This is a genomic window from Aquimarina sp. (genome assembly GCF_977115655.1).
Map to the genome: position 1 here is coordinate 1 of NZ_CDSBKO010000043.1, position 54,215 is coordinate 54,215.

Genomic DNA, 54,215 nt, shown 5'->3' on the forward strand with positions numbered 1-54,215 from the left:
ACAAAGTAAATCATTATTGAAATTTAAACCCTATACAAACATAGGATGACAAAAACCAGACGCTGGGATGGCAAGCTACACTATCTTACCATCTAATAAATTGATAATTCGGGAACCATATCCTGCATTTTTTTCAGAATGGGTTACTTGTATAATGGTAACTCCGTCTTTATTTAACTCTTTAAAGATCTCCATGATTTCATCTCCTTGTTTAGAGTTCAGGTTTCCGGTAGGTTCGTCTGCCAGAATCAGTTTTGGGCTGGCAATAAGTGCTCTGGCAATCCCAACTAATTGTTGTTGTCCCCCACTTAATTGCGAAGGGAACAAATCTTTTTTACCTACTATATTAAAACGATCCAGCATATCTGCAACCAAAGATTTTCGTTCGCTGCTACTATGTTTTTTATACAAAAGTGGCATCTCCAGATTTTCTTTTACAGTTAGTTCATCAATTAAATGATATGCCTGAAAAACAAATCCAATGTATTGTTTGTAGAGATTAGCTCTGTGTTTTTCTTTAAGGGAATGTACTGGTTCTTCTAAGAAAGTATATTCTCCTTCATTAAAATTATCGAGCATCCCGATGATATTTAGCAAAGTAGATTTACCCGATCCCGATGGTCCCATGATGGATATAAAATCTCCTTCATGCACCCATAGATCCACATCTTTTAATAAAAAGGTTTTCTGTCCGCCAGAGTTTACCCATTTGGATATGTTTTTTAGTTGTACTAACATTATATTTTAGTTTTTTAGTAGACCTCGCAGGTTTTGGGAAACTTGCGAGGTCTGCGCTGATTTAATTTATTCGGTTCTTAGACTTTTTACAGGGTTTTGTAAAGCTGCTTTAATTACTTGAGATCCTACGGTTATCAATGCAATTACTAATGCTATTGCAGCTGCCCCAACAAATAATTGCCACCCAATAGGGATACGGTATGCAAAATTCTGAAGCCACTTATCTCCCATATAATATGCTAATGGACTTGCAATTACCATTGCAAGTAAAACCAGTTTTAAAAAATCTTTTAAATGCATCGAAGTTATACTTAGTACAGATGCTCCTAATACCCTGCGTATACCTACTTCTTTTTTACGTTGTTCTGTAGTAAAGGAAGCTAAACCAAAAAGACCAATACATGCAATAAAAATTGCAATAAACATAAAGCCAAAAACAATACTAGAAGTCTGCTGTTCTGCCTTATAATTGTTATCAAAATCCTGATCTAAAAAAGAATATTCAAAAGGAGTATCAGGGTTCATGGTTTGCCATATTTTTTTAATATCTGCTATAGTATTTTTAAAATTTCCTTGTTTTAAAGTAGCTATAAAATAAGCGGGTTGATTCTGTCCAAGGCTTCTTATACCATAGGGCGCAATAGGTTCGTGCAAACTTTTAAAGTTAAAATCTTTAATCACCCCAATAATCTCTAAGCTATATTTTTCTTTATTCCATTCATAATATACGTTACGTCCAACAGCAGTGCTGGTTTCATATCCCAATTTTTTTATCGCTAATTCATTAAGTATAATAGCTGTCGAATCTTTAGTACTATTTTTAGAAAATGTTCTGCCTGCAAGCAATTCATACCCCAATGTTTCTATATAATCTGCTTTTACCATACCATATCTTGTATAGACATTGTCTTTCATGGTTTTTCCTTCTCCATAAAAAGAATTGTCACTAGTAATCTGTAATCCTGGGTATGAATCTCCTGCTGTTGCAGAACTAACGTTTGGATTTTTTAAGATTTCTGTCTTAAAAGCGGTATAATTTTTTGCTGCCGATGGGTTTCTATATGGTATTAATAGTTGTTGTTCTTTCTTAAATCCTAAATCTTTGTTTTTAAGATACTCCATTTGTTGCCAAATAACCCCAGCTACCAAAATAAGAGAAGCAGATATGGTAAACTGAAAAACTACTAATCCTTTACGAATAGCTTTTGCAGAAAACGAATTTACCAGAGTTCCTTTTAAAACAGTGATTGGCTTAAATGAGGATAAATAAAATGCTGGATACAATCCTGATAAAAGCCCTGTTGTTAATGCCAGACCTACAATAAATATTAGAATACTAGGATATTGAAAAAGTAAAAGGTTTTTACCTGTAAGGGTATTGAAAAAAGGAAGGGATGCCAATACAATGAACAGTGCAATTATTAATGCTAATACAGATAATAGTAGGGATTCTCCTAAAAACTGAAAGACTAATGTATTTTTTTTAGCTCCTAAAACTTTACGCATACCAACTTCTTTCGCTCTTTTTTCAGATCTTGCTGTGGAGAGGTTCATAAAATTAATACAGGCAATAAGCAATAAAAATGCTGCAATAGCGCTAAATATATAGATATACGTCTTATTGCCATTGGCAGATATTTCCCATTGCATATTAGAAGTAAGGTAAATATCCTGTAAAGGTTGCAGAATATAATGTCTTTCAAAATTAATTTCTCGTAGTTGATCCCCAATATGTCTTTCTACAAAATCCGGAAGCTTTTGCTCTACACTAGCACTATTGCTTCCTTTTTTTAATTGTATGTAGGTATGAAAAAGATTATTACCCAGTAACCCTTCCTGACTATCTACCCATTGCCCAACATTATTATTTTTCATCGATAGTAAAAGATTTGCGGTAATATGGGATTTATAGGTATCTCCTCTATACACCCCAACGATGGTATATTTAGTTGTCCCGAAAGGAATTTCTATATCCATAACCTCGTTTACAGGATTTATATCTCCAAATAATTTATTGGCTACTTTTTCTGAAAGAACTACTGTATTTGGTTTATTTAGTGCCGTTTCAGGATCTCCATATTTAAAATCATAAGTAAATATTTTAAAAAAAGTAGCATCTACATAATACCCATTAGTCTCATAAAATTGAACTTCTTTTTTGCTATTCTGTAAAAGAAATTTATCTACATTAGGAAACTTTAAGAGCCTTGCTGTAGTATTTATTTCTGGAAATTCATTTTTAAGGGTTTCTGCCATAGGCCCGGATGAGGTGGCAAGTTTTTCACCTGCAGATTCCATTACTATACGATATGCTGTGTCTGCATCTTTATGGTGGGTATCATAGCTTGTTTCATCCATAATATAAAGAATGAGAAGTAAACACGTTGCTAACCCTACCGAAAGTCCAAAAATATTGATAAAAGAAAATGTTTTATTCTTTATCATATTTCTCCACGCTATTTTAATATAGTTTTTAATCATAATTTTGATTATTTGTAGACCTCGCAGGTTTTGCAAACCTGCGGGGTCTACGCTGATTTGATTTATTCTGTTCGTAAACTTTTGATTGGATTCATAGATGCAGCTTTAAAGCTTTTCCACCCTATAGTTATAAATGCTATAAACACAGTGATGCCTCCTGCCAAAACAAATACCCACCACTGTATTTGCGTACGATACGCAAACCCCTGAAGCCATATATTCATAAAATAAAAACCAAGCGGAAATGCTATTAAAAATGAAATAAATACCAGTTTTATAAATTCTGCGGAAAGCATTGCTATAATTTGTGGTATGGTAGACCCAAGTACTTTTCGAATACCGATCTCTTTAAACCTTTGTTCTGCAGTAAAAGTCACTAACCCAAACAATCCCAAACATGCAACAAAAATGGTAAGGATAGTAAATATAGTAAGGATATTACCCATTTTTTGCTCGGTAAGGTAGGTTTGGTTATATGCTTGATCTAGTAAAGTATAATGAAACGGTTCGCTACTTTCAAAGCTGTTCCACGTGTTTTCAATACTTTTTATAAGTCCTGCCATTTGTGTTGTTTTTGCTCTTATAATTAATCCTCCATAAGGATTATTTAGCATTAGCAAAGGCTCTATAGTTTGGTGCAGGGACTTAAAATGAAAATCTTTTACTACTCCTGTAATGGTTAGTTGTTGTTTACCATGATTAGTATCTCTTATAAATGTTTTACCAAGGACATCATCTTTTTCAAAGCCAAGTACTTTTACCGCTTTTTCATTAAGAATAACATTACCAGAGTCTGCCCCATAATCTTTAGAAAAATTTCTTCCTGCTATTAGCTCCATCCCCATGGTTGGGATATAGTTATCGTCGATATTATAAACAAACATTCGTCTTTTAAATTTATTATCTATAAAAATCCCAGACATGTTATTGTCGGATGGCCCAATAGGAGCAAAAGCCGAATGAGAAACATTTGCTACTCTGGCATCTTTTAAAATTTTATTTTTTAAAGAGATATTATTGTTCCCTAACAAATAAGATTCATTAAGTACTACTATTTGATCTTTATCAAATCCTAGTTTTTTATTTTGAATAAAAGACATTTGCTGTTCTATAATGAGCGTAGCAAATATGAGAGTGACAGAAATAACAAATTGAAAAACTACTAATACACTTCTAATACCTTTAGAATTTCCTATACCAGAAAATTTACTTTTTAATGCGGTTAGCGGTGTAAAAGAAGATAGATAAAATGCTGGATAACCCCCTGCCAATAATGCTATAAAAACGGTTAATCCTGTAAGAATAATAAATGTATAAGGGCTAAGTAAATAAGACCACTGCAGTTCTTTGCCAGATACGTTATTAAAAAACGATAGGGAACACACCACTAATACAGCTGCTAGTATCATTGCTAGTATGGTCGTTAATAATGCCTCTGTTAAAAACTGATATATCAAATTGTTTTTTCCAGAACCCAATACTTTTTTAACTCCAATTTCTTTACCTCTTTTTGCTGCTGCTGCAGTAGACAAATTCATAAAATTAATACAAGCAATAAGCAACATAAACAAAGCAACAGCACTAAATATATAGATGTATTTTATATCTCCTCCTTGTTCCAGTTCTGAAGATGCTACAAAATCTGACTCTAAATGAATACTTGTTAGTGGTTGTAAAAAAAGCCCTAATTGATTGTCTTTTGTAAACTCATTATACGATACTCCAAGTTCTTCTCGTACCTGAGGTCCCATATATTTTTTAAGGATTTGTGGCAATTTTGCTTCTAATAATTTATAATCATATTCTTTTTGTAATACGAGATAGGTATGAAAATTGGAATCTGTCCACGAGGTAGATTGTGCATCCTCCCGAGAATTCATAGAAGCCAATATATCAAAATGAAAATGAGAGTTTTTAGGCATTTCTTCTATTACCGCAGTAACCTCATATACCGCTTCTTCATTATTTAGCGAAACCATTTTACCTATTGCTGCATCTGTGCTTCCAAAATATCTTTTAGCCTGTTTTTTTGTAATAACAAGAGTATTTGGTTTTTGTAACGGTGCAATCGTATTACCTTTTATAATTGGTAAGGTAAATACCTCTAAAAAATTAGGGTCTACATACGCAAGAGTACTATTTCTATACGAACTGTTTTGATATGTTATTTTTGAATTTCCGATATTTCTGATACGTGTAGTTTGTACTACCTCTGGAAATTCGTTTTTTAGAGTTTGCCCAACAGGGGCCATAACCACTGCTTCTTTTATTTCTTCTCCATTTATTTTGGCATTAAATACCACTCTTACTATCTGCTCTGCTTTTTTATGAAAACGATCATAACTAAATTCATCTATTACAAATAATGCGATGATTAATGCGGTAGCAATCCCTATTGCTAAACCAATACTATTTATGGCAAACAAACTTTTATGCTTTAAAAGGGTTCTCCAAGCTATTTTAATATGGTTTTTAAACATAATTTTGTTTTTTTATTCATTGATACCCTACTACTCATCTCTTAGTACATTAACGGGGTTTCCACTTGCAGCTACAAAACTCTTCCAACTTACTGTAAGTAATGTAATTACCAGCGTTACTATTCCTGCCAGCACAAATATCCACCAGCTTATCGTCGTCTTTACTGCAAAATTTTCGAGCCAGGAATTCATAGCGTACCAAGCTATTGGAATCGCTATGACAAAAGCAATTCCTATCCATTTGATAAAATCAATGTTTAGTAATTTCAGAATCTTAAAAATACTTGCTCCGTTTACTTTTCTGATTCCTATTTCTTTTTTGCGTTGTACACAGGTATACGATGTTAACCCAAATAACCCTAAGGCTGCAATACATATGGCAAGTATGGTAAAAGCTCTGAATACTTTATTAAATTGCCTGTCATCATCATATTGTGCATCAAATTGCTTATCAACAAATGTATAATCAAACGTACTTTCAGGAAATGTTTGTTTCCATACATTTTCTATTTGAGTAATGGCTTGCGTATACCCTGATGCAGAGGTTATGGTCGTATCAAATTTGACTAGCATATAATTATCGACTTTACTATAGCGTATAATAATTGGTATCACAGAGGTCTTTAATCCAAAATGGTGGTAGTTTTTTACGATTCCTGTAATATTCCATTCTTCATTCCAAAATTTTATTTTTTGACCTATGGCTTCTTTTGGATTACTAATCCCTATCATTTGTGCCATTTTTTCGTTGATTACCACTTGTTGGTTTTTCTCTTTGTTGTTAGGCAAAAATGTACTTCCGGCAACAAATTTCATATCCATCATTTCAAAATACTCTGGATTATTTACTTCATAACTATAATTTACGTTATGATCATCTTCTGTTCCGTCTGGATAAGTTATTCCAACAGAAGAGGATAAGTTTCCAAAATCATCCCCAGGAAATGTCTTAGAAGTCACCACATGGGTAACATAAGGCAGCTTCATAATTTCATTTTTCATTACCTCATATTTTTTCTCTAAAACTGCATCTTTTTTAGTGAGCAATTCTCCTGAAAAAGCTATAATGTTATTCAATGAAGTCCCCAAAGGCTGATTTTGCAAATGGTTAATTTGCTTGGTAATCACTATAGTACTCATAACTAATACTATTGTAGCTAGGAACTGTGTAATAATTAATCCTTTTCTTATATGCAAACCATTCGCAGAAGCTCTTATTTTTCCTTTTAAAGCTTTTGAAGGACTATAGCTACTTAATACCCATGCGGGATATAAACTAACCAGTAGTATTGCAAGAATTACAATGGCGATAACAGGAGATAGTTGTTTTATTGTTTCTACAGTTAAAGCTAATTCGCTACCAGTAGCATTGTTATATATAGAAAGTACAAATATACTTATGCATATAGCCAGTAGTATTGCCCAAAAATTTAGAATCATTGATTCTATAACCGATTGTATCCCTAATTGTGCTCGTTGCGCCCCTGCTACCTTGCGAATACCTACTTCTTTGGTACGCTCCAAAGATTTTGTTGTAGATAGATTAATATAGTTTAACCAGGCAAGTATAAGAATAACAATGGCAATGGCAGTCAAAAATTTCACTCGCACCGCACTTCCGTTTACTTCTGCCTCGTAGGGTTTATTAGAATACAAATGAATATCTTCTAAGGATTCTATATTATGCCGTTCCCGAAAATTACCTTGAAAATCCCAAGCGATTATTTTTGATTTAAGCACATCGATATTTGCGTTTTTATCTACCTTAAAGTAGGTAAAAAAGTGATTTTGATTCCAATTTGGTTCTCTATCCTTTTTTTCAAATGTATCCCAAGTATGGATCGTGGCATACGAAATCAAAAAATTTGTTTTTATATGGGTAGTCTTGGGTACATTATTCATGATACCAGTAACCCTTAGTAGTACTTCGTTTCCTGCTGAAAAAGCGACTATGTCTTTACCTATGGGATTTTCATCTCTAAACAACTTTGTTGCCAAATTTTGTGTTAAAACAATGGTATTAGGCTCCTGTAAAACACTATTCAGATCTCCTTTTAGTAATGGGTATTTAAAAATATCAAAGTATGATGGATCTGCTAATGCTCCATCTTTTTCTTTAAAGATCTTATTGTTATAGGTAAATACTACTTCCTCAAATTTATAAAGACGTACTTGCTCCAATACTTCTGGAAATTTATTTTTTATCGTGGGTCCGGTAAGGTTGTAGGTTTGCGCATCTCCGGGAACAAAAGTATCTCCTTGTTTATAATCCATATATACACGATATACATCTTCAGACCCATCAAAGCTGTCATAACTACGCTCATAATTAACATAAACCATGATCAAAATGAAAGAAGCTACTCCGATAGATAATCCCAAAATATTGATTACAGAATAGAGCTTATTCTTTAAAAGATATCTAATTGTTATTTTAAAATATAAGGTATACATGATATATTATTATTTATCCCTCACAAGTTTTAAAAAACCGGTGAGATTAGAACTGATTTATTCTGTTCGTAAACTTTTTACCGGATTAACAACAGAGGCTTTTATAGCATGAAAACTAACGGTTATTAATGCAATGAGTACTGCAGATATTCCTGCAATAGCAAACATCCACCATTGTATTTGTATTCTATATGCAAAGTCTTCTAGCCAATACTTCATTATAAACCATGCTAAAGGCGCTGCTATTATAAATGCAATACCTACCAGAGTTATAAACTCTTTGGATAAAAGAGTAACTACTTTGGTAACAGAAGCTCCTAAAACTTTTCGTATTCCTATCTCTCGTTTGCGTTGTAGGGTACTGTATGCTGCAAGTCCTAACAATCCCAAACAGGATATTAAAATTGCCAATACTGCAAAACACAAAAACAGGTTTCCAAAACGCTCTTGTGTGCGATATTGCAGATCAAAAGCTTCATCCAAAAAATAAAAACTAAATGGATCATCGGGTAAAACGACTTCCCATTTTTGTTGTATTGCAGACAGGGTTTCTTCTATATTTTTTGCACTTATAGTAACCGCCAAAAGATTTGTTCTATCTGGTGCTATTGTCATCGTTAACGGACGAATATTTTGTTGTAATGATCTAAAATGAAAATCTTTTACTACTCCTATAACTTCTCCGTTTTTGCCCCATTGCGAAAAATGAGCTCCCAAAATTTCTTGCGGGCTACTGTACCCTAATAACTCAACGGTTTTTTCGTTAACAACCATAGCTTCTGTAGAATCTGTTGCAAAATCCCTGGAAAAACTTCTACCTGCTACGATGTCTAATCCAAATTGGGATATAAAATTATAATCCATAAAAAAGGCATCCAGATTTGCAACCTGTTCTTCTCCATCTTTGTTTTTCATTAACGAATATGCTGTATTATTATTCGCCCCGGGAACACTTGAAACAAGACTGGTAGAGAGTACTCCTTTAAGGTTATCCAGATTATATTTTAATTCTTTTTGTGCCGGCGAAATATTAGTTTCTAAAACAAGTATCTGGTCTTTATTAAATCCCAACTCCTGATTGCGCATAAAATGCATCTGGTTATAGATAATTATAGTGCCTATTATTAATACAATTGCAATTGTAAATTGTGTTATTACCAATCCTTTTCTTAAAATCACTCCTCTTTTTCCGGTAGAAAAATTACCTTTTAAAACATGAACAGGCTTAAAAGAGGATAACACAAATGCAGGATACGTTCCTGCTAACGCTCCTATCGCAAAGGCTGTAAGAAAAAGAATCCCCAAATGCGCAGGGTTTGCAAAAATACTACTGCTTATAATTTTTCCTGATATAGCATTAAACATTGGTAGAAGCAATGTTATTAGGATTATAGATACTATAGATGCAAGGAGTGCTATAATAATAGATTCTCCTATAAATTGTAGTGCCAATTGCTGTTTTTGTGCTCCTATTACTTTGCGTACTCCTACTTCTTTAGCACGTTCTACAGAACGTGCTGTAGTTAGATTAATAAAGTTTATGCATGCAATTAATAGTATAAAAATTGCAATTATAGAAAATACATAAATCGAGTTCATGTCTCCACTTATTCTACCTCCTCTAGGAGAGTGCAAATAGACTTCTTGTAAAGGTTCTAAAAAAAGAGAGACATAGGATTTATCTTCCCGCATGGACTCTCCTATATTTTTTTCTAAAAATTCTGGAAATTTGGATTCCAGATACTTGGGGTCTGTATTAGGGTGTACCAAAATATATGCAGAGGGATCATAAGTCCCCCAATAGTTATCTAAATCTGTAAGAACACCTTGCGTATATGTGGTCATAGAGATTATCATATCTGCTTGTATATGAGAATTTTCTGGCATATCCTGCATTAATCCTGTAACGGTAAAGCTACGATCGTCTATATCTTCATTTTTGATTTTTAGGGTTTGCCCAACAGGATTTTCGTTTCCGAAATATTTTTTTGCGGTGGTTTGGGATACTACAATACTAAAAGGTTCTTTAAGAATGCTGCTCTTATCTCCTTGCACTAATTTAAAATCAAACATTTTAAAAAAGGAAGAATCTGCTGCAACAGCATTTTTTTCTTTTAATTTTATTTTATCATTACGTACGTCCAGATTTATATTCATTACCCTAACCGCACTAACGATCTCTGGAAACTCTTTTAACAGATGTGGTGGTACTGCAAAAGATGGTCTGCTCATTTTCATTAGATCTGTGGGCGTTTTAATATCTGCCACTACCCTGTATATGGAGTTTGATTTAGAATGAAAACGATCATAACTTAACTCAAACCCAACATATAATAAAATTAGAAATCCACTAGTTAATCCAATAGCTAATCCACATATATTGATAAGCGAAAAACCGCGATGCCTCCAAAGGTTTCTGAATGCTATTTTTAAATAATTTTTAAACATAACTGTCGTTTTTTAATAGACCTCGCAGGTTTTTGTAAAACCTGCGAGGTCTAAACTGATTTATTCTGTTCTTAGACTTTTAACCGGATTTTGTATAGCTGCTTTAAAAGCATAAAAACTAACCGTTAATAAGGCTATTAATAAAGCTATACAACCAGAAGCTATAAATATCCACCAATTCACTTCAATTCTGTATGCATATACCTCTAACCATTTGGTCATAGCATACCATGAAAACGGTGTGGCAATTATTATTGCTATCAAAATAAGTTTAACAAAATCCTTTGATAATAGTTTGATTATGCTCGAAGTTTCTGCTCCCAAAACCTTTCTAATCCCAATTTCTTTGGTTCTTTGAACAGCGCTATAGGTAGCTAAGCCCAATAAACCTAAACATGCTATTAAAATGGCAAGGCAAGAAAACAGGGTAAACAGGGTTTTAAATCGTATATCTGCTTCGTATTGTTTATTAAAAGATTGATTTAAAAAACTATATAAAAATGGTCTGTGAGGAACAACAGAAGACCATACTGTTCTCATTTGGGCTATCGTAGACTGTAAATCCTGCGATTGAATCTTAAGGGTAAGATACCTACTGCTTTCTGGCTCAAATCGCAGTGCCATTGGCTCTACTTTTTGATGCAAAGACTGAAAATTAAAATCTTTTATTACCCCTATGATCGTTCCTTCTTTGCCCCATTGCGTAAAACGTTTTCCTATAATCTCTGAAGGTTTTGTATATCCATATACCTTTATGGCTGCTTCATTTATGACCATTGACGAGATTGTATCCGCAGGAAAATCTCTTGAATAAGGTCTTCCTGCTGCCATTTCAATCCCAAAATGTGGAACAAAATCAACATCTACTTCAAATAATGAAAGAGTTTGCATACTTAGATCGCCCTCTATAGTTTCAATTTGTGTGCCTGCGCCAGGAAAATACCCTCCCGGAACACTACGCGAAGCGGATGCAGAAATTACTGTAGGGTGGGTTAAAAATGTATTTTTTACTGCTTCTAGTTTATTCAGGACTTGTTCATCATAATTAAAATCGATGACAAGCATGTGCTCCTGGTCATAACCCAAATTTTTATTTAGTAAATAATCTAACTGATAATAAACAATCGCTGTACTTGCTATAAGTGCTATCGAAAGGGTAAACTGAAATACTACTAAACTCTTTCTTAAATTGACCCCTTTTGGAGATGTCTTAAAAATTCCTTTAAGCACATTAATTGGCTTAAATCCTGATAAAATAATGGCTGGATAGCTCCCTGATAATATCCCGGTTACTATTACAGTAACAATATATAGTGGCATTGTAGCTCTATTGAAAACATCATTATAAACAAAGTTTTTTCCTGTAATCTCTCCCATCCAGGGAAGACATACTATTACTATACCTATAGCAAATATTGCTGCAAATGCAACCATAAACAAAGACTCTCCCAAAAACTGATATACCAATCCTTTTTTATCAGCCCCAATTACTTTTCTTATACCCACTTCTTTTGCCCTTTCCATAGAACGGGCAGTTGCAAGATTCATAAAGTTTATACAAGCAATGATCAGAATAAAAAAACCTATAATTGCAAATATGTAAATATTAGAAAGATTACCTGTTACTCCCGGTTGTCTTCCTACCTCAGACCGTAAATATGCATCCTTTATAGACTCAAAAGAAATACTATAATAATTATCTTCATCTAACTTTACATTTTTTTTTATAAAATCTGGTATTTTAGTTTGAAAATCATTTATATCAAAGTGTTCAGAGCTCAAGAAATAGGTATAGAAATCTACATAACCCCACGATTCAAATGGTGTTGCCCATGATTGACTAAAGGAACTCATTGACATTAACACATCAAATGTAAAATGAGAATTCGAAGGTATATCTTTCATAACTCCGGTTACGGTATATGTTCCTTCATTTGCTCTACCACCCGTTCGTCCACCCTTTATGGTTTTTCCAATAGGGTTTTCATTTCCAAAATATTTTTTGGCGATGCTTTCTGTTAATACAATCGAATATGGTGCTTCTAAAGCTGTTTTTGAATCCCCCGAAACCAAAGGCCAGCTAAAAACCTTAAATACTGTAGGGTCAACAAAAAAACAGTTGTTTTCTTGAAAAGCACGATCTTTATAGCTAAGCAAGACATCAGATCTCCCTGAGAACTGCACCGTTTCCAGTACTTCAGAAAAATCAGATTTTAGCATAGAACCTACAGGAGCATTACCCCATACCTGACTGGCTTTTCCTTCTTTATCAAAATGATGGATAACTCTGTATATCCTATCTTTGTTTTCATGATAATTATCATACGAAAGTTCATTTTGTATGTACATCATAATCATTAAAAAGCAAGCCATACCGATAGTTAATCCACCGATATTAATAGCAGAATATCCTTTCTTTTTCAGTAAATTTCGCCAAGCGATTTTTAAATAATTTGTAAACATAACTGTCGTTTTTTGATGTGATGATTATAACAAGATTGATGAGTTCTTAATACTTTATATTTCCTTATCACAAATTATATTTTAGCTCCGATAGCACGATTTTGGCTTTCGGTAGCAATTTGCCCGTCAAATAGATTAATTACTCTATGGGCATAATGGGAGTCTCTATCGGAGTGTGTTACCATAACAATCGTGGTTCCTTCCTGATTAAGTTCTGTAAGTAAGTTCATTACTTCGATCCCATTTTTAGAATCCAAATTACCGGTAGGCTCATCTGCTAAAATTAACTTGGGATTGGTTACTACTGCCCTGGCAATGGCTACTCGTTGTTGTTGCCCCCCGGATAATTGCTGCGGAAAGTGTTTTTCGCGATGTGCTATTTTCATTCTCTCCAACACTTGTCTTACTTTTTGCTCTCGTTCACTTTTTTTAACGTTTAGATAGATAAGTGGCAGTTCTACGTTTTCAAAGACAGTAAGTTCATCAATAAGGTTAAAGCTCTGAAATACAAATCCTAGGTTTCCTTTTCTAATTTTGGTGCGTTGGTTTTCTTTTAGTCCACCAACTTCTTGCCCATCAAAATGATAATATCCTTCGTTTGGATTATCCAGCATCCCAATAATATTAAGCAATGTAGATTTACCACATCCCGATGGTCCCATTATCGCTACAAACTCTCCTGTTTCTACTTTTAGATTTACATTATTTAGCGCCAAAGTTTCTACCTCTTCGGTTCTAAAACTCTTCTTTACCTTTTCTATCTGTATCATTTTTTGATTGATTTTTACAAATACTATTTTAAAACTATTTTTTCTGCATCTCCAAAGCTATCATAGTTTGAAGTTATTACTTTTTCTCCTGCTTCTAACCCTTCCAGTAACTCATAGTATCGTGAGTTTTGTTTTCCTATCCTAATCTCTCTTTTCCATGCCACTTCGCCAGAGGCATCTACGACAAAAATCCATTGTCCGCCAGTGCTTTGAAAAAAGCTTCCTCTGGGCAATAAAACAGCATCGTTAGACTCTCCTAATTGTAGCTTGATATTATAACTCTGTCCCGATCTAATTGTTTCTGGTTTTTGGTCTGCAAAAACCAGATCTACTTTAAATTTCCCGTTACGTACTTCGGGATACACTTTACGAAGACGCAATTGGTATTCTTTACCATTACGATCCAAAACAGCAGTGAGATCTCTTTTTACTCTATCAATATAATGCTCATCGATAGTTGCTTCTATTTTATAGTCTGTTAATACGTTTATTTGTCCTATTCTTTGCCCTTGTTGAATATTCTGCCCTATCTCTGCATCTAAAAATCCTAGTTGCCCATCTGCAGGAGCACGAACATTCAAATGATCTATACGCTCATAAACCATAGATAGAGTTTTTTTCATTCTTGCCAGATCCTCATCTAATTCATGCAAAGAAGTACTTCGTAATACATTATCCTGTTCGGTTTGTAATTCGATAATCTCAAACTGCTTTTGTGAAAGTTCGTAATTTTCTTTAGAAGTCAGATATTCTTCTTTGGATATTAATTCTTCTTCGTACAAAGCTTTGTTTTGCTCATAATTTCGTTTTAGCTTCTGTAATTCGTACTTAGAGCTTACCAAATCTTTTTTACCTTCTACCTGTCTTGAATCAAAAGTTAATTTGGTAGATCGCAAATCATTTTGTTTTAATGCCAGATTGTTTTCACTGGCAAGAATCTGCTCATAAAGTCCTCTGTTTTCTAGTTTTAGTATAATTTCACCTTTCTTTACCATAGCTCCTTCTTCGATAAGTTTTTCTGTAACTCTTCCTCCTTCATAGGCATCCATATAAATAGTACTTATTGGTGCCACTGCCCCATTAATGGTTATATAATCATCAAATTTTCCGAAAGAAACTTCTGCTATAGATAGTTTTTCTTTTTCTGTTCTAAAAGTAGATGCAGATTTACCAAATACTATTTTCCATCCTGCAAAAAACAGTACTATACCAATAGCAATGTATGCGTAATGTTTTGGTCTTAATCCTTTTTTCTTTTCAATTTTTACGTCCATTTTATTGTGCTCTATTTATATTAAAAACCGGAGACCCTTTATAAAAGTCTAATGTACTTTCGTTTACTTTTAATCGCAATTGTACTTGCAAGTTTTCATTTTGTGAATTTGCCAGCAAGTTTTTAGATTGGTTAAGCTCTATGGTACTTATCAATCCTTTTTCGTATTTTTTTTGTGCTACATCAAAGGTTAAGGTTTGTGCTTTCATTTTTTGTGAGCTCTGCAAATATTCTGTCTTTAAGGCTTCTCCTTCCTGAACAAGTTGTTGTATGAGTTGGTATACTTCTTGTTTTTGAAGATCCAGATTATTGCTTGCTCGCATCATTTCTATCTTTTGCTGTTTTATTCGCGATCGATTTGCCCCTCTGCTGCTAATAGGAATATTAAGAGAAACTCCTATATATTTGGATACATTATCTTTGATTTGATTACTAAACGGTATCACCTCCTGTGTGTTTTCATTTACATTGGTTTCGTAATATCCTGTTTGATATCCGGCAAAAAAAGACAGAGAGGGATACAGCCCCCCTCTGGCAATGGCTAATTGTTTTTTTGCTGCTTCTACTCTTAACTCTTGTGCTTTTAGTATGGGCACAAAAGTTTTTGCTGTATTATAAATAGAATCTTTATCTGCTTGCAAAACTGTTTTTTCCGGATTAGTTTCTATCCTTAATGATTGGATAGAGATAGTGGTAGCGTCTTCCAGGTTCATTTCTTGTATTAGTTTTAGTTTTGCTGCAACTATCTTGTTTTCGTTTTGGGTAACCAGTAATTTGTCTGCCAACAAAGCAGATTCTGCTTCATACAAATCGGCCTTTGCTTTTTGACCTATTTCGACTTGTCTTTTTACTAATGCATAATTTTTTTGCGAAACTTGTTCTTGTTCTTTTGAAATTACCAATAAACCTTCTATAAACTGAAGATCATAAAAAGCAGACATGACTCTGAATGCTAATAAATATTTTTGATGTAATGCTTCCTCATTAGATGCTTTATGCAAAATTTTTGAAGCTTTAATTGTATTTAATTTTTGAAACCCCTGAAAAAGGGTAATCTCTGCATTTAATCTATAATTATTAGAGAAAAAATCTGTGTTTACTATATTGTTATTATTTGGATCTACAGATCTTCCATATCGAATGTTATAATCTGAAAATGCATTAATATCTGGCAGCAGGTTTCGTATAGATTGCCGATAGGTTTCTTGATTGGTTTGTTGATTGTATCTAAAATCTTTTAGTTGTAAATTATGCTCTATTGCATAGGTTATACAATCCTCTAACGACCAGGATTCTTGAGAATGTATAGTATTGGTTACTATAATCCATAAAATGCATAAGATTTTTGTTTTAAAATTCATCTGTTTATTACTAGATATATAATTTTTGTACACAAACCCATAACCTAATCCCATGCCAAAAACATAAAGCCTTTATAACAAGATATTTACGGTAAAAAAAGTAATAACTCCATTTTTTTAATGTAAAATTATTATACAAATAGTGTCCAATAATTTTACAGTACTATCTAAATACTATTGCAAATTTGTAGTTTTACCTTGTTCACAAAAAAATCATACTATGCAAAATGGAAAAGTTTTAGTCATTGATGATAATAAGAGTTTATTGAGTGCTCTCGAAATTTTGTTACAGTTTGAATTTGAACAGGTAATCACTATTTCTAACCCGAATCAGATATCTTCATTTCAGAATTTAGAGGATATAGATATCATTTTATTAGATATGAATTTTTCGGCCGGTGTAAATACTGGTAACGAAGGGCTGTTTTGGTTACGGGAAATAAAGAAAAAAGCACCTCAGACCTCTGTAATTATGATGACAGCTTATGGAGCAGTGGATCTTGCTGTAGAAGCACTAAAAGAGGGTGCTACGGATTTTATATTAAAACCATGGAATAATGAAAAACTATTGGCTACTATAAAATCTGCTTATGCTCTACGTAAATCCAAAAAAGAAGTACAGGAATTAAAACAGAAAGAAAGTCATCTTAAGCAGGTTATCAATCAGGATAGCAATTATATTATTGGTAATTCTAAAGCTTTAACCTCTGTTCTTAACTTGGTTAGAAAAGTGGCAAAAACCGATGTAAATGTTTTGATTACTGGTGAAAATGGAACAGGAAAAGAGTTGATAGCTCGCGAATTACACAGAATGTCTACCCGTAAAAATGAGGTTTTTATAGGTGTGGATATGGGTTCAATTTCTGAAACTCTTTTTGAAAGCGAACTATTTGGGCATACAAAAGGAGCTTTTACAGATGCAAAAGAAGATCGCGCAGGTAAATTTGAAGCTGCAAATAACGGTTCTCTGTTTCTGGATGAGATCGGAAATCTATCTCTGCAAACACAAGCAAAATTATTATCTGCCATACAAAACAGAACCGTGGTACGAGTGGGATCCAACAAACAAACCTCTGTTAATATACGTTTAATATGTGCTACCAACTGTAATCTTAATCAAATGGTAAGCGATGGTGTTTTTAGAGAAGATCTATTATATCGTATTAACACCATACATATAGAAGTACCTCCGCTTCGGGAAAGAGATAGCGATATTTTAATATTAGCAGATTTTTATTTAAAAAAATATGCTTCAAAATATGGTAAACCCTCTCTTAGGATAAATACTACTGCAGAAGAGAAGTTAATGGCATATCTGTGGCCGGGCAATGTTCGTGAACTACAACATACTATCGAGAGAGCTGTAATTTTATGCGAAGGAAATGTTTTAAAACCTACTGATTTTTTACTAACTAAAAACTCTGTTTCTTCCTTAGATAAAAGCCCGGAGACCTTAGATGAAATGGAACAGATGATGATCCAAAATGCTTTGGATAAAAATAATGGAAACTATAGTGCTGCTGCTAACCAACTTGGCATATCCAGACAGACTTTATATAACAAAATAAAAAAATTTGACGCCTGATGATAAGCCAAAGATTATACATACAATTAATTATCAGGATAATTTTACTTTCGGTCACGGCACTAGCCCTAAGCTTTCTTTTTGTTAAAGAGTTGTATGCTTTTTCTTTTCTGGTTTTTTTAGTGTTCTTGCTGCAAACTATATTATTAATCCAAAACTTAAACCATACTAACAGAAAGATTGCTTATTTTTTTAATTCGATTAAAAATGAAGATTTTACGCTTAGATTTCCAGAAAATAGTGGTTTAAAGTCTTTTGATGCCTTACACCAAAGTCTAAATATGTTGAATGATGTAATGCAAAAAGTGCATCTAAAAAATCAAACACAAGAGCAGTATTATCAAGAAATATTAAAACATGCAGAAATAGGTATTTTAACCTACAATAACAAGGGACATATTCTATTTGCAAATCCTAAGGTTGAAAAATTATTAAACTACACTCCTTTAAATCATATAAAACAATTAGAACAAGTAGATAAAAATCTGTATGAGTTATTTATTTCTCTTCAACCTTTTGAGCGCAAACTTTTTCAACTTACCAATGAGCGCGAAACCATAGAACTGTCTATTAAATCTACAGAATTAGTACTAAATGGAAAAGTGCTAAAATTAATTACTATACAAGATATACATAATGAATTAGACAAAAGGGAAACAGATTCCTGGATAAAACTTATTAGAGTTTTAACTCATGAAATCATGAACTCTGTTACACCAATTACTTCTATATCAGAATCTATTTTAAAATATTACAAAGATGAAGCCGGAGTGGTATCCACAACTGATATTGATAAAAACAAAATCCATACTACGGTAAAGGGATTAGAAGTAATTAAAAATCAAGGAAATGACTTAATGAGTTTTGTACAATCCTATCGAAGTTTTTTGAATGTGCCTGTACCTGATAAGAAAATAATTAAAGTAGAAGATTTATTAGAGAAAGTAAAGGTTTTGATGTTTCCACAAATGGATTTGAATACTATTTCTTTTGGTATAGAAATACATCATAAAAACCTTGAAATTTATGCCGATGAGAAACAAATCACCCAGATTTTGGTAAATTTATGTAAAAATGCAATTCAAGCATTAAAAGATACCAAAAACCCTGTTGTTACTTGTGTTTTAGGGAATACTAATGAGGGTAAAAAATATATAACTATTAAAGATAATGGCCCGGGAATTTCTCCTGATATTATGGATCAAATATTTGTACCCTTTTATACCACCAAAAAAGATGGTACAGGTATCGGTTTAAGTCTTTCTAAACAAATCATGCATCTACACGGTGGCAATTTAACCGTACATTCTGTTTTAAATAAAGAAACCTCTTTTTCCTTATTTTTTGAATAATAGCCTGTATTATATTTTATCTAGTTTTAACGTTTTAAGTAATGCATCAAAATAAAAATCTTCTTGATCGGGTATAATTACCACTTTATACGCTGTATTTTTTATAATGTAATACGATGTAGTTTTTATGTCTAATTGTTCAGAATGAAGATTAACAATATCCTGAATAAAATTATTAATCAATAACACTTCATCATAACTTATTTCTCGACGATATGTAGGTTTATCACTTTTATAAACCAAATAATCATTTCTAAAACTTAGAGATTTTTTATCTCCGTTAACAGGAACAAACTCAAAAGTAAAGTCCTTAGAAGCAAATATTTTATTGATATTCTCCGGGGTAAGCTCTACTTTACGAGCGCAACTCACCATAAGAATCATTATACAGATTAGCTTAATTTTTTTCATTACAATAACTGGTTTTTATTATAAATAGAAAATTAAGCTAATATAATGGGATTTCTTTTACTTTACAGCCAAACGTTTTATAGATCCTTCAAAATCAATATCTTCCAGATTACTAATTAATAACCCTATACCTCCTGATTTTGATGCAACGATATATTCTGTCTGAAATTTTCTGTCTTTTTTATAGGCTTTCAAATATTTAAGTTTTACAACTTTAGAATTTGAAGTAAAGAAATACCGACCATGTATCCTTTTATATTTTACTTCCTGAGAATTAGATTCATCCAATAATTGATCATTAAGAGCTTGTACAACTCTTGCTGCTCTGTGCTCATCAAATTTATAAAAGTCACAAGCATAGATAAAAACATAGTTTTCTACATTTTTTTCGTCTATAAAAATTTCAAAGTCTACTTTTTTATCTTCAACTTTCTTTAACTCCTGAAGAGCAACTTTTTTAAATTTAGGTTTGTCTTTTAGCGAATCTAATCTGCTTTTAAATTCTTCCGGAGAGCTTTTTGCATAACCACTTGTAAGAACAATCGTGTTATTTTTAAACTCAATAGTGTTTTTAGAATACTTCGAAAATTTAGATTCCTTTGGTAAAAATTCGCATCCTACAAGCAGGATAGCGGTTAACAATAGTAGAATTTTTCTCATAGGGCATTTGTGTTAAAATTATAACGTTTTATAGATAAGCCCTAAGTGATTGTAATGCAAGGTAATAAAAAAAAATCATTTAACAACCTTTCAGCCGATTTTTTAAGCTTTTTACCTGATTTTTATTGATTTTTCGTTATTTAAGGTAGGAATTGCTCTGTGTTTTTTATACCCAATCTACCGGATTTTTAAGAATTTTAATTAGTTTTTCTTCTTCACTACCTGTTTCCGGATGATGATCGTACCTCCATTGCACGTTAGGTGGTAAACTCATCAGGATACTTTCTATCCTTCCATTAGTTTTTAGCCCAAATAAAGTTCCTTTATCATGTACCAGATTAAATTCTACATAACGCCCTCTTCTTATTTCTTGCCAGTCTTTTTGTGCATCTGTATATTGTAGATCTTTTCTTTTTTCTACTATTGGCACATAAGCGTCCAGAAAACTATCGCCAACTTCGGTCACAAAGTCATACCACTTTTGCATAGACATATTTTCATTTGCTTTACAATAATCAAAAAACAAACCTCCTATACCTCGTCCTTCTTCTCGATGTGCATTGTAGAAATACGTATCACATTTCTCTTTATAGTTAGTATAAAAATCCGGACTATGTTTATCGCATGAATTTTTACATATTTGATGAAAATGTCGAGCGTCTTCTTCAAATAAATAATATGGTGTTAAATCCTGACCCCCTCCAAACCAACTATCTACAATATTTCCTGTCGCATCATACATTTCAAAATAACGCCAATTAGCATGTACGGTTGGAACCATCGGGTTTTTAGGATGCAATACCAAAGATAAACCACAGGCAAAAAAATCAACATCTCCTACCTTAAAATAGCTTTGCATAGCTTTGGGCAAGGCGCCATGAACCCCAGAAATATTTACTCCTCCTTTTTCAAAAACAGAACCGTTTTCTATCACTCTGGTTCGCCCTCCACCGCCTTCCGGGCGTTCCCACAGGTCTTCCCGAAATTTGGCTTTACCATCAATTTCTTCTAGTTTTGAGGTTATGGTATCTTGCAGGTTTTGTATGTAGCTATAAAAATTTTCTTTCATCTCCACACCTTCAAGGTTTTCGAAACCCACACCTTCAAGGTTTTCGAAACCTTGAAGGTGTGAATCTTGACCTCCCGTGTACTTTACCTCAAATTTACTCACATGACAGTATTCAAAATTTTCTTTGTTATCAAATAAATCTAATATATATTTCTCCGCCTTATCCGTAAAGTAATTAGAATACGATGAAAACGGATAGTCTCTAAAATCTTCAATCAAATTATGATGCCTAGCATTGGTATGCACATAAATTATACTTTTTTTCAGATATTCTTCGTCCGTGATTTTTTTACGTTTAAATCTATTCTCAAAAAGACTTCCCGTTCTGTTATAGGATTTGTTATACGCTTTGGTATATGCATTAATTAAGTTAGAAATTTTCTGGGTAACTTCTTTTCCATCTTTTTCTACTTTTACAATTAGATGGTAATGGTTTTTTAGCAGACAGTATGCATATATTGTTACATAAGATGCCAAATGTTTATTTAATAATTCAAGAAAATATTTATAATTATCGTTGCTCTTAAAAATATCCCCGCTATTATTACCACGGTTGTATATGTGGTAGATATGGTCTTTCTCTAATTGTTCTAATTTCATTTTTTTTCTTTTATACCTTCAAGGTTTTTCGAAACCTTGAAGGTATGGGTTTTGAAAACCTTGAAGGTATCCTTTTTCTTTTAAAATCTTTACAGTTTCTGTAGAGGCTGCAACTACAGATATTGGCAACGTAATAATAAATCCTATGACTGGTACAAATAACATTAATACAAATACAATCCCATTACCTATTGCTATTCCTCTGTTTTTTCGTACAAATAATATACTTTCTTTATAACCAAAATGACGCTCCATAGTATAATCCATATTTCCAAAACCTACATAATATGCTTGTATCAAAAAGATTAATACGGTGGCTATAATACCAACCACAGGAATAAAACTTAAGATAATTAACGGGATCATAAACAATAGTTCTTTAAATAGATTTCGAACATTAATACGAATACCTCTGGATAGCTGTTGGCTAAATGAGGTATTGCGGTGTATATGTATTGTTTCTCCCAAAAGATGCTTTTCTATTTTTTCTGAAACCGGACTCATAAAAGGTGCTGACAATGCCATTACAATATGCTTATACAATAGTAATCCTATAACCAAAATAAATACAAACCCTATAACCGTACTAATAGTTGCAAAGGTTTCTGATCCCCATTTCCAAACCCAGATTCGGGCAATTAATGCCCCCAGGTTATCTGAAAAGAAATATGCAATTGCCACAAAACATAATCCCGTAACTAAACTTATCAAAATAGGTATTGCAAAATATTTCCACAATCCAAGTTTTGAGATAAGTTTGAATGTGCCAAAATAAGCTTTGATCCCGCTAATGATGTTTTTAAACATGGCTCCTTGTTTTTTTAATTAGTTCGTTTCTGTATAAGTAGCTCTTTTATATGTTTTGTTTCAATTTTAATGTACTTTTAAACTTCACGGAGTTTTAAAATCTGTGGGGTTTGTATTTTATCTATTCTTCTAAAAAAACCAGATTGTTTTTAGGATTCGAAATCTCTTTAATATCTGTAATTTTCTTGGCTTTTGGGGTATTTTGTTTTAAAAAAGCAACTATTTCTTCTTCAGATTTATTCATTAATTTTATAAAATACCGCCTCCCGATCTTATTGTTATGTAAATCCATTGCCTTTTCTATTGGGGAATTAGGGGCTAACTCTTCGTGTAAATCTGTTATTTTCTTCGTCCAACTAACAGATTTTTCTTTGTTGTTGGTTCTTCTAAAAATAGCAAAGCAGATTAATATATTCCATAATGCATGTCTAAAAGCATTTGCTTTACCATTTCTGTGATGTTCTTTTTTGTATAAAGCATCGCAAATAGCCAGAGTTTTTTTAGTTGCCTGTAGAGTCGGATAAATAAATAACGGGGTTTGTATTAATATCCTGGCTAATCGAAAGAGTTGCCAAAAATTCAATTGTTTTACAAAACCCCAAATGTTCATTCTTATATCGTATACTCTTTTACCGCATCTACAAATGCTTTTGCATTATCTACCGGGATATTAGGTAAAATACCATGTCCTAAATTTGCTATATACCGATCTTTACCAAATTCATCGATCATTTGTTTGACCATTTTTTTGATTTGTGCAGGTGGGGATAACAATCGCGAAGGATCAAAATTACCTTGTAAGGTAATATTACCTCCTGTAAGGTATCTTGCATTACGTGCAGAGCAGGTCCAATCTACTCCTAATGCTGCCGCGCCCGATTTTGCCATATCTTGTAATGCAAACCAACATCCTTTTCCAAAAACGATAACTTCGGTTTCTTCTTTTAATGCATCTACAATTTGTTGGATATATTTCCATGAAAATTCCTGATAATCTACTGGCGATAGCATCCCTCCCCAACTATCAAAAACCTGAACAGCATTAACTCCTGCAACTACTTTTGCTTTTAAATAGGCAATGGTGGTATCGGTGATTTTTTGTAATAATTGGTGTGCTGTTTCTGGTTGTACAAAACACAATTCTTTGGCTTTATCAAAATTTTTAGATCCCTGCCCTTGTACTGCATAACATAAGATCGTCCAGGGAGATCCTGCAAAACCTATTAAAGGAACCCTATTATCCAAACGTTCTTTGGTTAGTTTTATAGCATCCATTACGTAGCCTAATTCTTCGTGAACATTTGGGACGACTACTTTTTCTACATCTTTTAAAGATCTAATTGGATTAGGCAACCATGGGCCAATACCGTCTTTCATTTCTACCTCTATATTCATCGCCTGCGGAATTACCAAAATATCACTAAATAAGATAGCTGCGTCGGGACCGATAATATCGATTGGTTGCACTGTTATCTCGGCAGCAAGTTCCGGGGTTCTGCAACGGGTAAAAAAATCATACTTTTTTTTCAAAGCACGAAACTCTGGCAAATATCTTCCTGCCTGGCGCATCATCCAAACTGGTGGTCTTTCTACAGTTTCTCCTTTTAAAGCTTTAAGAAACAGATCATTTTTTAGTTGTGTCATAATAAAACTATGTGTAGACTTTGATGGTTTTAAAAACCATAAAGGTCTTTTTGTTATTTAAAAATGGGCTCTGGCATATACCAGAGCAGCAAATTTATTTATATTAAATGTTTTACTGCCTGAACGATTACATTTTCTACAGTAGGTTTGTTTGCAACAATAATAGCATCGGTATATTTTTTAGCTTCTAAGGCTGTTGTGTTTCCTATACAAAATACTACAGTGTCTTTGGATATACTATTTCTTGAAATATAACTTTGAACGCCAGATGGGCTAAAAAACAATATTCCTTCAAAAAAACGAGAAAACTCCTTTATACTTGTATATGTTTTATATACTATTTGTTCTTTTAGATCTACGTTGTTGTTTTTAAGAATGTCTGGTAATTCATCTCTCCTTAAATTTCCACAAAAAAACAAAAATGCTTCACTTTTATAGTTTTTTATAATAATTTCAGCCAAATCTGAAGCATTTTGAGCTGTTTCTACTACATTTTGTCCGTTTTCCTCTAAAAGCTTTTTAGTATTCTCTCCGACACAAAAGCAATTCTGGATTTTGCACTTAGAATTTAAAACTACTTTTACTGCATTTTTACTGGTGAAAATTGCATTTTGAATTTCTGTTTTTATATCTGCTTCCAAAAATTCAATTTTTATAGCATTATACTCTACAAATCCAAGACCAGCATTTAATAATAGTTCTTTTTGTGATACAGAAAGTTTTTTAGTAGAAAGTATGGTAGGTGCAGTGTTCAAACTATTTGATTTGTACTTTTATCGTCTTCATTACTTCTCTTCCTCCATTATTTAAAACTTCTTGAGCGCATATTTTCCCAAGGTTTTTTGCTTGCTCAATATTCACCTCTTTGATCACCTCTATTTTATCTTTTCCGTCCAGACTAAACAAGGTTCCTGTAAAAAAAACAGTGTTTTCTTTAACTTGCGCCAACGCTCCTATTGGTGCTGTACAACCACCTTCTAGTTCTCTTAAAAATTCTCGTTCGATATGCACACAAATCTCTGATATTTCATCATTCAGATTAGATAAAGCTTCCCTACAATATGTATCTTTTTCTTTGGCTACCACAAGCATTGCTCCTTGTGCTGGTGCAGGAATCATCCAATCCAAATCTATATAATGATCTGGTTTAAGATTAATACGTTCTAATCCTGCTGCTGCAAAGATAGCTCCATCCCAATCACTATCAGTTAGTTTTTGCATTCTGGTATTTACATTTCCTCGCAGATCAACTACAGCATGCGTTGGATATTTATATAACCACTGTGCTTTTCTTCGAAGGCTCCCGGTAGCAATGGTTCCGTTAGTATCCAAAAAATCTAACCCTTTATGAACCAAAATATCCTTTACATTAGCTCGTTCCAAGATTGCAGCTTCCACAATTCCTTTTGGCAGTGCTGTTGGTACATCTTTCATAGAGTGTACAGCGATATCAATCTCCCCGTTTAACATGGCAATATCGAGGGTTTTGGTAAAAATACCTGTAATACCCAGTTCGTATAATGGCTTATCCAAGACAATATCACCAGTAGATTTAACAGGAACTAAATGAGTGGTATACCCTAAATCTTCTAAACGTTTTTGTACCGTGTTAGCTTGCCAAAGGGCTAATTCACTATCTCTGGTTCCTATACGAATCGTTTTTGTCAAGATTATTTATTTTGTAATTGAAAAACTTTTTGAATCCACTCTATACTTTCCTCTGCCGAAGTGTTATCATCTTTAAGATGATTGGCAAAATGATTTGTTATTTTCTGAATAATTCTACTGCTTATAATATCTGCATGCTCTTCATCAAAATCAGCATACTTTTTTCGTTGCAAATTAATTTCTGCATCTTTTAATGTGTTTAGCTTATTTTTTAAAGCTTTAATGGTAGGTGCAAATTTTCGGGTTTGCAACCAAGCTTTAAATTCTGATTTTATTTCTTCTATAATAGATTCTGCATGTGGGATATGTTCTTTTCTGCGTTGCAATGTTTTATCTGTCATCTTAGACAGGTCATCTAAATGAACCAAAGTAACGTTTGGTAATTCTTTTACATCCAGCGCAACGTTACGGGGAATAGAAAGATCCAAAATTAATAATGGCTTATCCGAATGTATTAATTCTTTAGAAATGGTTGGTTTTTGAGCCCCGGTTGCTACAATTAAAACATCAGAGTTTTTGATTTCTGCTTGAATGTTGGCATAATCTTTTACCACAAGATTAAATTTACCAGCTATTTTTTCAGCTTTTATCTTTGTTCTGTTAATGAGAACAATATGTTCGTTTTTAGTATGTTTTATTAAATTTTCGCAAGTATTACGTCCTATTTTACCAGTACCAAATAGTAAAAGGTTTTTATCGGATACATGAGGAACTCTTGCCAAAATATACTGTACAGCAGCAAAACTTACCGAAGTTGCTCCAGAAGATATTTCGGTTTCATTTTTAATACGTTTACTGGCTTGTATTACCGCATTAACCAATCTCTCTAAAAAATCATTAGTAACCTGTTCTTTTTTAGAGGCTTTAAAACTTTGTTTTAACTGGCTTATAATCTCAAAATCCCCCAGGATTTGACTATCCAAACCTGTACCTACTCTAAATAAGTGTGTAACTGCTTGATTATTTTTATGTATGTATGCTACTTTTTCAAATTCTTCTACAGTGCCATGAGTATGCTCACATAATAATTTTATTAATTGAAACGGATGTTGTGCAAACCCGTGTATTTCGGTTCGATTACAAGTAGAAGTAACAAGCAATGCTTCAATACCTTCTTTTTTGGCTTGTTTTAGGATTCCTTCTTTAGCTTGTTCATTTACGCTAAAATGACCTCTGATTTCTGCATCGGCCTTTTTATAACTAAGTCCTATAGTGTAAAAATTTGTTCCTTTTGCTCTTAAATAAGGCTCCATTCAATCAATTCTATAATATTCTGTCACAAAAGTATTTTAGATAGACCAGAAAAAATAACGATAGAAGAATTTTTAGTATCGGAAAACGTTATTTACAACATTATTTGTTTACAAACCACAAAAAACCCTTATTTTTGTATAAGTTCAAAGGATTCTTTTATCGATAGTTTAGATTAGTTCTAAATAGCTTAAGTTTCATAATTATGGAAATAGAATTAAAAAATAACGCTCCAGGGATTTTAGAAGAAACCCTAATTGAAGATGGGTTTAATATTATAACATTTCAAAACGAAACCAATGAAAGTCAATGTGTTATACGAGATATCGAAAGTACTTTTATTCAATTTCATTTTTGTATCAAGGGGGCAATAAAGTTTAATTTTAACAATGGAAGTTACGCAATTAATCTGGCAGAAGAAAACTCGCTATTACTCTATAATCCCCAACGTGATTTACCCATGAATATAGAAATGAGCAAGGACTCCTGGTTAATTACTATACTTATTTCTATAAAAAAGTTTCACTCCTTATTTTCCAGAGAAGCAGATCACATACCTTTTCTTGGAGAAGGAAACCGGGATAAAAAATATTATACCGATGCAAGTATTTCTCCTTCTATGGCTGTAGTATTAAATCAAATTATGAACTATAGCCTTCATAAATCTGTAAAGCTTTTATACTTTAAAGGAAAAGCATACGAGCTATTAAGTCTTTATTTTAACAGGCCTGAAAATGCAGATATAGAACAGTGTCCTTTTTTGGCAGATGAAGAAAATGTTTTAAAAATCAAAAAGGCCAAAGAAATCATTATCGATCGCATGTCAGAGCCCCCTACACTTCAGGAATTATCCAAAGAGATTGGATTGCCTTTAAAAAAGCTTAAAGATGGTTTCAAACAAATATATGGTGATCCTGTATATACTTTTTTGTTTGATTATAAGATGGAAGTAGCAAGGCAATTACTTGCGTCGGGAAATAACAATGTAAACGAAGTAGGCTTAAAAGTAGGATATAGTACATCAAGCCACTTTATAGCAGCATTTAAAAAGAAATTTGGCACTACTCCAAAAAAATACATAATGAGTTTAAACTAAAACCCACTCAGGTATACTATTCTTTAGTCGGGATTCCAACTCCTTTTTGTAAAGATACAATAGAGTCATACATTCCTCTATCATCCTCTGTGGCATCTGCCAAAACGGAAACAAAATCAAATTGTTCCAACAATTCTAAAACAAAAGAAAGTTTCTCTTTTTCAACATCTAAAATTATACGTTTCATGTGTTTTTATTTATAGTTATCGTCACATGGAACCCCTGCCTGTAGACAGAGTTAACAATTAAATTAAAAATTTTAAAGTCTAAAATAAATAGTACTTTAATTGTATTGGGTTCATCTTTGCTTTTAACCCTTTAAAAATACTAAATTAAAATTACGCAACTTTAGGTTTCTTATAATTTAACGTATTTTAAGGTATCTTTAATTTTTAACGAATAATTAATTATTTGGATATAATTTTAATAATACCCCTATCAAAAAGTCTTATGGGTTTTAGTTTTAATCCCCGGTATAGTTTGTATTTTTGTTACTGCAAAAACAAAAATCATGAGCAAAGGAGTTCTCCTCGTTAATCTTGGATCCCCGGATAGTACAAATCCAAAAGATGTAAAAAAATACCTTGGTGAATTTTTAATGGACCCCAGAGTGATCGATGTTCCATTTTGGGCAAGAACTCTTTTGGTTAAAGGAATCATACTAAATACTCGTCCAAAAAAATCTGCAGCAGCATATAAAAAAATATGGTGGGACGAAGGGTCTCCATTAATTGTATTATCCAAAAGATTACAGAAAAAAGTAGCAGACCGTACTTCAATTGCAGTAAGTTTGGCTATGCGATATGGATCCATGCATATTAAAAAAGGGCTTCAAGAGTTACACGATAAAGGTATAGATGAAGTTATGATTCTGCCTTTATATCCTCAATTTGCCATGGCCACCACAGAAACTATTTTGGTTCTTGCCGAAGAAATAAGGGCTGCTCATTTTCCTAATATGAAGATATCTAATATTCCTGCTTTTTATAAAAAACCAGAGTATATTGATGTCTTATCCAAAAGTATTGCCGAAAAACTAGAAAATCTAGATTACGAGCATATACTTTTCTCCTATCATGGAGTACCAGAAAGACATATTCGCAAAAGTGATATAACAAAATCTCACTGCAAAATAGATGGATCTTGTTGTAAAACCCCCTCTGCAGCACATGAGTTTTGTTATCGCCACCAATGTTATACTACAACACAACAAGTAGCTAATACTTTAAACTTAAAAGAGGGAACTTACTCAACATCTTTTCAATCTCGTTTAGGTTTTGATCCATGGTTACAACCATATACAGACCGAACTATAGAAAGAATAGGAAAAGAAGGGATTAAAAAAATGGCAATTGTAACCCCAGCTTTTGTATCGGACTGTTTAGAAACTCTAGAGGAAATAGCAATGGAAGGAGAAGAGATCTTTCGCGAAGTAGGAGGAAAAGAATTTACTACGATACCTTGTCTTAATGATCGGGATGATTGGGCAGATGTTGTTGCAAACTGGATAAACGAATGGGTTTCTGTAAAAACCCAAACCACATAATGGCAAAAGTATCGTCTGAAGCACTTGGCTCAGAACCTATAGGTAAATTATTAATAAAACAGGCATTACCTGCATCTATTGGCATATTAGTAATGTCACTAAATGTACTAATTGATTCGATTTTTGTAGGTAACTGGATCGGTTCTATCGCATTTGCCTCTATAAATGTAGTGCTTCCAGTATCTTTTTTTATTGGCTCTTTGGGTATGGCTATTGGCGTAGGGGGATCTAGTATCATTTCTCGTGCCTTAGGTTCTAACAACAAAGAAAAGGCATTACATACTTTTGGAAATCAGATTTCATTGGGGTTTGTATTTATGATTTCTTTAGTCATTCTAGGGCTAACTTTTGCAGATGATATCATCCCAAAATTTGGTGGTAAAGGAGATATATTTGAACCTGCAAAAATATATTATACCATTATTTTATATGGTGTACCTATTCTTGGTTTTGCCATGATGGGCAACACCGTAATACGAGCAGAAGGCAAACCTAAATTTGCCATGATTGCCATGATTATCCCAACAGTAAGCAATCTGGTAATGGATTATGTTTTTATTAATGTCATGGATATGGGGATGCATGGTGCTGCATGGGCAACAACAGGGTCTTATCTGGCTTGTTTTTTATATGTTTTTTGGTTTTTTAATTCCAAAAACTCTGAGCTAAAAATAAACTTTCGCCATTTTAAACTACAAAAAGAAATTGTTTCTGAAATAGCATCTCTTGGTGGAGTAACTCTTGCCAGACAAGCCGTAGTAAGTGTTACTTATTTATTAATGAATAATATTTTATATAACATAGGTCAAGAAGGTCTTGTAGCTGTTTATGCCATTATTGGCAGAATGCTAATGTTTGCATTATTTCCTGTTTTTGGAGTTACCCAGGGATTTCTGCCAATTGCAGGTTATAATTACGGAGCGCATCAATACCAACGTGTTCGAGAAACAATTAATACTGCAATTACCTATGCTGCTGTGGTAGCTACTTTAGTGTTTATAGGATTAATGATTTTTCCTGCAGAAATTACATCCTTATTTATTAGTGATAGTACAAATTTAGCTCCTAAAGAGCTTGCTTTAAACCAATATGTTTTATCCCATACTGCAGAGCCTATGCGATGGGTATTTGCTGCTACACCAATTATAGCTCTTCAACTTATCGGAGCTGCCTATTTTCAGGCAGTAGGAAAAGCTGTTCCTGCTTTACTACTTACCTTATCCAGACAAGGATTTTTCTTTATACCTCTGGTTTTAATTCTTCCTCAATTTTATGGAGAGTTGGGTGTATGGATTTCTTTTCCGATTGCAGATATTTTAGCAACAATCGTTACCGGGTATTTCTTAAATAAAGAAATACGAACAAAATTAATAACTTCAGACGTTTCTTAAACCTAAACTATACAAAAAGACATCTCTATAGACTTCTTTTTTCTATAATTGAAAATACCACTAATCAAGATTAGTACGACAAAATAAGCCTGAGTTTTATATGATAAAAACTCAGGCTATAAAATATACCCTCAATTTGTATTAATTAGGACCGTTACAATCTTCGATATTTACATGTAATTGCGCTCCCAGTTCTACATTAGTACCCGCATTTAATGTCACACTATTGCCTCCTATAAAAAAAGCTTCTGAACCATTATCTAATTGCACGGGTACTCCTGCCCCTGCCACACTTAAATCTATTAAAGCTTGCTCTACACTAACAGTACTGGTAGTATATGTCGTTGCTGGCACCTGATAGTAATTAGGTAATCCACAATCAGGACGAATATTAGTAGCGCAGTTTTGTCCATTAGTATATGCGGTATTTAGATAATTACCATTTGCATCTGTAGTAAATATGTAATAAAATCCATCAGAATTCCCACCAAAACCAACGCTGGCATAAAAATAATTATCACATTCAAAACCTGTATATAAAAAGCAATGACCACCTCCATTATTAAACCCCGCAGCCAGAACAGGTCTTTCGTTCATAAGAGAATTTCTTAAACGACTCTTAAATAACGCTGCATTTGCTGTAGTGACAAAATCTGTGCTGGAGTTCCATACATATCCAAAATGATCTACCATATCTTGAGCCCAATTAGCTGTGTTTCCAGAGGTTCCTAGAGAATACCAATTCATTCCCGCTGCTACACCCAGATTAAAGGTTAAATATCCTACTTCGTTTCTAACATCAGAGCAAGTTGGCGTATAATGCAACCAATCGTTAGATGAAGTGTTCCCAAAACCATCTGCAGGTCCCTGACGTTGCAATGCATACGGCATAAGATCATAATCAAAAGCTTGTGTAGAAAAATCTGAACTTACAGTTTGTCCCTTTGCTGCACTAATATTTGCCATCGTATGTTGCCCGTTTCCTGTTCCTACAAAAGGATGTCTAAAAAATCTGCATATTTGGCTCATCGCAGTAGGAACGCAAGTACCTCCAATAGCAGCATTAGCTGGATTGGGAGTTAATGTGTTAAAAGGGTCTACACAATCATAAATCGCTGTCCAACCTGCCCATCTTGAAGTATGGTACTGCTCTAGTAAAGAAGGATATGGTGTACTTTGACCAGTACAGTTAACCGTTTGATTAGTCGTTAAGACTGTATTCCACTCTTCTAAAGCGGTTTCCATAGGAATCTTGGTATCTTGATGTATACTAATAGCTCTATCATACGCATTCATAAAATATTGTGCGCCATCAATCCTTTTATCTGCATTAAAAATATATTTATCATTATAAGCTAGTACAGGAATTACTTTTTTGGTTGCTGGTACTATTGCAAATCCTCCCTCTTTAAAGTTTATGACATAAAACGTTAACGATTCACCTATTTTAACGTCTATATTAGTAAAGGATGATGTCATATTAATATTTCTGTCAAAACCTTTTCCGTTCATCCATTTCTTAGCTACTTTCTGTGCAGTTTCAAAAGAAACAAAATCAGCAGATGATTCTTGAGCATATAACACACTATACCCCAAACACAGAAACAATAATACACTTTGAATAAAAAATTTCATATTATTATTTATTTAGAAACGACAAAGCGCTTAGTGACACGTACTTTTCCGTTTACTACCATGCTGTATAAGTAGATTCCGTTTTGTAATCGATCTGAAGAGATATCGAGTATTTGGTTCGTTCCTGGCTTTAAGAGCAATGTTATAATTTCTTTTCCACTTAAATCACTTATTAACAAATTTCCGCTACCATAACTCTTGGGTAATGAATATTTGATTTGAGTATGGACTCCAAAAGGATTAGGTATATTTTGAGACAAACTTATTGTATCATCACTGTTTTTATTAGGATTATCAAAGTCTTCTTCCGTTTTATTATTTAAACCACTTATTTTTTCTTCTAATAGTCTAATTTGTGATTGTTGCTCTTTAATAGCTTCAACTAACAGAGCAGTCATCGTATGATATTCTAAAGATTTATAGCCATCTTTTGCGCTATGAACAATCTCTGGAATTACTTGCTCTACTTCTTGTGCTATAAATCCTAATTGTCTACCTTTAGGTAAACCCTCTGCAATGTTTACTTCTTTATCTCCTGTCTTTTTTATTATTTGTCTTTTCCAATTAAAATAAACCCCTTGTAGTTTCATTACCTTTTCTAGACTGCCTTCTAATTTAGTGACGTTTTCCTTTAAGTTTTTATCAGAAAAATAAGCTCCACCAGCCAAATACGAGTATCCATATACACTTAATCCTCCATAAAGCGTAACCCTTCTTAATGCTGAATTACTTTGAGAATACCCTGGAAATAAAATCATTTCATGAGCTCCGTTATCTGCTATAATATGATTAATTCCTCTAAGGTCATTGGGTGTAAATCTAATTTGTCCTCCCCACCCAACATTGCTATTATTTAAATTCATAATCTCTAAAGAGCTTTTTAGGCTAGTAGATCCATTTACAGAAAGTTTTGTTTGTGAATATGGAAAAGAAGAATTTCCACCACCGATTGTAGTGTTCCCATTTTGCAAGACTTTTAATTGTGCTGTGGCTGTTGTTACCATTGCTATTCCAATTCCAATGGTTAAAAGAGTTGTAATTTTCATAAGTATTGATTAATTTTTAGCCTACTCTATTAAACAGTTTTCGGCATCCCTGTTCTTATTTTATATCTCGTTATAGGTTTTCGTTTTCTATTTATCAATAAGTTAGATACCCTCTTACATGTATATTTTTTTGTACAAATAGTATTCTTTTTCAGCATATCACACTTAACAAGAAATAATTAGTGATCTAAAAAAACATTCTTTTTTATTCAGATAACTCGACTTATCCTATCTCTCTTTTTTTTTGTAGTAAGGAGTATTATGAGGATAGAATGTTACCTTTCTATTTCTAAAAATAATTTTGAAGTCTAAAAAAGATAGAAGAAAATAGTTTTGACAGATAGACCAGATGGCAAGAAAAATATAGACATACCATTATGTTTTCTTCGCATATTAGTCTGCGCTCTTAAACTGTTTTGTAAATAAAAATGTGGAGTATGAAAAACTATAATTTATCAAAGTAAGGTTAAAATTACGTGAAACTTTTTTGGAATAACTTTTAATTCCTGACTTTTAGAGTGCCTTCAAAATCTACTTTTTGTAATTTTTATAAAACAGCAAGGCTTTTTAAACTAAATATCGACTCACATGTACTCACATTTTACTAAAGCAATTTGTATTTTATGTTTTGCTTTCGGAAGCATTTTCACTATTTATTCGCAATCTCAATATCCACAGGAGCTTTATGATGCTCTTGAATACAGATTGATAGGTCCGTTTCGTGGTGGTCGCAGCGCAGCAGTAACCGGTGTACCAGAAAAACCTAATTTGTTTTATTTTGGAGCAACTGGTGGTGGTGTTTGGAAAACTACAGATGGCGGGCGTACCTGGCAGAATATTTCAGATGGTTTTTTTGGAGGGTCTATAGGTTCTATTGCAATATCTAAAAGCGATCCCAATGTAATTTATGTAGGCGGTGGAGAAAAAACATTACGTGGTAACGTATCTTCAGGATATGGGTTATGGAAAAGTGTCGATGCTGGAAAAACGTGGGTACAAGCAGGACTTTCTAAAACCAGACATATCCCCAGAATAGCAATTCACCCTACCAACCCGGATATTGTATATGCTGCAGCATTAGGAAATATCTATACATCTACCCAAGATCGTGGAGTTTATAAAAGTACAGATGGTGGAAAAACATGGAATAAGGTCTTATTTGCTAATCAAGATGCCGGAGCAGTAGATTTAACTTTAGACCCTAATAACCCCAGAATTTTATATGCTTCGACCTGGAATGCAAGAAGAACCCCTTATAGTCTTAGCTCCGGAGGAGATGGTTCTGCTCTTTGGAAAAGCACAGATAGTGGAAAAACATGGAGTGAAATTTCAAAAAATAAAGGGTTTGCAAAAGATACTTTAGGAATTATGGGAATCACTGTTTCTCCTGCAAATAGCGAGCGAGTGTGGGCAATTGTAGAAAATAAAGAAAAAGGCGGAGTATATCGCAGTGATGATGGTGGAGAAACATGGAGCCAATTAAATAGTAGTCGAAGTTTACGCCAACGGGCATGGTATTATAGTAGAATTTATGCCGATCCACAAGACATAGATGTTGTTTATGTAGTTAATGTATCCTATCATAAAAGTAAAGATGGAGGCAAAAATTTTAGTAGCTATCGTGCCCCACATGGGGATCACCATGATCTATGGATCGCTCCAGAAAACCCAAAACGAATGATTATTGGCGATGATGGCGGAGCACAGACTACTTATGATGGGGGAGAAACCTGGAGCACATACCATAACCAACCCACCTCACAATTTTATCGGGTAACTACAGATAATAGCTTTCCTTATCGAATTTATGCAGCGCAACAAGATAATTCTACCATACGTATTCGTCATAGAAGTACTGGTTCTTCTATTTCTGAAAAAGATTGGGAAGAAACTGCTGGTGGGGAATCTGCCCATATTGCTGTAGATCCTAAAAATAATGATATTGTTTATGGTGGTAGTTATGATGGTTTTCTAACCAGAGTAAATCATAAAACTGAAACTATACGTTCTATCAGTGTTTGGCCGGACAATCCTATGGGGCATGGTGCAGAGGATATGAAATATCGTTTTCAATGGAATTTCCCGGTACTGTTTTCTAAACATAACCCAAATCGATTATATACGTTTTCTAACCATGTACATGTTACCGAAAATGAAGGACAAAACTGGGAGGTTATTAGTCCTGATCTGACAAGAAACGATCCCGACAAACAAAAATCCTCTGGGGGACCTATTACACAAGATAATACTTCTGTAGAATATTATTGTACCATTTTTGCTGCTGCAGAAAGTCCTCTTAAAGAAGGATTACTTTGGGTTGGTAGCGATGATGGTTTGGTGCATGTTAGTAAAGATGGTGGAAAATCCTGGAACAACGTAACCCCAAAAGGAATGCCAGAATGGATGATGATCAACAGTATTGAACCCAGTGCTTTTGCCGAAGGCACTTGTTACATCGCAGGCACCAAATATAAATCCGGTGATTTTGCTCCATATTTGTATAAAACAACTGATTATGGAGCTTCCTGGACAAAAATTACTACAGGAATTCAAGAAGAACACTTTACCCGCGTACTTCGTGAAGATCCTAAACAAAAAGGACTACTATACGCAGGTACAGAAACCGGAATGTATATTTCTTTTAATGATGGGGCAACATGGCAATCTTTTCAATTAAACTTGCCTATTGTTCCTATTACAGATTTAACTATTAAGGATAATAATCTAATTGTTGCTACACAAGGCAGAAGTCTTTGGATAATAGATGATCTTACTATTCTACACCAATTAAACAATACCATAAAAACCAAAAGTGAAATCCTATACAAACCAAAGGATTCTTATCGTATGGCTGGAAGAAGTATCAAAGATTCTAAAACAAAAGGCACTAACCATCCAGAAGGAATAATGACGTATTTTTATCTTAAAAATTTTGATGCAGCAAAAGATACAGTTTCTTTAACCTATTTTAATACCAAAAAGGATACTATAAAATCATTTAGCACAAAATCAAAAGAAGAAAATGACAAATTAGAACTTAAAAAAGGAGCTAATATCTTTACTTGGAATATGCGAGAAAAAGGCGCAGAAAAATTAGACGGCATGATACTTTGGTGGGCAAATTTAGATGGCCCAAAAGCAGTACCAGGCCATTACAAAGTAAGTCTTGCAGTAAACGGAAAAGAAGTTTCTAACCAGCCTTTTACCATTTTGCCTGATCCAAGAGCAGAGGCAACGCTAACACAAATGCAATCCCAATTTGATTTTATTACCAGCATCAATAAAACAGTAGATAAAGCGCATCAATCTATAAAAAAGATACGAAAAATTAACACGCAACTACAAGCTTTTGAAAAACAGTATAAAGACAATTCAACAACCAAAGATTTGATAAAAAAAGCTTCAGAATTGCAAAAACAATTTGGTGAAATAGAAAAAGCTTTGTATCAAACAAAAAACAAAAGCAATCAGGATCCATTAAACTTTCCCATTAAATTAACCAATAAGCTAGGACATCTAAACTCTTTGGTTGGTATGGGAGACTTTGGCCCCACAGAACAAGATATTGCCGTAAAAAATGAATTAACCAAAAAGATAGAAGATCAATTAACCCTTTTTGATAAATTAATTTCTGAAGAAATTAAAAATTTTAATACACAGTTCAATACCTTGCAGCTTCATTATCTTTTTGTAGAAAAGTAAAAAGCTTTAGCTTTGTTCTACAAAACAACACCTCTAAACCTCAAAGGTTTTTAAACACTGTAGGGTTAAATAATATTTTTGGTTCTGAAAACATATCTAATCATTTTTAAATCAATACCTTGTGCTTGAAATTAAATTTTCGCTATACACCGCAATTAAGATAAAAGCAGGGTGTAGAAGCAGGGTATTATATTAATAATTATTCAAAAATATGAAGTTCTTTTACAGCCTTTGCCACTATTTTTTGATCTATATAGTGCTTTTGCAATACTTCATCATTGGAGTGCGAAGATAGTAATTTACTATCTCCTTTCATAGCCAAATCCAGATAGGTAAGATATGTTTTACGTAAACATTTAAATTGCAAACCCCTGTCCGTATTCAATTGATTATAGAAAAAAGAAAAGCCATTGGTCATTCTATTTTTTATAGCTCCAATGCTTGTTCTTTTTCGATCAGGGCATATAATAAAATCCGTAGACCCTTTTTTTTCCTGATATCCCATTCGTAGTAAAACTTGCATTAGCCCAGAGGTAATAGGCATAATTTTAGGGGCTATACTATCTTGCCCTTCCCGTTTTGTAATCCGTTCCACCTTTAGGTTGCGGACTTCTATATAGGCGGGGTTTCCATCTATTTCTTTTATCATATCCCATCTCAAAATAGCTATTTCCTCACGGCGACCTCCCGTATGCAGGGCAAGTTCCAAAGCGTCTTTAAGATAGGAACAGAAGTAATTCATTTTTTTTGTCCCACTCTTGGTTTCTCTTTCAAATTTCCCATTTTCAGGAGTGATCTGTACCAGTAGTTTGCCAAATTCATCCCCTGTAATGGTTTCCTTTTTGTATACTGTATGTTTGTTCTTTACTTTATCAAAAGGGTTACTTCCAATCTTAAGGTTATAATTTTGAATAGCCCATTTATAGAAGATCTTTAGGTTCCCCATATGTTTATTGTACGTTCTGCTTTTAAGCCCTCGTGCGTTAAGGTTAGCATGAAAATACCCTACATGAGAATCGTCAACCCTATCAATAGGAAGCAACCGTTTATTTATATCATGCTCTTTTAGACAGTCATTGAAATACTCCAGACTTTTTAAAAGTTGTTTTATATAATCTTCGCTACGGTTTTTCTTCTGGTGTTCTGGTACATCTATATCTGCTAAAAAGTCAATATAGCGTATCTGTGCATCAAAAAGATAGGTTCTTGTTGCTTTTTTAGGGTGGATTGGATTAGGGTTATGCCCATGGAGTGTTCGCTTAAATTCTGCCCGGAACCCCACCGCTTCTATAATCGCTTCATCATACCTTTTGGATTGGAGTACTTTGGACACCTCTCCTTTACGGGTTCCCGGGATGTGAACTTTTACTTTGTAACTCTGTTTGTCTTTAAATTTACAAGAAGAAAGCCGACCTTTGGATTGTCCACATACAGGTTCCAGAACTTTTTGTCCTTCCTGTTTTTTTGTCCACGAAAAATGTTTTCTGCACTTACTACAGTACACCACCATCCCTTTATACTTTTGGGTTGGTAATTTTAATTGCTTCATATTGTTTTCTTTTTTAAGTTATTAGTATTCTATGTTTTAGAAAATGCCTTGGCAAAAGAAGATTTTGGATTGGATCTTGAAGTTATTTTACCCTCCGTATAGTTTTCCTCCTCGCTGGTAGCTAACAAATAACTATTCAAATCCTCCGTTTTATAGTATCCATATAGTTCCTCCCAATTCTCTGGATATTTTTTCTTTAATAGTTGCATAATCTTTCTGTCTACTTCGATATCTACAAGAAATCGGTAAGTCAATCTCTTATTCCCTCTATGAATAATCGGAATACCAAAACGCTCACACCATGCGATGGCTGTTCGTATATCTTTGGTTTTGATAATTTGGCATAGCTCCTCCATTTCTATTAATTTTCCATTTGTTCCGTTTTTTATCATTTTAATACTTCATTGCTGCTTCTCCAATGGTAGCGTAGGTTAAAGCAGTAGTGAAAAATAGGCATGACTTGTAGCGGTCATCTTGCTTTGATTACTTATTTTCTTTTAAAATTTGTTCGTATGGTACGGTGGGCTGATACGATCTTCCCGTTTTGTTGTTTGATTTCTATATTCTGGTACTCTCCTTCTTTGAGCAGTTTTTCAATTCTTTCCACATCCTCAATCCGTTCTGTTCCTTCAATACCATCCATCTCCCCATTGCGCTTCAGGATCTTAATGGTTCGGAAGTTTTTGTTCCTGAGTATTTGCAGTATTTGTATTTCTTCTTTGTTCAATCCTGCCAGATCACTAAACTCAGGATGCTGGTATACGGGTTCCAGATTGGATTTTACCGCTTTGTGCAATAGGATTGCCGTATGGTTTTCTATCTCCCCTGAAGCCAGCTTCGAGAAATAATCCTTCTCATCCAACATCCATATAGCATCCATTTCCGCAGCATAGGTAATAATGATATAGATAGGTTGGTTATAGAGCAAAACGCGAAGCGTATAATATTCCAATGCAGGATACTCGTTGTTATCCTCTGCTTTGATTTTTTCAAACAAGACCTCTTTAAAGGCTTTCATTTCTGCATGGGTAAACCGTAACTTTTTAAGTTCATTTAGAATACTGATCCAAACAACATCTAGTGGACTGTAGTAACTCCATTTGGTTGTGGCTTCGGGATCTCGTTTATCTTCCAGAACTCCTTCTGTTCTCCAGGTATGCAAAGTCATTCTGTGAATGCCCTTCATTGCCTTGGCTTCGAAAAGAAGTTCATTGATAGCTTCGCTATGTTTGGTAAAATCCTCTTTTTTTGATTTCATGTATGTCGTATTACTGTTATTGATACTGCTAATATACTAAATATAATGTCACGTAAATGTATCGTGACATTATATTTGTGTATGACTTTATATCGTTGTACCAATTTGAGCCTTCCCTTTATCCAGAAAAACCGAAATTAGCAGAACGATTCCTTTTACATATTACTTTTTATTGTCAATAGGGTTTTCAGGGCTTCGGTCTGTCCCTTCTGTGCTTCGATAGTCATGCGGTTACTTTCTGCCAAATCTGCATGCAGCTTTTCTCGGTGTTCTTTAAGCTGCGCTACTTCTACCTTTAAAGCTTCTATCTCTTTAGTGGTACGTTCCTGTTCTTTTTCCAGTTGTGTGGTGTTATGTTTGCTATCTATTGCCATCCAGCCCAACAATATAATATGGTCAAACACCTCTATCCTCATTTTTCTTTTTTCGGATACTGTAGACAAGGAAAAAGATAAAAGAAACTGTTCTTTGATGTGGTGTATTTTTTCTTCTATTTCCCTATAGTATTCTGTTTGCTCGGTAGTTTTTCGCTGTTCATTTTCCATTCTAAAGAGTTCCAGCCTGCGATCTATTTCCTGAAATACCTCTTTCACAGATTCCTCTTTGGAAGAAGGTAACCCCTCTTTATCGGATCGGATGGCATCTTCTGGCGCATACCCCAGATCATAGAAATAGTTGAAATCCACATTAAAATATCGGGCAATATTAATCAGTAAAAGATGTGGCGCACTTTTTTTCTTGCTTCCCTTTTTACCATCCCCCTTCATTTGTTCCACAATGTATTTATTGTTGGGGTAAAACCTGTACCCAAAAGAATAATACGAGGTAAATTCTAAATTAGTTTGGGTAGATTCGTGTTTTTCTATCAAATAATCCACCAGTTTAAGTAGCTGGGTATCTACAATATGGAACTCCTTCATGTTAAATTCACGTTAATCATTTATAAATATATTTTGATTATCAAATAGTTAACAAAAAATCGTAGCTCTTGTTACAGGCTAGTTATTTTGTAACTATATTTTACCTATATTTGATACAAAGCGGTTAAAAAATAACTTTTAAGTGTTTTTGTATGGTATATAAATTTTATTGAAGCAAATATATACAAAAACTACCTAATACTTAACTATTTTTTACCTAAAATTTGTAACAACTATAAAATTGTAAAGAAATGTACAGCAGAAAAGATTTTAAAAAACAGATAGAAATGCTCTATATCTATTACAAAGAGCCTGCCAGAGAGCTGATTAAACGATCTAAACTGACCAAACCCACAGTCTATAAGTTTTTAAAAGGCGGTGTTTTAAGATCCTATAATCAGGATACCTTAATGGAACAGGTTATTGCAATGAACGAGGAAGCCCTTGCGAAAAGAAAAGCATTACAGGAGCGCGCACAAAGGGTAGTACAATTGGAATTAGAGTTAGAGGGAGCAAACGGGTGTACCGCGATTCGATATGCCGCCAGAAAAAACCAACAGGGAAAATGAAAATACTACACATCAGCGATTCCCAGAACAAAGAACTTATGGGTACTGTAAAAGAGCTTTGCAAACGCAGGGCTCGTCCAACTACCACTCCCATTTATTTTAAAAAACTACAGCTTATAAAAGATGCCCTGACCAAATAAAACTTTTGGGCATAAGGTATACTACAATCAATTGCTTTGGGGCGATTGCAGGATCCTTATGCCTTGTTTTCAGGATATAAACACCAACAATTCTTATGATTATTGACTATTCCGTTTCTTTTCAAGTACTGGATCAATTTGTTTTTCGGTTTAATAAAGAACAACCCTCTATGGGGACCAAGGTTCGACAATCCATGATCGCAACTGCCAAAGAGATCATAAAGGTCTATGGGGTTTCCCTTATAAAATCGGATAAAGTACAACCATTAGACTTGCACAACCTTCCTTCCCTTCGGACCAACAATATGCAGCTTGCTAAAATTACACAGGCTAGTGGACGAACCATACAACGGCATATTGACCGATTGCTGGAATCGGGCATACTGACCAAAAAAGTATGGCATGGTTCCCACTCCTGTTATGAGTTGTTCATAAACCCCAAAATATTGTGGATAAGTGAGCTGGAACGTGTTAAAAACCCTAAAAAACGGGAGCAAGAGGAAAAAAAAATAGATACTGATAATCAAGTGTTTACAAATAATAAAAGCACAAAATGTCCGCATTCGTATACATATAAAACTACATATAAAAGAAATAATAGAATAATAGCTGTGGATAAGTTAAACGATTTGTGGACAGGAAATCCCGACCAGGATTGTGAAAAAGCAGAAAAAACACAAAGGAAAGACCTGTTTCAAAACGGAAACCGGATGGAAAATGTTTCGGAAAAGCAAACTGAAGCAGAAAAAAAAGCAGAAAAAACACAAAGGAAAGACCTGTTTCAAAACGGAACCCGGATGGAAAATGTTTTGGAAAAGCAAACCGAAGCAGAAAAAAAAGCAGAAAAAACACAAAGGAAAAACCTATTTCACAATGATGCACAAAGGAAAGATGCATGGCGGGAGCAAGTTGCGCCAAAAAATGATGCAGTGCAAGGGAAACACACCAGCGCTGAAAAAATCAGGGCGCAGCAAACTGGGGCGGTTGACAACCAGCATTCAGATGCTGCCCGCCACGCTTTCCTATTGCAACATGCCGATGCCCTGTGGGAATTTGCAAAGGAAAAATTATACAAGAATGCCTGGCTGACCAAAAAGCAATGTACTATTGCTAAAACGTTGCTCTACCAGTGGTACGAACCTGTATCCGATAGCAGAATGGAACACGTGCATCAGGTCTACAAAGATCGAATCCTCCTGGTGGAAAAGTATATCAAAAAAGCCCCTGACAAACGCTTTGTGACCTTGCCCTACCTGTATTTCAACCCGAAAAACCCCAATGGGTTTACTGGCACAAAACCTTGGCATGAAGCACAAAAAAAGCACAAGGTATCCCTGAAACTACAACAAATTGTACGCCGTCAGGTTCAAAAATTCAAAAGAAACGAGGCAAAGGACACCGCAGAGGCACGCCCTCGATTAACGGTGTTTCGCGAATGTGAACAACGTATTGGCAAACTACAGATCCCATCTTTATTACAACAATTCTATGCGGAAGTGTTGCAACCCAATGCGCAAATATAAATTCTTAATTATAAAAAAATGAAACAAAAAACCAGAAACAAAAAAAACCGTATCGGGCTAAAACTAAAAAAAGCAGTTCAAAATTTGCACATCGATGTGTTCGGATATGAACCCAAAGCAACCCAAAACATCCAATCGTATTTCACAACATTGTCCAGGGACACGGGAATACCAAAAGAAAGGTTAGTGGTGCGTATTTTCAGGGACAGTCCTGCCATGCGCGTTGCAGTATACTATCATGGTACAGCGGTAAAAGATATTTCCCTGCAGGAATTGGTTTTCTTATTTACTAATTCTACACCTAATGGACTATTTAACATGGAAGATACCGTCCGGGATGGGATGCATAGGTTTATGCAGGAATTTTCCCAAACGCATGCAGTGGACGTAGATCGATTGCATATTTGTATTAGTACCAATATCGATGCAGTGCGAATAAGAAGTTATGATGGTACAAAGGCTATACAGGACATTCCCTTAAAGGTATTGATCAAACACTTTATGAAATGAAAGCAACTAGGAAAAGGAAGCGATGGAACCCAAAGCAGCACTCCAGGTATAGAATGGTAGTCTACTTTAAAAACAGAAGCACTTCCTGCACCTTTTATTCTTTCGACTGGAAAAGTGGGTATTCCAGATGTTTAAATCCAGAAAAAGGGTTAAAAGGACTGTATAAAAAAATAGAAGAATACGGGAACAATGCACGCTGCATTTTAATCTACGACAGGACTACCAATAAATTAATAGAGAAATATTTTAATGGCGCTCCAATAGATTTAAAAAATTAAATAAAAACATAAAAAAACAAAGCAAAATGAAACAAATTCAGGAATTACTAAACACCCCTTCTTCACAGAATAATTTACAAAAAAGGAAAAAAAACCAAGATGCGGTACATCTATTGTTTGTTTCCCCTTTTGTGAATTCCAATGGTTATTATCGAATGCTGCTCCCTTATTTGGAGTTAGGTGCCACAAAGGAATATGAAACACGGGTAACCTCGGTCAAAAAATGGGATTTTACAAAAACCTATACTATTACTGAAGATAGTTTTAAAGAAGAGGATATACAATGGGCAGATTACATCATCTTTTCCATGCTTATCGAAAACTATACGTATGTACTACAGGCTTTAAAAGTCATCAACCCGGAGGTGCTCCTGGTAATGGATATAGAACGGCAAATCCATAATATCCCAAAAGCGCATGCAGATTATGCCGAATTCTCCGAAGAAAAGCAAGAGCAATTACTAAAAAACATACTATTTATGGATATAATAACCACCCCTATACAACATCTGTGTCAGATATACAGGAATTGGCTTTTTTGGGACCCAAAGGTTACCAAAGAAATAGAAGTGTATTGTATCCCTTCTTTGCTCTCCAAGATCGGATATGAAACGCTTGTCCCTGTTAGCAAACCCAAAGACAGTGTGGTAAGGATTGGAATGGTAGGTTCGGTAAGATCGGCAGCGGATTTTCGGTTTTTTCTTCCCGTATTTAAAAACATAAAAGAAACCTATAAAGACAAGGTGGAAATTATCCTATTCGGTTGGGATGGTAAAAACCCCAGCGGATATGAGCCTCTTAAAGAAGTTCCCATCACGTTTTATAAGTCCGTCAGTTTTTTAAACTACTATCAGAAATTGGCAGACATGCATTTGGATGTTATGCTCATCCCTATGCGTTCCATGTACTATTATCAATATGTGAATACCATAAAGTATATAGAAGCAGCAGCTCTTGGAATACCGGTAATAGCGTTACGTTGTTCTTCGTATGCCCAAGTAATTGAAAACGGTACCAATGGTATTCTGGCATGGAGAGTACCGGAATGGGAGGAAAAACTACGGCTTTTAATAGATTCCCCTGAATATCGTCAGAAATTAGGCGAGAATGCCAAAAAATCGGTTTGGAAAAAGCATGCGTATACAGAAAAGAACCTTCATATATTTAAACAAATTTTTATCTAGTATGTTTTTTGATAATATTAGCATGCTTATTTATAAATAGCTATTGTGTGCTATTCAAAATCATGGAAGTCACATAAAAGGAAATCCACAAGAAGTACTGAATGCAACAGCTTTTCTAAAATTAAAGCTTTTCGGTTCGTAGGAGTTTCATTTCCAATATTTTTTGGTATACTTTGGTAGTTTATTACTTGGATCTTTGCTAGAAACCTAAAAACTGTTTGGGAACTGAATGCTTTGTGTGTTTAATCCGAGAGAGTTGATTATTTCTTTAGAAAGCATAAAATGAGCCTTGAAAAATAACGATTATAAGTTTTGTAATCGTTATTTTTTTAAAAGAAGTTTTCTAAAACTATTTTTCACTTTTTTGGGTAACAGAGAATAAATACTGGAACATATCAATCAAAACAAACTTGTTAAGTATGAAAACAAAAAAGACCTCAAAACTTCTGTTCTTATTTTTGGTGATCTCCCTCTATGGGCAAAACCTATGTAGTCAAATTAATTTCAGTGATTCTGTGTTAAAACAAAAATTACTGACAGCAAATACAACTACAAATCAAATTGCTTTTGATATCAATGACAATCCTATTGCCATAGATATCAATCCCGCAGATGGCATTATCAGCTCACTAGAAGCTGCTACTGTTTACAAATTGAACCTACGATATAGTTACGGTAGCCGAATTTCAAGTATTGAAGGGCTACAGTATTTTACCAATCTAAAATCCCTGGATCTTTATAATAACAATATTTCTAACCCAAATCAATTATATGCTTTGAGTGCTACCTTAGAAACTTTAGACATCAGTTTTAACCGATATTTAGAGAATCAAAGTTTGCAATTTTCGGGAACCAATTTAAATAACTTAGTGAATCTAAAGGCATTCGCTATAGGGCTTAGTTCTATTAATATTACAGGATTAAGTAATTTACAAGAATTAAATCTATCCTATAATCGGTTGACCAGTCTAAATCTTAGTGGATGTAGTAGTCTCATTACGGTCAATGCCAGTAGCAATAGAGATCCTAACCTTTCCAATGGCGGAATCACTACTTTAACCTACAATGTGGGCGATTTATTAAACGTTACTAATTTAAACCTTTCTACAAATAGGTTTTCTGCTTTACAATTGGCAGATTTTCCCAATCTACAAACTTTACATGTTTATGAGAACGATTTGACGACATTAGATATTTCCTCATTGTACCAATTGGTGGAATTATCGTGTAACAATAATCATATAGGAAGCATCAATTTTGGAACTATTAATCAATTACAATATCTGTCCTGCAGTTATAATAATTTACATAATCTAGATGTATCTAACCAAACTTCTTTATTGTCCCTAAACTGCCATAAAAATTATCTAACAAATCTGGATATTAGCAGCCTTTCTAATCTTACCTCTCTAATTTGTAGTAACAACCTGCTAACTACGCTAGATGCCTCCACCAACAGTGAACTATCTGTCCTTATTTGTTCTGATAACAACTTGACATCCATGATCCTAAAAAATAATGGCCCTTTTATGGATGGGGAGAGTTTTGGTTTTTTTAACAACGATAATTTAACCTATATCTGCGAAGACGCTGGTCAGATCAGTTATATCAACACCTACCTAGCTCAATATGGATATACAGGGGTAACTGTGGATTCTAATTGCGGGATTGACCCTCCTTGTGATTTAGTAGCGATTCCAGACCCTAATTTTGAACAAGCATTATTAGATCAAGATATTGACACTGACGGTTTATTAAATGGGACAATATGCAGAGCCGATGCTGAAGCAATATATGATGCACTAATCGTCTCAAATAAAAACATTAACGACCTTACTGGTATTGAGGCTTTTATAAATTTAAAAAAAATTGACTTTTCGTGGAACAATGTTTCTTCAGTAGATTTTTCTCATAATGTACACTTAAAAGATATAGTTGGCATTGTTAATCAATTAGTTTACATTAATATCGATAACTGTCTAAATTTAAATTTTTTAAATTTAAGTGGGAACCAATTAACTAATGTTAATGTTTCAAACAATTTATTTTTGTACAGCTTTTCGTTGAATTATAATAATTTACAATCAGTAAATTTACTTAATAACACACTTCTTACATATATTGGTGTTGGACATAATAATCTTTCCAGCATAGATGTTACACAAAATACAGATGTAACAATAATGGATTTAAGTTCTAATAATCTAAATCAAGTAGATTTAAGCCAAACAGTTAATTTAGGTACTTTATACTGTAGCGGAAATCAAATAATAAATTTAGATTTGAGTAATAATAGTTCTTTGGGCTATCTATATTGTGACAATAATCTATTGACAACTTTAGATTTAAGCAACAATCCTTTAATCATTGAATTATTAGTAGCAAATAATTTTATAGAGTATATTGACTTAACTTATAATCATAATTTAGTACGTTTTAATTGTGACAACAATATTGGTTTGACTTATCTAAATATAAAAAATGGTAATAATAATATAATATCCATATTTAGAGCTTTAAACAATCCAGATTTAACATGTATAATGGTTGATGACCCAACATATTCTGGTAATCAAACAAATTGGTTTAAAGATCCTATTGCATCTTATAGTACTTTTTGTCCAGTACCACCAATATTAGAACCTATTTCTCCAATATATTGTAGTGCTGATTTAAGAAATTTTACTTTACAATGGGACCCTATATCTGGTGCTGAAGGTTATCAGGTTGAAGTTATAGTAGGTACTTCTACAACATCTCAATTTTATAATCTAAATGCTAGTCAAACCTCTATTACACTGAAAAAATCAAGTAGTAAAACAAAATGGAGGCTAAGACCTTTATATCAAAATGATGGGATTTGGTCAGAATGGGGATTTGATTGTTTATATTTTACTGATCCAATTGACCCAATTGGTCCATCCATTTCTTTCCAACCAAAACAAGCACTTGATAATAATACACAATTAACAATTTATCCAAATCCTTCTAAAAAAGGAACTTTGCTTAATATTGATTCTCAAGATGTTATTAAAAGTTTAAAAGTTTTTAATATAAATGGTCAAACTGTTTACGAGACTACTGAAGATATTCGTGAAATCAATATTAACAATTTAGAATCAGGAATTTACATGGTTGGCATTGAGACAATTGAGAATACAATAACTAAGAAAATCATTATTGAGTAATCTTTTAATAATTATTTAAGGTTGCTTATTTTATGAAACCTATAAAATGGATAGTGCAAATTGTACTATCCATTTTTAATTATAACTAAATTTAGATTATAGGTTTTTTAAAAGCTCCCCTTACAGAGGTTTATTTGATTGGTATAAATGCATGATATGGCTTAAAAAAGAGGCAATCGCTACCAAATCAACTTCAGCAAGGTTTTTTTTGAAATTTGAAATAAGCGTAGTTTTAGACCAGTAAAATAATGTGGTTTAGTATGATTCAAATTTATTCAGACAAATTTTTATCTAATACAATTAAATTATACTTTTCCATTCGAGTACTTAAGAGCAATTATCCCGATTGCTCTTAATTTTTTTTTAAATAATCATTCAATTTTATCTGTTCTTTCTTGTAGAATGCACGTGCAAAGACTTGGGGGGAAGAAAACCCAAGTTCATTGGCAATTGCAATTAACGTGTATTTCCTAAACTTTTCGTCTGTCCGTAACCGTTCTTTAAAGTGGTCTATTCTAAGATCATTTATATATTGTGTAAATGATTTGCCCTTTCTGGTATTTACAATTTGGGAAAGATATTTAGAATTTGTGTTCCAATTCTTTGCAAGGGAAAACAGGGTTATTTTCCTAACAAGGTATTGTTTATCCTGTTCAAATTTTTCAAATTTAAGAAGAACATCTTCAACAAATTCCTTGGCTAATTGAATTTGCACACTTTCCTCTTTTTCTTGAAGTTTTTTCAGTACCAGAGCTTCTTCCCGTCTGTGCGTAATAAATTCAAGGATGTGCGTAGTGATAATTGCAGTTAGTCCAAAATTCATTATGGATTGCTGTACCCCCTGATAATCCCCCAGGATGACCGTTATAATCATAGCCGTTATCGAAAGTAATCCCAGAAAACCTGCGATAACCCTGTGTTTGAAATATTTCGATCTCTTTTTCTCTTTCTTTTTAAATAGTTGCAGCAAAACAGATCCTAAATGAACAAGAAAGATCAGGGATAAAAGCAAAGCAATACTTAAAAATATCCTTTTGGAAAATTGCAGGTCTTCAGAAAAGTAGTACGGAATTATAAAAGAGACTAAAAAAGAAACCCCCATAATATAGCTTAGGGGCTTTGCCCTTAGAAATTTGAAAGGAAAGATTCGGAATTCTACATAAATGTAATATATTAAATATATGGCAGCAACAATCCCTCCGCCATAGGTCAGAATGTTTTGAATAAAGATCGATAAGGGGATGTTTGGATCTGGTAATAATCCTGCAAGTACATTGTGGAGTACAAAAGTTGCAATAAGGATTAAAAAGCGCAGTCTGGATCGATCATTTGGTCTGGATAAATAAAATAATAATTGCGCAAATAAAACCAGTACTTGTCCAATAAGGATTACAAAAGTAATCCAATGCATTTGTGTGCCAAACATTTAATTTCTTTTAAATAGAAAAACTATAGATACAGAATACGTTGTGGTTATATAATACAGGGTAGGACAATTGTATTATTTTAGTAACCTCGTTGAAGTATTGGGTAGGGTTCTTTATCCTCTTAATTAGGAATCAACGCAGGTAACCTCTTTTCTAAAGATTGTACGAACCAAGGAAAAGTGGTAGTAATAAATAATGGGGAGAAAACTCTATGGTGTTTTTATATGGACATGTCTTTTTTAAAGTACTGGTACATTTCATTTGGTGTGCCTTATTTGATGATGAAAATAGTTATTCTTAAATGTTGTTCCTAAAATAGTTGGATTAACAACACTAAAATAACAACCTTCTACACGTATCGTTTCAGCAATTAACTTAAATTAACATAACATTTTAAAAAAATAACATTTTTACTCGTATTGATTTATCACTTTTCATGAAAAACAATATAACTTTTCATGAAAAGCAATAAATTTTACTTTTTATTTACCCCCTATTCCTTATAAATTTACACTTCCTACCCCATCATTTTTTTAACAAACAACTTTTATTAAAAATCGTGATCAGAAATAATATGCTGTTTATCTGGACTACTATACACTTTTTGTCAAGAAATGTTCCTTGCCATTTCTTGATAAAAGAATAGTTATAAAATACCGATACGCTTGATTTTATTTGTTTGCAATAAATAGCCCGTAAAGGTATTGGAGAGCATCTTAATAATCGTGTACAAATGACTACAAACGACTAACGATAATGATAAATAGAGATTTGGAATTATAAAATGAGCAAAAAACAGAACTGTTTTAAAGGTTCTGGAGTACTGTTCTACAGGGAATTAAAAATTAATGGAAAACAAAAATCAAAACAAAATGAAAGTGAATTTTAGTATTACTTGGGGGAAAACAAAATTTTATGAGGAAGGGCAACGACACCTGACTATGGATTGGAGGGAAACAGAAGGGTTTCCCAGAAAAGGGGAAGCTATCAATATTGCCAAGTTTATACGGGACAATTACAACCCCAACGAAACTTTTACCTATAAAAATGAAGATCGGAATGTGTTTGAATGGATCGAAAATGTGATAGGCTGGCAAATAGAAGAAGTGAAATGGGATTATGAAAACGGGGCTGCTTTTCTACATGTTTTTATAGAAGAAAGAAGATAGTTTTGCTACACATCTATTAGAGGAAGGAGTAGATTTACGATACATTCAAGTTTTATTAGTACACAATTCCAATAAAACAACTGAAATTTATACTCATGCCGCTATAAAAAAGTTTAATATCATTTCTTTTTTGAATTTTCTCAAATAAGTTGTATTTTTAGGTATGGCCAAACATATCAATCTCACAGTTAGTGAAAGTATTAAAGAGCTGAAGTCTTCTCTAGCTAAACAACCTACCATTTTGAAGCGTAGCCGTGTAAAAGCTCTATTATTGATTAAAGAAGGAAAAGTTGTCTATACCCGTGACATTTCTAAGAAGTTAAAATATGATCGTAGAACGGTCTATAACTGGCTTAAGACCTATGAATCTCAAGGATTGGTTGGATTGATCAAAGTTACTAGTGGAGGCAATAACACTCCAGTGCTATCCTCTGAGATTAAGCATGGTATTAAGGAAAAGCTTTCTCAACCCGATACCAACATTACCAGCTATGTTGAATTATTGGATTGGGTAAGGTCTACTTATGGGGAAGAGGTAAAATACAAGACTCTTTACACTCATTGCCGTAATCATCTGAAAAGCCGGCTAAAAGTTGCCAGAAAATCACACTACAAAAAAGATCCGCAGGCTATTGAAGCCTTTAAAAAAACTACCCAATACGCTCGATGAAATTAGAACCAGTCTTGATAAAAATAAATACACTAGTGTGAACCTTTATTTTCAGGACGAATCCCGTTTTGGACTAATGACCAAACAAAAACGTGTGTTAATATCTAAAGGGATCCAACCTGTATGCAACTATCAACACAGTTATAAGTGGCTTTGGTTATGGGGGTGTTTTTCTCCAATAACAGGAGATGCATTTTATTGGGAAACTCCTTTGGTATCAAATGATATTTTCGAAAAATTCCTTGAAGATTTTTCTAAACAAAACCCCAAAGAACTTAAAATAATAATCATGGATAATGCAGGGTTCCATGCTTGTCAGAATATTCAAATCCCTGAAAATGTAAAGCTCATAAGAATACCACCATATACCCCTGAGCTTAACCCTGCTGAAAAAGTATGGCAATGGATGAAAGATAGAACAGCAATGAAAATGTTCTCTTCAACTCAACAATTACAACAAAAGATAACCCAATTAGTACATCAGCTTAATCCTGAACTAATAAAATCAATTACTGCATACGAAATCTATACAAAATTATTTTATGAGAAATTTTAAATCCGAAATGGTATAAAAACTTAAAAGATTTACTAAATTAGCTACTCACATAAGAAATATATGTGTACCAGTACACATACTTTATTGTTGTGTGTAATGCGAGAGAAACGGCTGAACACAAAAGAAAAAAGACGAAAACAATTTAGTTTTCGTCTTCAGGTTTAATAAATTCGGACTGATATTTTTCTAAAAACTTCTTTTGTCTTTCAATCATTTGTTGCCTTATTTTATCAATATCCATAAAATCCTTTCCAAAAGGACTTTCAAAAAAATCATCATTAAAAAAACGTTTGCTAAAAAGGGAATCTTGAGAAAAAACATCTTCAAATCCTTCATTTTCAAACCTTGAAAAATTTGTAAAAAACCTTGATTTAAAAGATTGCATCAAACTATCTCTATCAAAAGAAGATAGATTATCGTATTTACTGTTGGAAGACCAAGAATAAATACTATCATATCTTATTAAATTTCCATTTTCGTCAAATTCTTTATCAACTTTCCAAGTGCCTTTAGGCACTTCAACTATGTTAGTCTTATTTTCTTCTTTTTCATTTTTTTTAGTTTCATTTTCTTGTCCTTTGCAACTAACACTTAACAAGCCGACCATAAACAATAAAATATACTTTTTCATCACTTTAGATTTTAAGTTAAACTTATTATTAAGAGGATGCTGAAAAACCAGCATCCTTCTCAATATTTTACTCTAAAACTTAGTGAAACAGTTATGAAATCTTAATGCTTCTAGCAGGCTTTTGTTTAGCCTCTTCTTTTTTTGGTAAAAGAATATTTAGAATACCATTTTCATACTTTGCATTAATTTTTTCATCATTTACACTTTCTGGTAAATTAAAGGTTCTTTTGAACGAAGAGTAACCAAACTCTCTACGAGTATAGTTTTCTTCCTTGTGTTCATTTTCTTCCTTCGTTTCTGTAGAAATCGATAATACTTGATTATCGAGGTCAAGATGGAAATCTGATTTTTTTAAACCAGGAACAGCCATTTCTACTATAAAAGCGTCAGCAGTTTCCTTAATATTTACTTTTGGTAAAGTAATACCAGTATTGAAATTTGAAGTAAATACTGATGGTAGGTCTCTATTAAAAATGTCATCTAACCAATTAGACAAAGTTGGGAAGTTTTGATTTGAATTGCTGTTCACTAAACTTCCTTTTTTAGGAACAGTTGCTAAATTGCTCATAATTAAAAAATTTAAATTAAACATTATTTCAAATTTGAAATCTTAATTGATTTCGATTTGAATAGAACAAAAAAAATACCAAAATAAACGTAAGCCTCCGAGCAACTACGTTGTGATTTTTTCTTGATATCCTGGCAGTAGTTC

General features: G+C 33.5%; 44 protein-coding genes and 1 pseudogene. 17 read left to right on the top strand and 28 right to left on the bottom strand.

Going from position 1 to position 54,215, the window contains the following annotated elements:
- Positions 1–75: 75 nt before the first annotated feature.
- From ACZIYX_RS16505 to ACZIYX_RS16545, 9 genes are all read right to left on the bottom strand, one after another.
- Positions 76–738: an ABC transporter ATP-binding protein gene (locus tag ACZIYX_RS16505; protein WP_462683355.1), complete on the bottom strand. Its 663-nt coding sequence runs from the start codon at positions 736–738 to the stop codon at positions 76–78.
- A gap of 66 nt (positions 739–804) precedes the next feature.
- The gene (locus ACZIYX_RS16510; RefSeq protein ID WP_462683356.1) at positions 805–3,219 is read right to left on the bottom strand and encodes an ABC transporter permease; all 2,415 of its coding nucleotides are present in this window, start codon (positions 3,217–3,219) and stop codon (positions 805–807) included.
- Positions 3,220–3,281: 62 nt separating this feature from the next.
- A complete protein-coding gene (locus ACZIYX_RS16515) occupies positions 3,282–5,699 on the bottom strand; it encodes an ABC transporter permease (protein WP_462683357.1) in 2,418 nt (805 codons plus the stop codon).
- 30 nt (positions 5,700–5,729) lie between these two features.
- On the bottom strand, positions 5,730–8,153 hold the full coding sequence (locus tag ACZIYX_RS16520) for an ABC transporter permease (RefSeq protein ID WP_462683358.1): 2,424 nt from the start codon (positions 8,151–8,153) through the stop codon (positions 5,730–5,732).
- A gap of 57 nt (positions 8,154–8,210) precedes the next feature.
- A complete protein-coding gene (locus ACZIYX_RS16525) occupies positions 8,211–10,601 on the bottom strand; it encodes an ABC transporter permease (protein ID WP_462683359.1) in 2,391 nt (796 codons plus the stop codon).
- A 60-nt stretch (positions 10,602–10,661) separates the two neighbouring features.
- Positions 10,662–13,064 (bottom strand): ABC transporter permease, encoded by a 2,403-nt coding sequence (locus ACZIYX_RS16530; protein ID WP_462683360.1) that lies wholly within the window; start codon positions 13,062–13,064, stop codon positions 10,662–10,664.
- A 74-nt stretch (positions 13,065–13,138) separates the two neighbouring features.
- Positions 13,139–13,834, bottom strand: a complete 696-nt coding sequence (locus tag ACZIYX_RS16535; protein WP_462683361.1) for an ABC transporter ATP-binding protein — start codon at positions 13,832–13,834, stop codon at positions 13,139–13,141.
- Between the two features lie 23 nt (positions 13,835–13,857).
- Positions 13,858–15,108 (bottom strand): efflux RND transporter periplasmic adaptor subunit, encoded by a 1,251-nt coding sequence (locus ACZIYX_RS16540; RefSeq protein WP_462683362.1) that lies wholly within the window; start codon positions 15,106–15,108, stop codon positions 13,858–13,860.
- Between the two features lies 1 nt (position 15,109).
- Complete coding sequence (locus ACZIYX_RS16545) at positions 15,110–16,468, bottom strand: TolC family protein (RefSeq protein ID WP_462683363.1); 1,359 nt, start codon at positions 16,466–16,468, stop codon at positions 15,110–15,112.
- 220 nt (positions 16,469–16,688) lie between these two features.
- Between ACZIYX_RS16545 and ACZIYX_RS16550 the strand changes: the two genes are divergently transcribed.
- Together ACZIYX_RS16550 and ACZIYX_RS16555 are read left to right on the top strand one after the other, a co-directional pair.
- On the top strand, positions 16,689–18,053 hold the full coding sequence (locus tag ACZIYX_RS16550; protein ID WP_462683364.1) for a sigma-54-dependent transcriptional regulator: 1,365 nt from the start codon (positions 16,689–16,691) through the stop codon (positions 18,051–18,053).
- Positions 18,053–19,405 (top strand): sensor histidine kinase, encoded by a 1,353-nt coding sequence (locus ACZIYX_RS16555; protein WP_462683365.1) that lies wholly within the window; start codon positions 18,053–18,055, stop codon positions 19,403–19,405. Before ACZIYX_RS16550 ends, ACZIYX_RS16555 begins: the two co-directional genes overlap by 1 nt.
- A 9-nt stretch (positions 19,406–19,414) precedes the next feature.
- Here the strand turns inward: ACZIYX_RS16555 and ACZIYX_RS16560 are convergent, their stop codons facing one another.
- The 9 genes from ACZIYX_RS16560 to hemA all read right to left on the bottom strand — a co-directional run bounded on the left by ACZIYX_RS16560 (position 19,415) and on the right by hemA (position 27,517).
- Entirely contained in the window at positions 19,415–19,816 is a 402-nt protein-coding gene (locus tag ACZIYX_RS16560; protein WP_462683366.1) for a hypothetical protein, read from the bottom strand.
- Positions 19,817–19,873: 57 nt separating this feature from the next.
- Positions 19,874–20,476, bottom strand: a complete 603-nt coding sequence (locus tag ACZIYX_RS16565) for a hypothetical protein (RefSeq protein ID WP_462683367.1) — start codon at positions 20,474–20,476, stop codon at positions 19,874–19,876.
- Between the two features lie 166 nt (positions 20,477–20,642).
- Positions 20,643–21,545, bottom strand: coding sequence for an oxygen-dependent coproporphyrinogen oxidase (gene hemF, locus ACZIYX_RS16570; RefSeq protein WP_462683398.1), 903 nt, complete (start codon positions 21,543–21,545; stop codon positions 20,643–20,645).
- A gap of 618 nt (positions 21,546–22,163) precedes the next feature.
- Positions 22,164–22,952, bottom strand: a complete 789-nt coding sequence (locus ACZIYX_RS16575) for an EI24 domain-containing protein (RefSeq protein ID WP_462683368.1) — start codon at positions 22,950–22,952, stop codon at positions 22,164–22,166.
- A gap of 121 nt (positions 22,953–23,073) precedes the next feature.
- Positions 23,074–23,562 carry a DUF6973 domain-containing protein gene (locus ACZIYX_RS16580; RefSeq protein WP_462683369.1) on the bottom strand — a complete coding sequence of 163 codons (489 nt, stop codon included), beginning with the start codon at positions 23,560–23,562 and terminating at the stop codon, positions 23,074–23,076.
- Between the two features lie 2 nt (positions 23,563–23,564).
- A complete protein-coding gene (gene hemE, locus ACZIYX_RS16585; RefSeq protein WP_462683370.1) occupies positions 23,565–24,596 on the bottom strand; it encodes a uroporphyrinogen decarboxylase in 1,032 nt (343 codons plus the stop codon).
- Between the two features lie 98 nt (positions 24,597–24,694).
- Positions 24,695–25,351 (bottom strand): uroporphyrinogen-III synthase, encoded by a 657-nt coding sequence (locus tag ACZIYX_RS16590; RefSeq protein ID WP_462683371.1) that lies wholly within the window; start codon positions 25,349–25,351, stop codon positions 24,695–24,697.
- A gap of 1 nt (position 25,352) precedes the next feature.
- Entirely contained in the window at positions 25,353–26,264 is a 912-nt protein-coding gene (hemC, locus tag ACZIYX_RS16595; protein WP_462683372.1) for a hydroxymethylbilane synthase, read from the bottom strand.
- A gap of 2 nt (positions 26,265–26,266) precedes the next feature.
- Positions 26,267–27,517, bottom strand: a complete 1,251-nt coding sequence (hemA, locus tag ACZIYX_RS16600) for a glutamyl-tRNA reductase (protein ID WP_462683373.1) — start codon at positions 27,515–27,517, stop codon at positions 26,267–26,269.
- Between the two features lie 203 nt (positions 27,518–27,720).
- On the opposite strand from hemA, the gene ACZIYX_RS16605 reads away from it, so the two are divergent.
- On the top strand, positions 27,721–28,611 hold the full coding sequence (locus ACZIYX_RS16605; RefSeq protein ID WP_462683374.1) for a helix-turn-helix domain-containing protein: 891 nt from the start codon (positions 27,721–27,723) through the stop codon (positions 28,609–28,611).
- A 16-nt stretch (positions 28,612–28,627) separates the two neighbouring features.
- Here ACZIYX_RS16605 and ACZIYX_RS16610 read toward each other — a convergent pair whose 3' ends face one another.
- Positions 28,628–28,798 carry a hypothetical protein gene (locus ACZIYX_RS16610; RefSeq protein ID WP_462683375.1) on the bottom strand — a complete coding sequence of 57 codons (171 nt, stop codon included), beginning with the start codon at positions 28,796–28,798 and terminating at the stop codon, positions 28,628–28,630.
- A 324-nt stretch (positions 28,799–29,122) separates the two neighbouring features.
- On the opposite strand from ACZIYX_RS16610, the gene hemH reads away from it, so the two are divergent.
- Positions 29,123–30,157: a ferrochelatase gene (gene hemH / locus ACZIYX_RS16615; protein ID WP_462683376.1), complete on the top strand. Its 1,035-nt coding sequence runs from the start codon at positions 29,123–29,125 to the stop codon at positions 30,155–30,157.
- Positions 30,157–31,548: an MATE family efflux transporter gene (locus ACZIYX_RS16620; protein WP_462683377.1), complete on the top strand. Its 1,392-nt coding sequence runs from the start codon at positions 30,157–30,159 to the stop codon at positions 31,546–31,548. The genes hemH and ACZIYX_RS16620 overlap by 1 nt, the downstream gene beginning before the upstream one ends.
- A 141-nt stretch (positions 31,549–31,689) precedes the next feature.
- Here the strand turns inward: ACZIYX_RS16620 and ACZIYX_RS16625 are convergent, their stop codons facing one another.
- Both ACZIYX_RS16625 and ACZIYX_RS16630 read right to left on the bottom strand, forming a co-directional pair.
- A complete protein-coding gene (locus tag ACZIYX_RS16625; protein ID WP_462683378.1) occupies positions 31,690–33,183 on the bottom strand; it encodes a C10 family peptidase in 1,494 nt (497 codons plus the stop codon).
- An 8-nt stretch (positions 33,184–33,191) separates the two neighbouring features.
- Positions 33,192–34,229, bottom strand: a complete 1,038-nt coding sequence (locus ACZIYX_RS16630; RefSeq protein ID WP_462683379.1) for a tail fiber domain-containing protein — start codon at positions 34,227–34,229, stop codon at positions 33,192–33,194.
- 588 nt (positions 34,230–34,817) lie between these two features.
- On the opposite strand from ACZIYX_RS16630, the gene ACZIYX_RS16635 reads away from it, so the two are divergent.
- On the top strand, positions 34,818–37,931 hold the full coding sequence (locus ACZIYX_RS16635) for a WD40/YVTN/BNR-like repeat-containing protein (RefSeq protein WP_462683380.1): 3,114 nt from the start codon (positions 34,818–34,820) through the stop codon (positions 37,929–37,931).
- A gap of 199 nt (positions 37,932–38,130) precedes the next feature.
- Here ACZIYX_RS16635 and ACZIYX_RS16640 read toward each other — a convergent pair whose 3' ends face one another.
- The 4 genes from ACZIYX_RS16640 to ACZIYX_RS16655 form a co-directional block, all read right to left on the bottom strand.
- Positions 38,131–39,480, bottom strand: a complete 1,350-nt coding sequence (locus ACZIYX_RS16640; protein WP_462683381.1) for a tyrosine-type recombinase/integrase — start codon at positions 39,478–39,480, stop codon at positions 38,131–38,133.
- A 29-nt stretch (positions 39,481–39,509) separates the two neighbouring features.
- Positions 39,510–39,872: a hypothetical protein gene (locus tag ACZIYX_RS16645; RefSeq protein WP_462683382.1), complete on the bottom strand. Its 363-nt coding sequence runs from the start codon at positions 39,870–39,872 to the stop codon at positions 39,510–39,512.
- A gap of 95 nt (positions 39,873–39,967) precedes the next feature.
- Positions 39,968–40,738: a MerR family transcriptional regulator gene (locus tag ACZIYX_RS16650; protein WP_462683383.1), complete on the bottom strand. Its 771-nt coding sequence runs from the start codon at positions 40,736–40,738 to the stop codon at positions 39,968–39,970.
- Positions 40,739–40,893: 155 nt separating this feature from the next.
- Complete coding sequence (locus ACZIYX_RS16655; protein ID WP_462683384.1) at positions 40,894–41,658, bottom strand: hypothetical protein; 765 nt, start codon at positions 41,656–41,658, stop codon at positions 40,894–40,896.
- A 251-nt stretch (positions 41,659–41,909) separates the two neighbouring features.
- Here ACZIYX_RS16655 and ACZIYX_RS16660 point away from each other — a divergent pair, with 251 nt between their 5' ends.
- The 7 genes from ACZIYX_RS16660 (at position 41,910) to ACZIYX_RS16690 (ending at position 49,050) form a co-directional block, all read left to right on the top strand.
- A complete protein-coding gene (locus ACZIYX_RS16660; protein ID WP_462683385.1) occupies positions 41,910–42,227 on the top strand; it encodes a hypothetical protein in 318 nt (105 codons plus the stop codon).
- Positions 42,224–42,367: a hypothetical protein gene (locus ACZIYX_RS16665; protein WP_462683386.1), complete on the top strand. Its 144-nt coding sequence runs from the start codon at positions 42,224–42,226 to the stop codon at positions 42,365–42,367. Before ACZIYX_RS16660 ends, ACZIYX_RS16665 begins: the two co-directional genes overlap by 4 nt.
- Before the next feature lie 95 nt (positions 42,368–42,462).
- Positions 42,463–43,890: a hypothetical protein gene (locus ACZIYX_RS16670; RefSeq protein ID WP_462683387.1), complete on the top strand. Its 1,428-nt coding sequence runs from the start codon at positions 42,463–42,465 to the stop codon at positions 43,888–43,890.
- 18 nt (positions 43,891–43,908) lie between these two features.
- On the top strand, positions 43,909–44,400 hold the full coding sequence (locus ACZIYX_RS16675; protein ID WP_462683388.1) for a hypothetical protein: 492 nt from the start codon (positions 43,909–43,911) through the stop codon (positions 44,398–44,400).
- Positions 44,397–44,678, top strand: coding sequence for a hypothetical protein (locus tag ACZIYX_RS16680; RefSeq protein WP_462683389.1), 282 nt, complete (start codon positions 44,397–44,399; stop codon positions 44,676–44,678). The genes ACZIYX_RS16675 and ACZIYX_RS16680 overlap by 4 nt, the downstream gene beginning before the upstream one ends.
- Before the next feature lie 26 nt (positions 44,679–44,704).
- Positions 44,705–45,862, top strand: a complete 1,158-nt coding sequence (locus ACZIYX_RS16685; protein WP_462683390.1) for a glycosyltransferase — start codon at positions 44,705–44,707, stop codon at positions 45,860–45,862.
- Between the two features lie 419 nt (positions 45,863–46,281).
- The gene (locus ACZIYX_RS16690; protein ID WP_462683391.1) at positions 46,282–49,050 is read left to right on the top strand and encodes a T9SS type A sorting domain-containing protein; all 2,769 of its coding nucleotides are present in this window, start codon (positions 46,282–46,284) and stop codon (positions 49,048–49,050) included.
- A 352-nt stretch (positions 49,051–49,402) separates the two neighbouring features.
- Here the strand turns inward: ACZIYX_RS16690 and ACZIYX_RS16695 are convergent, their stop codons facing one another.
- Positions 49,403–50,476, bottom strand: a complete 1,074-nt coding sequence (locus tag ACZIYX_RS16695; protein ID WP_462683392.1) for a helix-turn-helix domain-containing protein — start codon at positions 50,474–50,476, stop codon at positions 49,403–49,405.
- 873 nt (positions 50,477–51,349) lie between these two features.
- On the opposite strand from ACZIYX_RS16695, the gene ACZIYX_RS16700 reads away from it, so the two are divergent.
- The 4 genes and pseudogenes from ACZIYX_RS16700 to ACZIYX_RS16715 all read left to right on the top strand — a co-directional run bounded on the left by ACZIYX_RS16700 (position 51,350) and on the right by ACZIYX_RS16715 (position 52,872).
- Positions 51,350–51,646 (top strand): hypothetical protein, encoded by a 297-nt coding sequence (locus ACZIYX_RS16700; RefSeq protein ID WP_462683393.1) that lies wholly within the window; start codon positions 51,350–51,352, stop codon positions 51,644–51,646.
- Positions 51,647–51,656: 10 nt separating this feature from the next.
- Positions 51,657–51,794 (top strand): annotated as a pseudogene (locus ACZIYX_RS16705) (tyrosine-type recombinase/integrase); the annotation flags it as partial.
- Positions 51,795–51,809: 15 nt separating this feature from the next.
- Entirely contained in the window at positions 51,810–52,316 is a 507-nt protein-coding gene (locus tag ACZIYX_RS16710; RefSeq protein ID WP_462683394.1) for a helix-turn-helix domain-containing protein, read from the top strand.
- Positions 52,279–52,872: an IS630 family transposase gene (locus ACZIYX_RS16715; RefSeq protein ID WP_462683395.1), complete on the top strand. Its 594-nt coding sequence runs from the start codon at positions 52,279–52,281 to the stop codon at positions 52,870–52,872. Before ACZIYX_RS16710 ends, ACZIYX_RS16715 begins: the two co-directional genes overlap by 38 nt.
- A gap of 142 nt (positions 52,873–53,014) precedes the next feature.
- On the opposite strand, the gene ACZIYX_RS16720 is transcribed toward ACZIYX_RS16715, so the two are convergent.
- Both ACZIYX_RS16720 and ACZIYX_RS16725 read right to left on the bottom strand, forming a co-directional pair.
- Positions 53,015–53,503 carry a hypothetical protein gene (locus ACZIYX_RS16720; RefSeq protein WP_462683396.1) on the bottom strand — a complete coding sequence of 163 codons (489 nt, stop codon included), beginning with the start codon at positions 53,501–53,503 and terminating at the stop codon, positions 53,015–53,017.
- Between the two features lie 91 nt (positions 53,504–53,594).
- Entirely contained in the window at positions 53,595–54,071 is a 477-nt protein-coding gene (locus ACZIYX_RS16725) for an Hsp20/alpha crystallin family protein (protein ID WP_462683397.1), read from the bottom strand.
- Positions 54,072–54,215: the final 144 nt, after the last annotated feature.

Coding starts and splice junctions, on each gene's coding strand:
- ACZIYX_RS16505 (WP_462683355.1), bottom strand. CDS start 738: ATGTTAGTACAACTAAAAAACATATCCAAATGGGTAAACTCTGGCGGA.
- ACZIYX_RS16510 (WP_462683356.1), bottom strand. CDS start 3,219: ATGATTAAAAACTATATTAAAATAGCGTGGAGAAATATGATAAAGAAT.
- ACZIYX_RS16515 (WP_462683357.1), bottom strand. CDS start 5,699: ATGTTTAAAAACCATATTAAAATAGCTTGGAGAACCCTTTTAAAGCAT.
- ACZIYX_RS16520 (WP_462683358.1), bottom strand. CDS start 8,153: ATGTATACCTTATATTTTAAAATAACAATTAGATATCTTTTAAAGAAT.
- ACZIYX_RS16525 (WP_462683359.1), bottom strand. CDS start 10,601: ATGTTTAAAAATTATTTAAAAATAGCATTCAGAAACCTTTGGAGGCAT.
- ACZIYX_RS16530 (WP_462683360.1), bottom strand. CDS start 13,064: ATGTTTACAAATTATTTAAAAATCGCTTGGCGAAATTTACTGAAAAAG.
- ACZIYX_RS16535 (WP_462683361.1), bottom strand. CDS start 13,834: ATGATACAGATAGAAAAGGTAAAGAAGAGTTTTAGAACCGAAGAGGTA.
- ACZIYX_RS16540 (WP_462683362.1), bottom strand. CDS start 15,108: ATGGACGTAAAAATTGAAAAGAAAAAAGGATTAAGACCAAAACATTAC.
- ACZIYX_RS16545 (WP_462683363.1), bottom strand. CDS start 16,468: ATGAATTTTAAAACAAAAATCTTATGCATTTTATGGATTATAGTAACC.
- ACZIYX_RS16550 (WP_462683364.1), top strand. CDS start 16,689: ATGCAAAATGGAAAAGTTTTAGTCATTGATGATAATAAGAGTTTATTG.
- ACZIYX_RS16555 (WP_462683365.1), top strand. CDS start 18,053: ATGATAAGCCAAAGATTATACATACAATTAATTATCAGGATAATTTTA.
- ACZIYX_RS16560 (WP_462683366.1), bottom strand. CDS start 19,816: ATGAAAAAAATTAAGCTAATCTGTATAATGATTCTTATGGTGAGTTGC.
- ACZIYX_RS16565 (WP_462683367.1), bottom strand. CDS start 20,476: ATGAGAAAAATTCTACTATTGTTAACCGCTATCCTGCTTGTAGGATGC.
- hemF (WP_462683398.1), bottom strand. CDS start 21,545: ATGAAAGAAAATTTTTATAGCTACATACAAAACCTGCAAGATACCATA.
- ACZIYX_RS16575 (WP_462683368.1), bottom strand. CDS start 22,952: ATGTTTAAAAACATCATTAGCGGGATCAAAGCTTATTTTGGCACATTC.
- ACZIYX_RS16580 (WP_462683369.1), bottom strand. CDS start 23,562: ATGAACATTTGGGGTTTTGTAAAACAATTGAATTTTTGGCAACTCTTT.
- hemE (WP_462683370.1), bottom strand. CDS start 24,596: ATGACACAACTAAAAAATGATCTGTTTCTTAAAGCTTTAAAAGGAGAA.
- hemA (WP_462683373.1), bottom strand. CDS start 27,517: ATGGAGCCTTATTTAAGAGCAAAAGGAACAAATTTTTACACTATAGGA.
- ACZIYX_RS16605 (WP_462683374.1), top strand. CDS start 27,721: ATGGAAATAGAATTAAAAAATAACGCTCCAGGGATTTTAGAAGAAACC.
- ACZIYX_RS16610 (WP_462683375.1), bottom strand. CDS start 28,798: ATGAAACGTATAATTTTAGATGTTGAAAAAGAGAAACTTTCTTTTGTT.
- hemH (WP_462683376.1), top strand. CDS start 29,123: ATGAGCAAAGGAGTTCTCCTCGTTAATCTTGGATCCCCGGATAGTACA.
- ACZIYX_RS16620 (WP_462683377.1), top strand. CDS start 30,157: ATGGCAAAAGTATCGTCTGAAGCACTTGGCTCAGAACCTATAGGTAAA.
- ACZIYX_RS16625 (WP_462683378.1), bottom strand. CDS start 33,183: ATGAAATTTTTTATTCAAAGTGTATTATTGTTTCTGTGTTTGGGGTAT.
- ACZIYX_RS16630 (WP_462683379.1), bottom strand. CDS start 34,229: ATGAAAATTACAACTCTTTTAACCATTGGAATTGGAATAGCAATGGTA.
- ACZIYX_RS16635 (WP_462683380.1), top strand. CDS start 34,818: ATGTACTCACATTTTACTAAAGCAATTTGTATTTTATGTTTTGCTTTC.
- ACZIYX_RS16640 (WP_462683381.1), bottom strand. CDS start 39,480: ATGAAGCAATTAAAATTACCAACCCAAAAGTATAAAGGGATGGTGGTG.
- ACZIYX_RS16645 (WP_462683382.1), bottom strand. CDS start 39,872: ATGATAAAAAACGGAACAAATGGAAAATTAATAGAAATGGAGGAGCTA.
- ACZIYX_RS16650 (WP_462683383.1), bottom strand. CDS start 40,738: ATGAAATCAAAAAAAGAGGATTTTACCAAACATAGCGAAGCTATCAAT.
- ACZIYX_RS16655 (WP_462683384.1), bottom strand. CDS start 41,658: ATGAAGGAGTTCCATATTGTAGATACCCAGCTACTTAAACTGGTGGAT.
- ACZIYX_RS16660 (WP_462683385.1), top strand. CDS start 41,910: ATGTACAGCAGAAAAGATTTTAAAAAACAGATAGAAATGCTCTATATC.
- ACZIYX_RS16665 (WP_462683386.1), top strand. CDS start 42,224: ATGAAAATACTACACATCAGCGATTCCCAGAACAAAGAACTTATGGGT.
- ACZIYX_RS16670 (WP_462683387.1), top strand. CDS start 42,463: ATGATTATTGACTATTCCGTTTCTTTTCAAGTACTGGATCAATTTGTT.
- ACZIYX_RS16675 (WP_462683388.1), top strand. CDS start 43,909: ATGAAACAAAAAACCAGAAACAAAAAAAACCGTATCGGGCTAAAACTA.
- ACZIYX_RS16680 (WP_462683389.1), top strand. CDS start 44,397: ATGAAAGCAACTAGGAAAAGGAAGCGATGGAACCCAAAGCAGCACTCC.
- ACZIYX_RS16685 (WP_462683390.1), top strand. CDS start 44,705: ATGAAACAAATTCAGGAATTACTAAACACCCCTTCTTCACAGAATAAT.
- ACZIYX_RS16690 (WP_462683391.1), top strand. CDS start 46,282: ATGAAAACAAAAAAGACCTCAAAACTTCTGTTCTTATTTTTGGTGATC.
- ACZIYX_RS16695 (WP_462683392.1), bottom strand. CDS start 50,476: ATGTTTGGCACACAAATGCATTGGATTACTTTTGTAATCCTTATTGGA.
- ACZIYX_RS16700 (WP_462683393.1), top strand. CDS start 51,350: ATGAAAGTGAATTTTAGTATTACTTGGGGGAAAACAAAATTTTATGAG.
- ACZIYX_RS16710 (WP_462683394.1), top strand. CDS start 51,810: ATGGCCAAACATATCAATCTCACAGTTAGTGAAAGTATTAAAGAGCTG.
- ACZIYX_RS16720 (WP_462683396.1), bottom strand. CDS start 53,503: ATGAAAAAGTATATTTTATTGTTTATGGTCGGCTTGTTAAGTGTTAGT.
- ACZIYX_RS16725 (WP_462683397.1), bottom strand. CDS start 54,071: ATGAGCAATTTAGCAACTGTTCCTAAAAAAGGAAGTTTAGTGAACAGC.